Genomic DNA, 57,671 nt, shown 5'->3' with positions numbered 1-57,671 from the left:
GGAATTCACGCTGCGAATCGTAAACAGACCATTGCCCGCACGATCGAACCGGAACAACTGGGAATCCGCGCCACTCCAATCCTGCAACTGGAGCTTCGCGCCATCATCATACGAACCATCCGCCACGCCGAACGTCGTCGCATCATGGCCCGCCGGAGCGAGACGAACCGAATCATCCGGCACCGTCGCGGTCGCGGACGCCACGATGAACTGCTGGGACGACGTCCAATTGGGGGCATACAGCTGCACCTTCGTACCATCCGCCGTGCCGCCGCCTGTCAGATCAAGCACCCAATTCCCCAATGCGGACTGGATGTACACACCACCCGAATCGGCCACACGCAGCCACCAACGCTGCGCGGTCGAACCGTTGCGCGTCCACTGCTGCACCACCGCGCCACTCGTCGCATTGCCGCCCTGCACGTCCAGCGCGAGACCCGAATTCACGTTCATGATCTCATACGAACCATCCGACTGACGGTTGAACGCGAACCGCATCGCATCCCGCTCACCCGACTGCAGGCGCACCGATGCACCCGAATCCGCGGAACCGTTCTCGACTATCAGCGACGACTTCAGATTCCTCACCGCGTCGATGTAGAACGTGCCGGAGCCGACCGACAACAACGGCAGACGCGTCACATCATTGAGATCGTCGTACACCTTGTCGCGGATCTCGCCCATACGGTTCCACACCTGTTGGCCGGGGCAGGCGGTGCGGTTGAGGCTGCCTCCCACCCAATGCGACTGGTCGCCATGACCGGTGATGCGCGGCTGCGTGCCCTTGTACTGGAACGTGCCGTACGGGTCGGTGATGCCGAGCGCATTGAACTCCCATGCGATCGCGGCCGCCACCGAATTGATCTGCGCATCCGTGGGCGCCACGTTGAGATGGTAGCTGCCGATCATCGAAACACCGAACGTGTCGTAGTTGAATCCGACGGATTGGGCGCCGGCCACCTGGCTGGCGGGCACGACCTGATTCGGCACGCCCTCGTCGCGTCCCTCCCAGATGCCGCCGTAGCGGTCCACGAGCAGCTGGTAGCCGATGTCGCCCCAATCGTTGTGCACATTGTGGTACAGGTAGATGCCGTTCACCATCGCCGGCACCTCCGCCTGCGAATAGTTGTTGCGGTCCACCGTGTGATGCACGATCGCGCCCTTCCAATGGCCGGTGCGCTCCGGCGGCCACGTCATCGCCGGATTGCCGTTCACCCACCACTCCTCGCGCGTGTGGATCGTTCCGGACGCGGTGACCGCGGCTGCGGTCCTCACAGCGGACTTGTACGCGCTCCCCTGCGCGTCGCCGGCGGCGGAATACCCGGAATCGATGGTGACGAGCGTCGCCTCGGTAATCGTCTGACCGCTCTTCGGGGTAAGCCGTGCCTCCGCCTTCGTGGCCTCACCCACGTAATAGGACGGGCTCACGCCCATCGTGTCGGTATCCTCGTCCACACTCGGCAGCTCCACCCAATCGCTCCACGTGCCGCCGGTCAGATACCGCAACTCATACGTGGGCGCATTGTCGACGTCATCCATATCCTGCTGCTGCCAGTCCACACCCACTGTGGCCAGACCGGACAAATCGGCCTGCGCTACGACCGCCTCGCCGGGCTGCGCCTGCCGGCGGCTACGACGCGGCCCCTGCGGCTGATCCTGGTCACTCGTGGCGGCGGATTCCGGTGTGAACGACTGCTCCTCCGTCTTCGGCGCATGCGTCTTCGCGACGTGCGACGGACCGTCCGCGGACGTATCCACAGCCGTAGTGACGGTGCCCGTCGTACCGGACGTACCGGTTGTGGCCACCGCCGCGCGCACCGCACCGGCGACTGAGGCAGCACCGGGATCGGCCATCGCCGGCACCACCGGCATCACCATCGAGAAGGCGGCGACACCACCCACGACCATACGCAACAGATTCCGACGCATCACGGACGCCTTTCTCCCGACTTCACGCTCTCAGGCGATCGCGTCCACACCGACCACGAACCCTTATGGTCTTATCGTACCGCCACATCAGTCATGCGACAGGGCCCAATGCGACGTCCAGAATTTGCCCTTCCGTCCGGCATCGGCATTCCTCGTCACCATGATGTCCCGTTGACTGCGCACCAGTCCCTTGGCCTCACGACGCAGACATTCCCTGAGCTGCATCAAATACCTCGCATCTTCCCTGTTCCGGGTGTCGACCTTGCGAGACGGCTCCACCGTGGCGCACACCATGATTCTCGTACACGCCAGCGCCTTACGGCAGAAATCGACGGTCTCATCCTCGGATTGCGTGGCTCCGATCATGAGACATGCCAGAGTATCGAAGCTCTTACGAGCTATGGTGCGCGCCAGATCGGGAGCTTTCGGGGGCATCTCGCCGGGGTTCTTATGCGAATAGTCCTTCGCTTCGATCAGATACAATGTATCGCCGTCCGGAATGGCGATGATGTCGCAGCCTTTGGCCTGAATCGCCTGTGCACCGGACAGTCTGGTAAAGAACGGCTTCTTGTCGAAATCCGCCATGACCACGCAATCATCCGGAAATTCATACACGTTGGCATCCTGTTCAAACGTCTGCATCAGACCATCACCAGCCGCTCATATCGTCCAGTCATACGAAGGTCACTCGTCCAGCAACAGCTCGGTCTGCTCATATTCGGCCTTCAATGTCTGCAGATACTCCTCATCGAAATCAGACAACGAGGACCCCTGTGCGATATCGATCGAGGTGCCCGTACGACGCAACGCCGTATAACCGATTCCCGTCACTGCCTTGTTGTGGCGAGATTCGTAATCGAACTGGCGCAGGAGATACGCGCTATGCGTACCCATGAACACCTGCACACCGGCTTTGGCGAGCTCAATCACCGTCTGGACGATGGCTTTCTGACTCGCCGGATTCAGATTCGCCTCCGGTTCATCCCAGAACAGAAAACCACTGTTCAACAGCACACCGGACTGCACCAGCCGGTAGATGGTGGCCAGCTTGCGCAGGCCTTCCGCGACAAGCGGCATCTCGAACGTGCCCTCATCCCGATGCAGATAGAATCTGCCGGCGTTCTCATCCACTTTCCCACCGAGAATGCCCATGATCGGTTGCAATGCCCTATCTACATCGCTGCCGGGCGTACGTCGCAGCGGCGCCCTGCCCAGCAGGTTACACGTGTCACGCCACGTCTCGTCGAACGCGACCTGACGGGAATCATACAGGGATACGAATCCCGGGAAAATGGACATCAGTTCGCGGGAGGGGAGGAACACCGGCGTGGAGTCCACATGCGCCTCCGGAATGGCGTCGACCTTCACTTCAGTCTTGGAATTCGTGGCGAAACTGAACCGGAGTGGTTGCTTCTTGCCTGCATAGGAGATGCCGACAACCGCTTTGGCACGCCCCCGCTGACGATTCGTCAGACGCCCCAGCGAATCAGGAGAGAACACTCCCAAGAGCTTGGAGGCGACCTTCTTCTGCAGGTTGGATTTCGTCAGTTCGGAATCGTCGGTTACATCGTGCATGACCGCCGTGCAGGAATACAGCAATTTCAGCAGTTGGGATTTCCCCGTACCGTTATCGCCGACAATCAGGTTGATCGAAGGCTCGAACGTCAGCTCATAATCCTTGTCGAACGGACCGAATCGCTGCACGTCCAACTGTGAAATCACTTCAGTAGTCATACGCGCATTATAGGCCGACGAGTCTATTGGATGTGTTTGTTGAGTTTGGCGGCGATACGCTCCATGGTCCACTGGCCGAACACGACCGGACCACCCAACACGAACGCCGTCTCCCGGTTCCCGTCCGACTGCGCCTCCGCAGCCAACCCGACCGACCGCGCATCCGGCCCATCCACCAACGCCAACACGTTCCCCGTACGACCCGCAAGCGCGCCACCGGCCAACGCGTCGGGATAATTCTCACCAGACGCCAACACCACGCCATCCGCCTCCAGGATCCTATGCTCCAACGCGTAAGCCACCACCTCCGCGCTCGTCCCATACCGGGTCGCACCCGCAAGACGCGTCACCGACAACGACCCCAACTGCGACTCCACCCTCACAGGCACTACCGACTCGCCACCGACCAGCAGCACCTTCCGGAACCCGGCATCCCTGACCGCCCGCACCATGGCCTCATCCAAACCATCCCGGCCGGCCAACACCACCGGAGCCTTCAACCGATACGCCAACGGCGACGCCGACAACGCGTCATACGGGCCCTCCCCGCTCGCCACGATCACCGTATCCGACCACACCACAGCCGAACCAAGCTCACCCGGCGCATCACGCAACACGCCCAACGACGTCCCATACCGGGTCGAACCGCCGAACCGCACCACCCGATGCTCCGACACCAGACCCCTCACCCGATCCTCCAACGCGGACGACAACGCCGCCTCACTGCCAATCAACACCGCACGCTTCGCACCCAACGATCTGATCCGCGACGCAAGCACGTCACCCCCATCAGGACCAGACAACAACACCGGCGCATCCAACGCGCCGGCCAACGCCGAAGCAGACAACGCATCCGGGAACGCCTCACCAGACGCGACCACCACCCAATCCGAACGCTCGAACCCAGCCGCGACAACCGCATCAGCCGTCTCATACCGCGTCACACCAGCCAAACGAGACAGGCTCCCGCGTTTCGAACCAGCCTTCACCACCGACCACGACTGAGCGGCCGTACCATTCCAGCCATACGACTGCACCATGGTGCCCGCCGTCATATTGCCACCCGTCACATCGATCACACGACCCGACTTCGCATTCACCAACGCGACGGCGCCGTTCCCCGCATCACGCAACGACCAACGCTGCGCAAGCGAACCATTCGACGGCCACTGCTGGATACGCGCGCCGTTCATCATCGCACCCGACGCGACCTCCACCAGCTTGCCCGAATTCACGCTACGCACCTCGACCAGACCATTGCCCACACGGCCGAACCGGAACAACTGCGAATCCGCGCCGGACCAATTCTGTAACTGAAGCTTCGCGCCATCATCATACGAACCATCCGCCACGCCAAGCGACAACGCGCCCTGCGACGAGGCCCCCAGACGCACCGAACCATCCGGCACCGCGACACCGGCATCGGCGATCACGAACCTCTGCGCGTCCGAAGCGTTCGGCGCATACAACTGCACCCGCGTGCCGTCCCCCGTATTGCCGCCGGCCAAATCAAGCACCCAATTACCCAACACGGACTGGACGAACACGCCACCGTTCTCCGCCACACGCAGCCACCAACGCTGCGCGGACGTGTTGTTACGCGTCCACTGCTGCACCACCGCGCCCTTGACCGCGCTACCACCCTGCACATCCAACGCGAGACCCGAATTCACATTCACGATCTCATACGAACCATCATCCTGCGGAACGAACTGGAACTTCATCGCATCCCGCTCACCCGACTGCAGGCGCGCCGCAGCCCCGGCCGACGACGAACCATTCTCAATCATCAGCGAGGAATCCAACTTCGAGGAAGCGTCAACATAGTACACACCCTTCGGCAGCGACAGCTTCTCCAACCCGCGCACGTCATAGCCGGCCTGATACTCCAGATTGCCGAACGCGTTCAGGTCCACTCGGCCGCTGATGCCGTTGATGGAGCCGCCGCTGGTGTACTGCCAGCCGCGATCGTTCGTGGGGAACGCGGTGTACTGCATCGTCGAACCGTACTGGGCGACCCAGCGGGTCTTCGCGTGGATGCTCGCGCTGTTCAACGCCGTGTTCAGGTAGCTCGTGTACGAGTAGACGCTCAGATTGTTGTAGCCGGCGGCCTGCAGCTTCGCATACCAGGCGTTCACCATGCCCTCATACACGCTCGGGCTCGTCGGGCTCTTGTGCCCCGTATACGTCCACGTCTCCAGGTCGTAGAACACCGGATAGCTCAAATCGCCCGGATTCACGCCCGCCTGACGCAGCAGGTTCACCACGTCCGCGCCCTCGGACGCACCATCCGCCGCGCTCTCCGCATACGAGAACACGTACACGCCGAACGGAATCCCCAATCGCTTGCACTCGGAGATATTGCGGCGCGCCTGCGTGTCGAACCCGTTGCCCCAACCGAAGCTCAGACGGATGATCGCCCCCTCGACGCCCGCGTTCTTCGCGGCCTGCCAGTCGATCGTCCCCTGCCACGTCGACACATCGATCACGCCCTTCGCCTGCTGGGCGAACAGGTTGTTGCGCGCGTCGTAGAACGCCTGCGTCCCGTTGTACGACCCCCAATGCGCGCCGTACTCGTTGTTCTGGAGCGCGGCCAGCTTCACCGAGGAGTTGGCGCCATCGGCGGTATTGTTCCGACGCTGCGCGGACGCGCCGGCATCCGCATTGCCGGCGCCATCCGCACCGTTCGCATCATTCGTGCCATCGGCGGCACCGGCGCCGGCGTTCACGTCGCCACCGTTCGCGGCGACCTTCTCCTTCACATCCGCGGCGCTCACCGGGATGAACGACTCGCCATCCGTCTTCGCCAACGGATCCGGCTGCTTGCTCTCCGTGCCCACGATCTTCGGGTCGGTGACGGTCTCACCCGTCTCGATGTCCTTCAACTCGCCCTCGGGCGTCGCCGCATACTGCTCCGACACGACCGTCGCATCATCGGCAATCTCCGAAGACACCTTGTCCGGCAGGGCGGCGTTCGGATTCTCCGGCATCGCGTCGGCATCATCGGAGGCGTCGGCGATCGTCTGCATCTTGAACGCGGAGACGGACGCGCCGGACGCGCCGGACGCCGCGCCGGACGCGCCAGCGGCAACGGCCGCGGCGTCCGCGTTCACGTCGGCGAGCGCGCTGGCCGGCGCGACGCACACCGCACCCAACATCGCCGCAGCGGCGAGGGACGCGACCGCGGCACGCACCGCACGCGTCATACGCGACATACGCGACTCCGCCGGATCATGCTCCGCGGGACTATGCTCCCGCGTCTGTTCCAGCGCGTCCACTGCATGTGCCAGCGCACCGAACCGTTTCTTTCCCACCATGTGCAGACTCCTTGACGCACCCTTTGCCGTGCCGATCATCGCGTCGACCGTCGTGTGGCGGCATTGCCGCCCGCCGCACGCACGCTCGCCGTCCACTCGCCGAACCGTCACAGACCAATCGGGATTCTGCGGGATTCGCACGCGAACCGGCGCAATCGCAACGTTCTCAACCGTTGTTCAGTCTAACCGGCGAGGCGGATAAGGCGAGGCGGGAGATGAGACGGGAAAAGGTACTCCGGTTGGAGCCCGGCGGCTCTCGGCGCCCTCTAGGCCTCCGTACGCTCCAAGCGGCGAACGGAAGCAAATAACATTCCATCACCCAAACCGAAAGAATCATATCAACTTCTGTCTTTACGAACACTTCCAGCACTATTTCCGCTATAATGGCATAAATTTTAATGTTTTATGCGCCATCCGCGAGGAAAATCATGTCCACAGAACTTCAACATCTGATACAACGGACCCTCACCGCACGCTACGAAACACAGACGCTGGAGGTCAAAGCCGCAGCCGAAGGCACGCCGCGCGTCTACGACACCCTGTCGTCCTTCTCCAACCAGAACGAAGGCGGCATCATCCTGTTCGGCATCGACGAACAAGCGGGATTCAGCGTCTGTGGGGTATACGACGCACAGGATCTGCAGAAGAAAGTACACGGGCAGTGCGAAGCCATGACCCCTGAAGTACGCCCCATATTCGACACCACGGAGGTCGACGGCAAAACGGTCGTCGCCGCCTACATCAGCGGACGTCCCATGAGCGAACGCCCCGTATACCGCACCGCCAAAGGCATCACCGAAGGAACCTACACACGACTCGGCGACGCCGACGTACGCATGACCGCCACCGAACTCTACGAAATCGAAACCTTCAAAGAAGGCCGGCGCGACGACACCAGCACCAGTCCAGAAACGACACTCAACACGCTCGACAAGCGCAAAACCGACCGATTCATCCTCGACGCCACCAGAGAACGCCCCCTACTGGCGCGGCGAAACGACAACGAAATCCTGTCCCTCACCGGAGCGGTGCGAGGCGACCGCGCGACACTCGCGGGCATGCTCACGCTGGGAGACTATCCCCAACGCGCATATCCCAACCTCTGCATCACCGCCATCGCAGTCAACGGAACCACCATCAAACAAGGAAGCAACGGAGAACGTTTCCTGGACAACAAACGCTACGAAGGCACCATCGACGAAATGCTCGAAGGCGCATTGAACTTCGTGGCACACAACAGCCGCACCAAAGTAATCGTCAGCAACGGCAACCGTCGCGACGTACCCGAATACCCCGAAACCGCAGTACGTGAAATCATCATCAACGCCCTCATGCACCGCGACTACGGCCCCTACAGCAACGGCACACCCGTACGGCTCACCCTGTTCTCCGACCGGCTGGAATGCTGGAACCCCGGCGGCGTCTACGGCGGCCAGAACATCAACGACATCGGCTACGCCAACATGCCCACACGCAACCCGACGCTGGTATCGCTGCTGGAGATCCAACGCATAGTCGAAAACCGGCATTCCGGCATCCCCGTCATCCGGGAGGAAGCCGCCTCACATGGTCTGCGGCCACCGGAATTCATCGACCGGAACGGATCGTTCCTCGTACGATTCTTCAACGCGACGGCCGAACCGGCGGAAACCACGTTCCCGGCTTCCGCTCCGGATCCGACCACCGCGCAAACGCACCATGACAACGGTTTGCAGCCCATACGACGCGCCAACACGCGGCAGGCCCCCGGCATCACACGCGACATGATCCTGCGATACTGCACTGAACCACGATCGGCGCAGGACATCGCGGAACACCTCGGATACGATACGGCCTACCTGCGCAGGACATTCCTCCGACCCATGGTCGACGGCGGGACGTTGATCACGACCATGCCGGACAAACCACGCAGCAAGTTCCAGAAGTATCGGACGTCTGGCAGCGACACACAGAGCATGTAAGGACATTAGCCGTTCTTCTTACGCACCACCATGTGCGAGACGTGCGCAACCGTGTGGACACACACCCACGCCGCTCCACGCAGCCCTACACGCACTCACGCATTTCACCTACGCATTCACCCACGCGCCCGGGAGGCGGCGCGGAGGGGCGGCCATCACGATCAGGGCGATGACGGAGACGACGGCGGGTGACGATCAGGACTGCGGGATGGCGATATGCAGGAAGGAATGTTCGCCTGAAATGGTAGAACTTCATAAATGCCTATATAATTATCAGAAAACTGATAGATTTTGGCAAAGACCGCAGCGAACGGCATCTATACGGGGAAGGACGGCCGCATCATGATCGAACGACCGGCGTACACGGACTGGCTGGAACGTTGGCAGGACAAGGATGTCATCAAAGTCATCACCGGACTGCGCCGCTGCGGCAAATCCACCGTGCTCAGGCTCTTCCGAGAACGGCTCCTCGCCAAAGGAGTGGACCAGAACCGCATCATCGCCATCAACTTCGAAAGTCTGGAGGAAGACTACCCCAACGAGGCAAAACCCCTCTACGACTACATCGTCTCCCGCCTGGCACCGGACGTCACGAACTACGTGTTCCTGGATGAAATCCAGCATGTCCGGGAGTTCGAACGCGCCGCCGACGGGCTCTACGTGCGCGACGACGTGGACCTCTACCTCACCGGATCGAATGCCGACCTGCTCTCCAGCGAACTGGCCACACGACTCACCGGACGATACGTGGAACTCCGTATGCTGCCCCTATCGTTCAAGGAATACCGCAGCACCCGCCCCCAATCGGAATCCCCCGAACAATCCTTCAACCGGTACCTGCTGTACGGCGGACTGCCATACGCGGCCACGCTCGAACACGATCAGGACATCGCCGACTACCTGGGCGGCGTGTTCAACACCATTCTGGTCAAGGATATCGCGCAACGTCACCCCCGCATCGACACCATCGCATTCGACGAAGTCGCCTCATTCCTCGCGGACAACGTCGGCAACATCACCTCCATAAAAGGCATCGCAGACGCCATGAAACAAACCCATCGCGGCATCTCCCCCACAACGGTGGGCGAATACATCGCGGCCCTACGCGAAAACTACCTGCTGTTCCGAGCCGACAGATACGACATCAAAGGCAAAAGCTATCTGAAGACCCTTGAGAAATACTATCTGGGAGACCCCGGGTTCCGATTCTGGTTCCTCGGCAAGACCGGCGGCGACCTCGGCCACCGCATCGAGAACGTCATCTACCTCGAACTGCTCCGACGCTACCGGACCGTCCACATCGGCAAAGTAGGCACCACCGAAGTGGACTTCTACACGCCGGATCCGCAAGGCGACCACTACTACCAAGTCTCGTTGACCGTCATGGACGAATCCACGCTCTCCAGAGAACTCAGGCCACTGCAGTCCATCAACGACAACCATCCCAAAACACTGCTCACCATGGACCGCATCGGGAACGGGAATCACGCCGGCATCAGACAAGTCAACATCATCGACTGGCTGCTGGAGTAGGCGACTGCTCCAGCAGCCACGCGCCCGGCACGACGATCTCGCGGACACGCATGCTGAACGGCAGGGGGAATGTTAGATTTACCCAACATTTTATTGTTGTTGGAATTATCTAACAACAATAACATGTTGGGTATAGCTAACATTCTGGAGGGGTTGCATGAGCACGACAGCCGTACAAGTACGCTCAATCCGCCAACTGGCGGTTTCCCTAAGGGACGCGCGTCGCGCAGCCGGCGTCACCCAAACCGAGCTGGCCGAACGCACAGGGCTCTCACGCCCATGGATCAGCCAGCTCGAACAAGGGCGCATCACCAACCCCGGAATCCAACGCATATTCGCCATCTGCGATGCGCTCGGAGTGAACATCAGCCTCGCCTACATGACAACGCCCACGGAACAGCGACCCACGGGAAACAGAAACACGGACGGAACCGCCCCCGCCATGACAGCAACATCACAAGAGCACATCACCGCCGGACGGATCTCCCCCCATACGTCATCGACCAGCACCGCCGATTCCGGACATTCCAAGTATTCTGATATGGCACGTGATATGGCGCGCCTCATCGGCAATTCTCTCGGCAGTTCCCTCCAATCCAATGCCTCCTTGTGGGGCAATATGCAGACGGCATTGCAAACGGCCGGCAGCACACTGAATCTCGACGCATACCGTACAACGCTCGAATCCTTAGCACGCGCATCCCGCGCCGTCACCAGTCAAGCGGCGCTGCTCAACGGAATCGTCATGGATCAGGACGGCAATACCGATAACGGCGGCGCCGATACTGATGACACCAGCGACACCGTCCACAAAACCGACATCGCCACCGACGAAATCGACGAGTAGAAGGGAAACCACAATGAAACCGAAGGAACTGCTCGTTTTCGTCGAAGACCAGTACTGCGGAATACTGCGCGAAGACGATCACGGCAAACATTCATTCACCTACGACGGCACGCAACCCAATCCCCCGCAACTGTCCCTGTCCATGCCGTTGCGTTCCGAACCATGGACCGGAAAACCCGTCGAAGCGTACATCGACGGCGTCCTTCCGGACGAACGCGCCATTCGCAGTCGCATCGCCTCCCTGTACGACGACGTGAACGCCAACAATCCCTTCTCATTGCTGACCGCAATCGGATTGGACTGCGCAGGCGGCGTACAGTTCGTTCTGCCGGAACACGCCGACTCCTTCCGGCAAGACGCAACGTTGAAGCCAATCAGCGAAGGAGAAATCGCCCGCCGCCTACGCGGCATCGCCGGCACAGGCGGCAGATCCTGGCAGATGAACGACGAGCACTGGTCATTGAATGGAGCACAAGACAAAATCGCCCTGCGCTTCGAACACGGACAATGGTTCGAAGCATTGGGATCGGCTGCGACGACGCACATCATCAAACCCGGCATCAGCGGATACCATGAACAGGCGTTCAACGAATACGTCTGCATGAAGGCCATCCAAAAGCTGGGCATACCAACGGCCACCACGGATTTCCGCGTGTTCGATGGATTGCCCGTTCTTGTCAGCACACGATGGGATCGCCGTCTCATCATTCGCGCTGACGGCACAACCACCATCGCGCGTATCCATCAGGAGGACTTCTGCCAAGCCACCTCACACATGACCAGCGAAAAGTACCAAGCCGAAGGCGGCCCCGGAGCCGAAGAGATCGCCGCATGCATACGCGACAATGCGCTGGGGAACGACAGCGCCACCCTGTTCCTCATCGCGCTCATCCTCAACTTCCTGATGGCCGGAACCGACGCGCACGCCAAGAACTACGCGATCCTCGAGCCGATCGGAGCGCGTCCCACGCTTGCCCCGCTGTATGACATTGCGTCCATGCACGCATACGACACCCAGTACAGGCAGCGTAAGCTCGCCATGAAAATCGGCGGGGAAAACAACTACGAACGCATCGAGCTACGGCATTGGCGGAAACTCGCGGAACGGACACGCATCGTCGACACCGGAATCATGGAACTGCTGCTGACCGAATATGCCTTGAAACTGCCGGAAGCGTTCCACGTCGCCGGCGAGGAGACGCTGCAACTGTCGAAAACGGTATTGGGAGCGGATGACGAAACACGACGGAACCGCGAGAAACTCGTCGAACGCATCCAACAGGGCATCAACGCACAATGCCGGCACGTGGCAAGCTGGTTCTGGCCGGAATCATAAGAGCCGCAATTCGACCTGTCGGCACCCCACCACCGCCAATACGGCCACTGCGCACAGCCTTTGCCGCCGCTCGGACTTCGAAGCCGCCCTACACGCACTCACGCACCGGGCAGGGCGGCGTGGAGGGCGGTCATCACGATCAGGGAGATGACGGCGGTGACGGTCAGGGAGAAACCGGCGAGCTTCGCGTTGCCGGTCAGGGAATCGGTGAACTTCGTCGAGAAGATCGTGATCGGGGCGAACGCGCCGAGCACGACGATCTCGCGGATACGCATATCGAACGGCAGCAGGAACCAGGCGGCGAGCGCGATCAGCACGCCGAACAGCGCGCGCCAGGCGATCACCTTGGCGAGCTCGATCTTGTCCTTGCGATTGTCCGGAACCTCCATCATCAGGCCGATCATCGCCATCGCGCAGAACGCGTTCGCATTGGCGAACGGCGTGATCAGCGTGACGATCGGCTGCGGGATGGTGATGTGCAGGAACATGAACACGAGCATCAGCATGTAGATGTCGAAACTGATCGAACCGAGGAAATCACGCGCGATATTGCGCAGACGCAGGATCATCGGCAGGCTCTTGAAATTGTCGTCCATGTGCAGCAGCGTGCGCGTGATCGTGAGCGAACCGGCCGTCGCGACCGTCGCGTTGCCGATGTCCAGCATGATGACCGGCAGACCCGCGGACGCGCCCATGAACGTCTGCACCACCGGCAGACAGAACGCGCCCAGGTTCAGGCCGGAAGCGTTGAGCATCTGGAACGCCCGGTAGTTGCGCTCGTCGCCACGTGAACCCGCGTAGACGACAAACAATGGAATCGCGCAGGCGAAGAAGCCAAACAGCACGATCCACAGCATGCGCATGTCGTGCTTGTTCGTGGCGAACGAGAGGATGATCGCGCACGGCAGGGTCAGGTTGAACACGAGGCCCTGCGCCACCTTGTAGTCGCGGTCGCCGAACACGTGCAGGTGCTTGAGCGCGTACGGACCGATGATGGCAAGCAGCAGCGCGCCGGATTGGAACAACATGGATTTGGCCTACCTGGGATTGGGTTGTTGGGGTTGTTGGGGTTGTTGGGATTGTTGAGGTTGTTGGGATTGTGCGTCCGCGGGATGCGTCGGGTTTGGGCATCCGCGGGATACGCAAGACACGATAGGCGCATGCGGGCGTAGGCGACGGCGAGACGGTCACATGGCGTTCACTGGAGGCGGCGCCGACGGCGGCGCTGACGGTGGTGACACGGGGCCAGCGGGGACGGAGCTGGCCCACACGACTCACCGCTGCCGCTGGGTCAGCGCCAGCGCGGTCAGCCGGATCAGGAACTCACGCCACTGTCCGGCATCCTTCAACGTGTCGTTGTGCGCGGTCAATACCTCCCAACCGACCGCGGTGAGCGCGGATTGACGCGACACGTCGTCGCCCCACTGGTCGGCGTGATGCCGACCCGCGTATTCGATGCCGATGCGCAGATCGGGCAGCGCCATGTCCAGGTACACGGATGCACCGGTCTCATTGACCGCCACCTTGTGGTTGACCTGCAACGTACGGAGCTCGGGTAACGGTTCGGCCTCCAATCTGAGACGCAGACGGGTCTCCATCGAGGAGTCGGTGTTCTCGCGCATGCGTCGCACGGCGTTCCGGCATTTCGCACGACCCTTGAACCGCGGCGGCAGGACCTCGAGCAACGCGTTGAAATCGTCCGGGGTGAAATGCGGGTCGGATTGGTTGCGGCGCATCATCGAATCGGCGAGCACCGTCAGCTCCTCCTCGTCGAGAATCCGCGCCATCTGCGCCCAGACCAGCAGCGGATGCGTGGCATGCACGCCCTCGACGATCTGGGTGGGCGAATACTCGCGCCGATGCTCTTCGGGAATCGAACGCCACGACGGTTTGACCAGAAGATGGCATTGCGCACCGTTCCAGATACGCCGCTTCGCTGGGTCATCCACGACGATGTGCAGCTTCTCCAAATCAAGGGTTCCGCGCGGCAGCAGCGGCAGTTCGACGCCATGCAGTCTGAGTGCCGAGATCAGACCACACTCGAATGCGACGCCATGGTTGTTCGCCAGATCCATGGCCTTGCGCAGCTCATCAAGCCGGTTCAGGGCCAATTGCCTCATCGCAATGCCTGAGGTTGCCGTCGGTGTCGGCGATGTCGGTGCTGCTGGTGTTGTCGCGTTCATGGCCTTAGCGTAGGCGATTGGGATGCGGGCATGAAATCGGGCCGCCCCTTGGTGGATGAGCGTGCATAAGGCGGTGGATAACCGGAGACGATTGCCGGGAGGAATATACGAGAGAGAACGTCGCGTGAGGACTCGCCTCGCAAAGTGGCCCATCCCGCGATTCCGGTCACACCAGCGTATAGAAAGGCAGAGCAACCCCTATCCGCTCTTCCCCTCCCCGACATACCGTCATGCCGGCCAATCACGTGCGGGTATGTCCCGACAGCAACGGGCAATAGTGCCCGTTCCCGAACCTGTATGGTTTGAGCACATTTCTGTATGGTTCGGACAGATACCTGTATAGTCCAGACAAGAACCTGTAGAGTAACGGAGCGAACCTGTAGCTCATCAGCTCGAACCTGTACGGACTGCCCCTGAAGGGGGCCTCTCCACCGATTATCGGCGGGACCGCGACCCTTGGAATTCCGCGGAAGTTACACGACGTGAATGACCCCAGACAGCGCGCCTTCAGCACCACACCATGCAGGTCGGCCCTTTTCGTCTACACATTACCTGCCCAACCATGCACATTGCCCTTCAGACCATGCACATTACGCGCTCAACCATGCACCAAGCACCGCAAACCATACACGTTCCAAGTCCTCTCCAGGTTCCCGAGTTCCTAAATTCCAGAGTCCGCACGTTCCCGCGTTTCGACGTTCCCGAATCCCCACACGCTCATGCCCTGTGGATGGCAACTGATCTGCAGCATGGGCGGCGCACTCGCAAGGCGCGGCGAACACGACTATGGATGGGACGAAGAGGCAACGGGCCTACGACCGTTCCTTTGACGTCGCATTGACGGCATTCGTCCGCCATGGAGTCGCGGGCAACGGGGGTATGACGTGATAACGAGGGTATGTGCAACGGGGGTAAAACGGGGGCAAAGAACGGACAATGGCGAGGATACAGAGATACTAAAGTCACGGCGTCTCGGCAGACAAACAGTGGAACCTTTTCTCGGTTTTACCCCCGTGCAATACCCCCCTATTAAGGCAGATACCCCCTATTCATAGCCATCGGCGAACCACCAATTCGTCAAATCCCCTGCTTGCACAGAGCTTGGCAAACGCAGAAAACCGCGCGATTCGAGGACCCCGCAACACGGCCATCCATTTCCGCAAAGTGTGTCTCCGCAAGGTGCGGTCTAGTCTCAGCGGATGGCTGACGCATGTCTCGAGGCATGGTTGACGCAAGGTGTTATACCCCCGTCAAATACCCCCTTAGCACCCCCAACACGCGCCTCACGCATGCTCCGAGCCGACGCGCACTGTTCACATCGCGCAGCGCAACCAGCCGCGAAATCCGAGAGTTTCAACAAAATGGCCGCATAATTCAAGGAGACAAACCATAAGAAGGGGGTATGGGGGATATTCCCTCCCCCATACCCCCTAACAGCTGATCGCCCATCAAGCGCCATCACCAATCGCGTAGCAGACCCGACAGCAGACCCGACATTGGCCGCATCCACCGCACGCCGATTGGCGGCGGAACCGTCCCGGATCAGTCGTCGAGCACATCGGGCAGCGGGCAAGGCATCGGGCGCCACGCGTTGTCGTGCAGGAGCTTGCGGGAATCCCACCAACCCTTCGCAATCTGGACGACGCCGGTCCGCAGATGCTCGCGGTCGACCATGACGAGGCGGATGAGCTCCTTCGCGGCGGTGGCAATCGTGCCGAGGCCGAAGAGGAACGGACGGTAGTCGCCGTACACCATGAAGTATCGGGCCATGTAGCCGCGGTTACGCATGATGTGGTAACGGTTCATGTCGGACGTGGAGTTGAGCTGGCGCAGGCCGGCGATATCCCAGTTGCCGATCTCGCGCGTACGGCGCAGCACGACATCGGGGATGACGATCGGCGCGGTGACCTTGCTCGCGCGGTAGCCGTAGATCGTGTCGTCCCAATAGATGAAGAAGCGCGGATCGGGCAGGCCGATCTCCTTGACGACGCGACGGTTGAACAGGCCGCCCTCGAAGCACAGCGTGTTCATCGTGCGGAAGCCGGCGCGGCCGAACGCGGCCGGTGCGATCGGGTTCGGAATGCCCAGGCCGATGCGGAAATCGTACTGCCAGTAGAACGGGCCGCCGTCGTAGTCGAAGCGGCTGCCTTGGATGACCTCGTGGCGGCGGGTCCACGGGGCGAGCTTGGCGATGCCGTCGGGCAGGACGGCGACGTCGTCGTCCATCACCCAGAACCATTCGGCGCCGAGCTGGTACGCCTTCTTCACGCCGGCGGAGAAGCCGCCCGCGCCGCCGAGGTTCTCGGTCTGCGGCGCGTAGACGACGCGCTCCTGGTTGCCGGAACGGTCGGCGATGGTCTTGCCCCACTGCGCGGTGACGTTGGCGGAGAAGTCCTCGACCATGGACTTGGTCTCGTCGGACTGCTCGTTGTCGACGACGATGACGCGCCACGGCGCCTGTTCGAGCGCGAGAATCGACTCGAACAGGGTGGCGAGCAGGTTCTGGCGCTTGTAGGTGGTGATGACCATGGCAAGCTTGTCGATGCTCTTGGGGTCCTTCTTCGCGGTTTTCGCAGTCTTCGCGACGGTCTTCGTGGTCTTCGCGGCGTTTGCGGTCGTCTTCACTTCGGTCATGCGCTTTATTCTCTCACTACCCGCCGAACGGCGAGACGCTCCGACGGCGGGCCGCCGCCCCACGGAATCCGGACGACGGGCCGAACGATGAACCGTCGGCGGCCGGTTGACGGTTCACCACATTCCGTTAACCTTCACACTCTATGATGGATGTCGGGAAGGCTCCTGACGCTCCGATTGAAGGGCAGGAACATACGCAGGAAACAAGCATCAACGGCGATGACAGGCGACGTGCCGATACGCCGAGGCGCATTCCGCCTTATCGAATCATCATCCTCCTACGGGCGCATGCAACGGACGAGCGGTACCGGCAAACCCTTGCGATACCTCTTGCGATGTCCTCATGCCACCCTCGCGACACCCCCGCACCACCCTCGCGACACGCCGATACCGCACAAGATTGGACACATCTGCAAACCCCATGCTATTCTCTCTCAATTGTGTGCTGAGCTTGCTTGTTCAGGAGTTCAGGGAAACACATGGAGGATTCGCCTAGTGGTCTATGGCGCACGCTTGGAAAGCGTGTTGGTGTAACAGCCTCACGAGTTCGAATCTCGTATCCTCCGCCAACAGGGTTTTCAGAGAAATCTGGAAGCCCTTTTTTGTTGCTGAAATGCCGAGAAAACGGGTTGCCCATCCATGGGCCGATGATGGTGGGCATGAGCATCATCGTAAAACGCATCTACGATCCACCGGAACCCAGTGACGGCTACAGGGTGCTGGTGGACCGGTTGTGGCCGCGCGGCATGAGCAAGCAGCGCGCCTCGCTCGACTTGTGGATGAAGAACATCGCGCCATCGCCCGGCCTGCGAAAATGGTTCGGACACGACCCGTCACGCTTCGATGAGTTCGCCGAACGATACCGGGCGGAACTGGACGCCAACGCGGAGGCGGTCGGTGCGCTGCGCGACATCATCACGACTCACGGCACCGTCACGCTCCTGTATGCGGCCAAGGACTCGCTGATCAACCATGCGGTCGTCCTGCGCGACTATCTGAACGACGTCAACGCCGAAAACCCGCTCCGAAACAGCCGAAGCTGATGCCGATGGCGCGATCGGCATGCGGGACATCGTCAGCCAATGTCCGCCTACCAACGGCCGCTCAGCCAGACGACCGCTCAGCCAGACGACCACTGAGTCCAATGGCCGCTCAGTGAGCCAGCATCTCGGTGGCTACTTCCTCCTTGCTCATGGACGCCGGGTAATACGTGGGCCAGTTGTCCATTTCCTTCAAGGTCTCTTCTTGGGAATCATTGCCCATGAAGATGTGGAAGTGCGCGGCCTTGGTTGGCGCGATGCCGTGATCCGAGAACTGCACGATCTTCGGTGCACCTTCGGGCGCGTCGCCGGTGGCGGTGAACAGATAGCGCACGCCGCGATTGCCCTTGGCGTAGTCGAGGATTTTGAAGCCGCTGTACTCATAGGTGGCGGTGGCCGTCTTGCCGCCTCGGGTGAAGCTCATCTGATCGCCCTTGATGGCGATCCTCTCCACATCGGTCTTATAGCCGGCGTCGTAGTACTTCGTGTATTCGGCTGCGGTCATGTCGCCCTTCTTGGCCTTGGCCTCCATCACCTTGTCGAGTGTGCCGTCCTGGAGCAGCGGGTAGACGGACTGCCACTCGCCCTCGTAGTCGGACAGGCTGCGGTCCTTGACGTCCTGGGTCAGGAAGTAGCCGTTGGTGGTGTCGGTGGCCAGTGCCTGGTTGGCGATCAACGTGAGCCAGCCGAGCAGCGTCTTCTGGTTCTCCGGCAGCTGTTCGGTGGCGGAAATGATCGTCTTGTTGCTGGATTGCGCGGCCTCGTTGAGTTTCTTGGCGAAGCCGTTCATCTCCTGCGGATTGACGACGAGCAGGTCCACATCATCGCCAGAGACGATGTCCATGGCGTTCTTGAGATCCGCCGCGGAGGGTTCGGCTTCGCTGTTCATCGCGTTCGTGTAGGTCACGGGGGTCTTGTCGACCGCGCCGATGTATTCCAGCAGATAGCTGATGATGGATTCGGTGGCCACGTAGCTGCGCTGCACGTTGGAAGCGCGTGCTTTGTTCACCAGGGTCACGAAGTCGGCGTAGTCGCCGTTCCACTCGTTGAAGTGCCGCTGTACGGTGGAGGCGGTGGCGGAACCCGCCCCGGCCTTGTCCACATACGCCGCATTGATGGCCTCGGCGGCTTTCAGCACGGCTTCGGGGCTGAACCACAGGTGGGGATTGGTGGAACCGTGGTGGTGATGATGGCCTTCCTCGCCTTCGGCATGCCCGTGGGAATGCTCTTCGGTGGCGGTGATGCCCATCAGATCGCCCACGTTCACGATGGTTTGGCGCTTTGCGTCGAGCTGGGCCTTTTCCGCCCAACCGTCATAGCCGGTGCCGTTGAGCACCACGATGTCCGCCTTGAAGAGCTTGGCCAGGTCGGCGGGGGTGGCTTCATAATCGTGCGGATCGGCGGACGTGGAATTGATCAGCGACGTCACCTGCGCGCACGAACCGCCCAGTTCCCGCGCGAGCGAACCCCACTGGTTGACGGAGGCGACCACGGTGAAGGTGGTGTCGCAGGAATCCCTAGTGGTGTCCGCGCCCGTGCTTGCGGTGTTGCCGGCCGCCGATGAAGCCGTATTGTTCGGTCTGGGGAAGGTGAATGCGCCTGTGATCAGGCCCCCCAGTACGGCGCCGATAATGAGCGCGACGACGATGCCGATGATGGTGTTGCGCCTGGGGACGTTGGCTGAGGGCTGGCTGGTGTTCTGGTCAATCATGCTCTGACTTTCTGCTGTATGTTCTTCTCTCGGATGCTTGGGAATGTCGTGGGTGTGGGATTCGGGGATGACGGCTATGGCTTCATGTATCCCTTTCGTACGGCTGCGGCCAGATTCTGCGGAACCTGAACCACGTCGCCTTCCGGCGTGCGTACGGTGGCCAGCTGGGGTACCTTGGCCTTCCAGTTGGAGCGGCGCGAACGCGTATTTGCTCGGGACTTTCTGTATTTGGGCAGTGCCATCAGCCTTGCCTCGCCTTCCATCGGGGGTTCTTCTTGTTGATCACGTAGAGGTGTCCGCGCCTGTGCACGATGACGGAACCGTCCTTGCGCGCCAGAGATCGGATTGATGCTTTGACCTTCATTGCGTTCCTGTGTCCTTTCCTATTGCCGCGAAATCGCGGCGGCTGATTATTTCCTGCCGTAACGGGCGTTGAACTTCTGCACTTGGCCGGCCGTGTCGAGCACCACGTTCCTGCCGGTGTAGAACGGGTGGCTGTAGCTGGATACCTCCACGTTGACGAGCGGGTAGGTGTTGCTGTCCTCCCATTCGATGGTCGGCAGGCTCTTGGCTTTGGCCACCAGCGTGGACTTGGTGAGGAAGTACTTGTCGGCCGAGCGGTCATGGAAGACCACGGGGCCGTATGCGGGGTGGATGTTGTTCTTCATGGTGTTTGTCTTGCGTTTTCCTTATGTGCGGTCATGTGGTTTGCCTGTTGCCGTGTGCCTTGGGTCTTGTGGATCGGACCCGCATCGCGGTAGGACCGGCGTGTCACCAGCTGGATTTCACCACGCCGGGCAGTTCGCCCCGGTGTGCCTTCTCTCGCAGGTTGATGCGCGACAGGCCGAATCTGCGGTTGAACCCGCGCGGGCGGCCGTCGATGGAGTCGCGGTTGCGCAGGCGGGTGGGGCTGGCGTCCCGGGGCAGCGTGTGCAGTTTGCACATCGCTTCGGCGCGTTCCTCCGCGGTCAGATGCGGGTTGACGCTGTCTCGCTTGTATGCGGCGCGGCGTTCGGCGTATTTGGCGACCATGCGCTCGCGCTGCAATTGTCGGTTGATCTTGCTGGTTTTGGCCATGATGCTCCTTTGCCTGGTTTGTTTGCCGATTCAGCGAGTCTCACGGAACGTCACGCGGCGGCGCACGATGGGGTCGAATTTGATGAGTTCCAGACGGTCGGACGTGTTGCGACGGTTCTTGGTGGTGGTGTAGGTGAATCCGGTGCCTGCGGTGGACCTGAGGGTGATCACCGGGCGGATAGCGGCTGATTTGCTTGCCATGAGCAGTGCTTTCTACGCGTTTCCCACGCGATTTCCATGTGGTTTGTTGCAGTGCGACGTCTCGTATGCGGCGATGCGGCCGAATCAGTTGGTTGCTTGATTGCGCCCGATGCGGGCGATCGCCGCTTCGATGCCGATACGGTCGATGGTCTTCACGCCTTTGGCGCTGACGGTCAGCGTGACATGGCGCTGCAGGGACGGCACCCAGTAGCGCTTGGATTGCAGGTTCGGGCTGAACGTGCGGCGGGTTTTCCTGTGTGAGTGGGAGACGCGGCTGCCGGCCGAGGCGCGCTTCCCCAGGACTTGACATTGCTTGGACATGTCTGCGAGTGTATCATAATGATAACCATTATCAAATAAGAAAGGCTGACATGATCCATCCGCACCTGCAAACACAAGGAAACGCCGAGAGAAACGCCGAAGACCGCACCCCCGTGGTGCTGCTTACCGGAGCCGACCGATTGAGCCTTGATGCCGTGGCGTTCTCCTTGGCCGATTCCCTTCCCCGCGTGTGCACGATCACCTATGACGTGCGCCCGAACGACGCCGCGGAATCAGGGCTCGACATCATCCGCAACATCGCGCGCCCGCAGGTGAGCGGCGTGGTGTTCGGAGAGTCCGATTCGTTCGGACTGGAGGAGTGCTGCATGAGCTGCACGGTCAAGCATGACATCGGCCGGACGCTCGAATCACTGCACGGCAAAGCGGACGCGTTCCTGATCTCCCTGCCGGTGGGCCTTGAGGCTACGCCGGTGGCGCAGTATCTGGCTGATTCGTTCAGTCTCAACGAGTGGGGTGGGTCGATGTTCGTCGGGGCCATCGCCAACGCGGTCGGACTGGACGAATTCGAGGAACGGTTCTTCGATGACGACCGGCTCTGCCTCTACGGTCTGGGAGCGGAAGACGGCATCTATGACGAACGCTCCACCGGTGCCGTGGTCTCCCGCCTGATTCGCGAGGCCACATGCGTGCTGGAGTTGCCGGTGGTCGGAGCCGGCTGCCTGGCGCGCCATCTGGACGCGGACGGCGAATGCCGATGCCGCGACATCATTCGCGCCATCGCCAAGCATGACGCACTAGTGCATGAGGACGCCCGCGACATCGGCCTTGGAGACCTGATGCACCACGTTCGACACGGCGAAAGGGTGCAAATGCGATAAGGGCCGCTGAAACGGCGGCATCAACGCCGCCCGCGCGCCATTCCGGTTTCCCCGCCCTGCGGGGGGCATCGCACGCGACGAAGTCAGCGCTCGATGCCGTACTCGTCGTACATGTAGGCGTCGTACTGGTTGTCGTCGGCGTGCGACGCGTTGTAGTGATGCGCTTCGTAATGATTGCTGTTCTGCATGATCGCTCCTTCGTTCCTCTGTTCCTTAGGGCCGGGCCTCATCGTTATCAATCTCCGGTGTACTCCGCGCGCGTTTCCACAGGATGTGTATTCGACCACGTGCAGGTGAACACGTGCCGTCATCATCGTGAATGTGATGGTGACGGCACGACGGGACCCGCGCGACGTGCCGACTTGCGCGATGCGCGATGACGTGCCATTATGTTCAGGTTGCCTTTAAGGGGTCGGGCCGAATGGCCTGGCCGCGGAGGGAACGGATCGGCGGATTTCCCAAGCGGTCAAAGGGAGCTGACTGTAAATCAGCCGCTTCGTGCTTCAGTGGTTCGAATCCACTATCCGCCACGCCCCGATAGCTCAGTGGTAGAGCACTTCCTTGGTAAGGAAGAGGTCGTGAGTCCAATTCTCACTCGGGGCTCTCCGAAAGGAACCAACTGCCCCTGTAGCTCAGTTGGTTAGAGCAGCTGACTCTTAATCAGCGTGTCCAGGGTTCGAATCCCTGCGGGGGCACAGAGAAAGGCCGGAGCGTTACGCGCCCCGGCCTTTTCGCATTCACAACCACCCTCAGTCAGACTCCGTCTGACAGCTCCCGCCAGCGGGAGCGGGAAGCCGGGCGATGGGTATAGGGACTACAGGGCTACAGATCTTGGGCTCTTCACAATCAAACGCGCCGAACCCACCGAGAACCACAACGCATCGCTACCGGAAGACCTGATAATGGATGGTGACGAAACATCCATACGGCCCACGGGGCTGACGAACGGGAGCGCATCATGGCAGATGAGACCACCAAGACCACCAACGAGACCACACAGCCGGCACAGCCACAGCCCGCACGGCACCAGTGCAGGTGCGGCGGCGGGCATGGCAAGTGCCGCCGCGACGCCGAAGGCCACGCCATCACCGTCGAACCGCATCTGGGCTACGTCGCCGATCTGGCCGCGCTGATCGACATCCAGGAGGAGGCGACCGTGTCGCGCACGGTGCTGCGCGAGGACGGCCTGCGCGCCGTGCTGTTCGCCTTCGACAAGGACCAGGCGCTGAGCGAGCACACCGCGGCCATGCCCGTGACGATCCAGGTGCTCGAAGGCCGGCTGCGCATCGGCGGCGGCGAGCGCGAGGTCGAGCTCACGGCGGGCGGCATCGTGTATCTGAGCGCGCGCCTGCCGCACACGGTCTACGCGCTCGAACCGAGCAAGATGCTGTTGCAGATGTTCGACAACCGCGGCTGAGCGGCCGGACGTGCGAAAGCACAGAAACACGAGGGTCGGAAGAGCGGCAACATGAGGGCCCGTCGATGCGCGGCAAACGCATCGACGGGCCCTCACCGAATCGGCATCAGGACGCCTTCATCAGAAGATCGGCCTCACGCCGCTTCCAACGCCGCTTCCAACGCCGCTTCCGATCACTTGGTCGGGACCTTGCCTTCCTGCGCGTGGTCGAAGTTCGGCACGTTCTTCGCATCGAACTTGTACACGCCGATGTTGGCGGAGCTCGGGTCGTTGCTCGAGTTGAACGGGCCGATGCCGGTCACGCCCTTGTAGTGGATGCTCTTGCCGGACTTCAGCGCGGCGAGGCAGTCCTTGTAGGTCGTGCATTCGGTGCCGCCGTTCGCACCGGAGACGGCCGCCATGTTCTTCTGGATGGTCTCGCCGTCCGCGCTGCCACCCTTCTGTGCGGCGAGCGCGGCGAGGATGATGCCGTCATACGTTTCGGCGCCGTAGGTGAAGGTGCTGATGTCCTTGCCGTACGCCTTGACGAGCTTCTTCTGGAATTCGTCGGACGCCTGTACGCCCGGGATCGTGCCCTTCGAGCCTTCGAGGAGTCCCGCGTCGAGATCCTTCGAATAGTCGGACGTGTTGCCGTCGACGAAGTACAGCTTGTGCGTGTCGACGCCGGCGGAGGCGAGCGCCTTGACGAGCGGCTTGGTCTGGTCGAAGGCAATCACGGCGACCGCGTCCGGCTTGCTCGCCTTGATCGCGGTGGCGATGGACGAGAAGTTCGTCTCGGTCGGGTCGAACGCGTCCTTCTCGCCGTAGACGATGTTGACGCCCGCGTCCTTCACGGTCTTGACGACCGTGTCGCGCAGGCCGGTGCCGTACTCGTCGTTGAACACCGCGACGGCGAGGTTCTTCACGCCGTCCTGCGCGATGACCTGGCCGAGCACGGTGCCCTGCACGGTGTCCGGCGGGACGGTGCGGAAGAAGTACGGGCTCAGGCCGGAGAAGTCGGAGCTGGTGGCGCCCATCGAGAGCATCGGGATCTTCTGTTCGGTGATGGTCTTGTACACGTTCTTGACGACGGCGCTGGAGGCGGGGCCGATCACGAACGACGGGTTCTTCGACATCACGGATTGGACGGCGGACGTGTTCTGGTCCGCATGGTCCGCGTCGGAGGTGTCGGCGTCGGTGGTGGTCACGTCTTTGCCGAGGACGCCGCCTGCCGCGTTGATGTCGCTGACGGCGAGTTTCTCGGCGGCGAGTTCCGGCGGCGCGAGGTAGGCGAGCGAGCCGGTTTCCGGCCACAGGCCGCCGAGCACGAACGCGTCCTTCTTGCCGGACGACGAGCCGGATGCGGACGACGAGCCTGCCGAGCCGCAGCCGGCGAGCGCCATGACGGCGGCTGCGACAGCCGCCGTGGCGGTGAATAGAATCCTCTTCTTGCTGTTCATGATTGCTTCCTCTCTATTCAAGCGAATATGAACGTGTTGTGAGACGGGATATGGGTTACTGGCCTTCTGTAAGAAGGTCGGTGATGCGTGTGGATTCAAGGCGCACCGAGGGAAGGCGTGCGAAGGCACGTCGACCGAGGGGCAACGCCGAAGACACACCATCACTGGCCTTCTTCCTCTACCTCCTGTTCGAGGTTGCCGAGGTACAGCGAGATGACCTTGGGGTCTTCCAGCAGGTCGCGGCCCTTGCCGGAGTAGGCGTTGCGGCCTTGGTCGAGGACGTAGCCGCGGTCGCAGATCTGCAGGCAGCGGCGTGCGTTCTGTTCGACGATGATGACGGATACGCCGGCCTTGTTGACCTGGCGTACGCGGATGAAGGTCTCGTCCTGGAGCATCGGCGACAGGCCGGCGGACGGCTCGTCGAGGAGCAGCACGGACGGGTTCATCATCAGGGCGCGGGCCATGGCGACCATCTGGCGTTCGCCGCCGGACAGGGATCCGGCGAGCTGGTCCTTGCGCTCCCCCAGTCTGGGGAAGATCGAGCACACGTAGTCGAAGCGTTCGTTGAACTTCTTCGGCGCCTGGTAGGCGCCCATGTGCATGTTCTCGGCGATGGTGAGGCTCGGAAACACGTTTTCGGTCTGCGGCACGAAGCCGACGCCGAGGGAGACGAGCTTGTCGGCGCGCAGGTTGGTGATATCCTCGCCTTTCAGGATCAGATGCCCGGAGTGGATGTGGACGAGCCCGAACAACGATTTGAGGAGCGTGGATTTGCCGGCGCCGTTCGGGCCGATGATGCCGACGATCTCGCCTTCGTGGAGGGTGAGGGATGCGCCGTTCAGGATGTTCACGCCGGGGATGTAGCCGGCGACGAGGTCGACGGCGTCGAGGAGGGGTTCGCCTTCCGGCTCGCCCACGTGGATTTCGGAGCGCGGACGCGCGTCGGTCGCGGACGCGGCGGGCGCCAATACTGTAGCGGTCATGTCAGTGTTCCTCGCTTTCCTTGAGGTCCATCACCGAGTCGTCGCCGAGGTCGATGTTGGCGTGGGCGCCGAGGTAGGCGTCGATGACGGCGGGATCGTTCATCACGCTCTTCGGCTGGCCTTCGGCGACGATCTTGCCTTCGGCCATGACGGTCACCCAGTCGGCGATGTGGCGGACCATGTTGATGTCGTGTTCGACGAACAGCACGGTGGTGCCTTCCTCGCGCAGCGACAGGATGTGGTCGAGCAGCGACTGCTTCAACGCCGGGTTGACGCCGGCCATCGGCTCGTCGAGCATGACGAGCTGCGGATCGGACATCAGCGCACGCGCCATTTCGAGGAGCTTGCGCTGGCCGCCGGAAAGCGAGCCGGCGAAATCGTCCTTCTTCTTGATGAGCAGGAACCGTTCGAGCAGCGCCTCCGCCTTCTCGATGTTCGCCTTCTCCTGTTTCCTCCACAGGCCGGGCACGAGCGCGCGGAACAGGCCCTCGCCGGGCTGGACGGGCGCGCCGAGCAGCATGTTGTCGAGCACGGTGAGGCGGCTCATCACCTTGGTCAGCTGGAACGTGCGGACCATGCCCATGCGCGCCACCTGTTCGGGGTGCACGTGCGCGAGGTCCTTGCCGTCGAACCGCCACGCGCCCGTGTTCGGTGCGTCGAAGCCGGTCATCAGGTTGAAGAACGTGGTCTTGCCGGCGCCGTTCGGGCCGATCAGCGCGGTGATGCCGTGCCGTTCGATCTCGAAGTGCTTGACGTCGACGGCGGTCATGCCGCCGAACCGGCGCGTCACGTTGTCGGCCACGAGGATCGGATCGGGCTTGTGCACGCCGGGCTCGTTCTTGACGAATTTGAGGTCCTCCTTCACCTTGTCGCCGAACGCGGTGGAGATGAGGTGCTCGCCCTCCGGGGCCTTGGTGGCCCATTTGGCGAGGTCGTGGAACGGCTTGCCGGGCTGGATGCCCTTCGCCGGCGACGGCGCGGACGCGGGCGCGGGCGTGTTCTCGAGTTGCTCAGACATTGAAGGCCAGCTCCTTTCGGTCTCCCAGCAGACCCTGCGGTCTGAAGATCACCAGGCACATCAGCGCGACGCCGACGATCACCCATCCGAGCGATTCGACCTGGTTGGAGGAAATGACGGTTTCGGGGATCGCGCCGCGCATCAGCTCCTTGACGAACGTGAGCAGCACCCACAGCAGGCAGGAGCCGATGATCGGCCCGAAGATCGTGGCCGCGCCGCCGAGCAGCAGGATCGTCCACGCGTAGAACGTGACCGCGCGTCCCAGCGAATCGGGCTGCACGGAACGCGGCAGGACGAAGATGATGCCGCCGAGCGCGCCGAAGATGCCGCCGATGATGAGCGCCTGCATCTTGTAGACGGTGACGTTCTTGCCGAGCGAGCGGATCGCGTTCTCGTCCTCGCGGATGCCCTTGAGCACGCGGCCCCACGGGGAGCGGAACCAGCGCCAGCACAGCACGGCGGCGATAACGACGAGCGCCCAGGCGACGATGCGCAGCCACCACGAGTTCGCGATGTTGTTCGAATACGTCCAGAACAGGAACGTGGTCGAATCGTCGGGCAGGGGCGACAGGTTCTCGAACTTCGTGGTGAAGTCCTGCGGCGAGATGCCGGCCGAGCCGCCGGTGAGCTTCGTCATCGCGGTGGAACGGCCGATGATGCGGATGATCTCGGCCGCGGCGAGCGTGACCATGGCGAGATAGTCGGGGCCGAGCTTCAACGTCGGGATGCCGAGCAGCAGCGCGTAGATCACGGCGAGCAGGATCGCAGCGCACACGGACGTGAACAGGTTCGCGCCCATCGACTGCGTGATCGCGAAACCGTATGCGCCGAGCAGCATGAATCCCGCCTGGCCCATGTTCATCAGTCCGGTCATGCCGAAGTGGATGTTCAATCCGATGGCGGCGAGCGCGTACGCCGCCGTGGTGGGCGCGATGAGCTCGCCCAGCGTGTTGGTGATGATGGTCATGATGTCCATGTCTCAGCCCACCCTTTGCTGTTTGCCGAAGATGCCCTGCGGGCGCACCAGCAGGACGATGATGAGGATCGCCAGCGCGCTGGCGTATCGCATGTCGTTGGGGATGACGAGCGAGCTCATGTCCGCGACGACGCCGATGATCAGCGAGCCGACGAGCGCGCCGTTCGCGGTGCCGAGGCCGCCGAGCGTGACGGCGGCGAACATGAGGAGCAGCAGCGTCGCGCCGGTGTTCCACGAGATGCCGTTCAGGTAGACGCCGAGCAGCACGCCGGACAACGCGGCCATCGCGCAGGAGATGATCCACACGATGCGCACCACCTGTTCGACGTTGATGCCGGACGCGGCGGCGAGCGCGGCGTTGTCGGAGACGGCGCGGGTCGCGCGGCCGAGTCGCGTCCGGTAGAGGAACAGGCTCACGCCGACGATCGTGACGATCGCGATGCCCGCGGAGATGAGCGTCGGCGCATCGGTGGTGATCGGGCCGACCTGGAAGCTGCTCGGCACGGACTTGACGATGCCTTTGATGTCGCCGCCGAAGAAGAACTGGAACAGGTATTGCAATGCCATCGACAGGCCGATCGTGACGATCATCTGCTGCATGGTGCCGACGTGCTTGCGGCGCAACGGCGCCCACACGATCTCGTTCTGGATCCAGCCGGTGAGGCCGCCGATCGCGATCGCAACAATCGCTGAAGGCACGAGCGGCCAGTGCAGGATCTGCGTGCCGACGAACGCCATGAGGCCGCCGAGCGTGACCTGCTCGCCGTGCGAGAAGGAGCTCAGTCCGGTGGTGCCGTAGACGAGGTTCATGCCGACGGACATGAGACCGAGCATGAGGCCGAAGATCACGCCGGAGTAGAGCTGCTGCCAGAACCGCGCGCCGATGTTCGATCCGGCACCGCCGGCGTCGGACGAGGCCGTCGCGGTCGAGGAGGTCGAACCGGACGTGGAACCGCCGGACTTGCCGGATGCGGAACCGGAGCCGCCCGCGGCCGGCGCGGGCTTGTCGAAGCGGACCACCTGACGGGCCGCGTCGAAGCTGTTCTTCTCGACCTTGACGGTGGCGGTCGCGGCCTTGAGTCCGTGCTCCTTGGCGACGGACTCGTCCATCGTGACGGTGTACGAGCCGTCCTTGCCGACGCTGAACGCCCAGTTGCCGTTCGCGTCGGTCGTGGTCGTGGCGCTTTCCGCGCCGGTGAGCTTCAGTTCGACGCCGGCGATCGGCTTCTTGGACGCGTCCTGCAGGATGCCGTTGACGCATCCGTTCGTGGCGGACGGGTTGCAGGTGGGGACGGCTTCGGCCGCCTGGGCTTGGTTGGGTGGTGTGAAACAGAACGCCATCAGTAGGGTCAACACCGTCGCGCACATCGACGACAGCAACAATCCCATCCGACGACGCCGTTCGATGTTCTTCACGGCTGTCATGTGGATGTCCTCTCTGGATGTGCTTCACAACCTAGAGAGGCAAACCGCGCACGCCGTTATGCTCCGGTTTCCCGCGAGTTACCGCACGGCCCGCATATTACCCGAGTATGACGCGGCCCCGCGTTTGATTTCACGGGCATTACATCATGTCGTCCACGTTACAGAATTCGCATGGTCATGCGCCGAGGGAGGCGACCCACCAGCCGGCGGCCACGCAGAGGATCGGCACAAGGATCGTCGTCGCGCAGTAGAACGCGGCCATGCGGTGGCGGCCGGCGCGCGCGAGCGACACCATCTCGTTGATCGCGGTGGAGAACGTCGAGAATCCGCCGAGGAACCCGGTTACGAACAGCAGGTACGCGTGATGGTCGACGGTGGCGGACGCGTAGGCGCCCGCGGCGATGCCCGCGCAGAACGTGGCGATCACGTTGATGATGAACGTGGAGAGCGGGAACGCGCGGTTCCACCAGCGCTGCACCGACGTGTTCACGATGAAGCGCGTCACCGCGCCGAGGCCGCCGCACAGGCAGACGAGCAGGAACGTCATCGCGTCGCCTCCCCGTGCGCATCGCCGGTGACGGGATCGCCGACCATCGGGATCTCATCGGTGATCGGCGCCGGTTCGAACGACGGAATCGCGGAATCGTCGCCGGAACCACCCGGAACAACGGAATCATCGGAAACGCCGACCATGATCGGCTTGTCGGCGAGCGCGACGCCGTCGACGTCACGCTTCGGCGCGGCGTGCGCGGGGCCGGAACGGCCCGCGGCGGACGCGCCGGAAGCGGCGGCGAGCGCGTCCGCGACGACGCGCGCGGAACGGCGCGCGGACGCCGCCAGCGCGAGACGCACGCCCGCCGCGGCGACGATGAGACCGCCCGCGAAACTCGCGAACATGTAGAAGAGGAAACCGCCGATCTGATCGGCGTGGATGGAGGTGAGCTCCTCGATGACCATCGCGGAGAGCGTGGAGAAACCGCCGCACATGCCCATGCCGATGCCGCGCGACGTGAGCTGGCGCACACGCTTGCGGATCCACGCGGCCTGCGACATGTAGGTGGAGACGAACGCGAAGATGAGGCACGCGATCATGTTCGCGAGGAACGTGGCCGTGTGGAACGCGCTGAAGAAACCGTGCGCGGCGGCGGGTGCGGGCAGCAGCAGCGACAAGGCGAAGCGCATGGCGGTGCCCACGCAGCCGCCGACGAACACGACGAGATAGACCATGCCGTCGGCGAGCGGATTGAACTGCGCCTGCACGCGCTTGGCTGGGGCGAGCGGAATCGCGGGAGGGGCGGCCGCGGCGGCGGCGCCCTTCGGATGCGGCACGTCCGCCGCGTACGAGCGGGCGTGCGCGGCGGTCATCTCCTGCGTCGCCGGATCAGGCTCGGCGACATACTCAGGTTGTTCGGTCGTGACGGCCATATCGGCTCGGCGGATATCGGCTCGGCGGACGGGCCGGCGTCAGTCGATCAGCGAGTGGACGGAGATGATGTGGTCACGCTGCGGGCCGGTGCCGATCGCGGAGATGCGGCAGTTGCTCAGCTCCTCGAGACGCTTCACGTACGCCTGGCAGGTGGCGGGCAGCTCGTCGAAGCTGTGGCAGCCGGAGATGTCCTCGTCCCAGCCGGGCATGGTCTCGTAGATCGGCTTCGCGGCGGCGAAGGCGGCCTGGTCGGTCGGCATGTCGTCGTGGCGTTCGCCGTCCACGTCGTAGGCGACGCAGATCGGGATCTCCTTGAGGCCGGTGAGCACGTCGAGCTTCGTGAGCACGATGTCGGTCAGGCCGTTCACCTGGCTCGCGTAACGGTTGACGACCGCGTCGAACCAGCCGCAGCGGCGCGGACGGCCGGTGGTCACGCCGAACTCGTGGCCCTGCTGGCGCAGCCACTCGCCGGACTCGTCGAACAGCTCGGTCGGGAACGGGCCCTCGCCCACGCGGGTCACGTACGCCTTGGCGACGCCGATCACGCGGTTGATCTTCGTGGGGCCGACGCCGGTGCCCGTGCAGGCGCCGCCGGCGGTCGGGTTGGAGGAGGTGACGAACGGGTAGGTGCCGTGGTCCACGTCGAGCATCGTGGCCTGGGCGCCTTCGAACAGGACGGTCTTGCCCTCGTCGAGCGCCTTGTTGAGGATGAGACCCGTGTTGGCGACGTACGGCTTGAGACGCTCGCCGAGCTTGAGGAGCTCGTCGGTGGTCTGGTCCACGTCGATGGCGCGACGGTTGTACAGCTTGACGAGAATCTGGTTCTTCTGGTGCAGGCTCGCCTCGACCTTGTCGTGCAGGTGGTCGGCGTTGAACAGGTCGTGCACGCGGATGCCGACGCGGTTGATCTTGTCCGCGTAGGCGGGGCCGATGCCGCGGCCGGTGGTGCCGATCTTGTGCTTGCCGAGGAAGCGCTCGGTCACCTTGTCGAGCGTGCGATGGTACGGCGCGATGATGTGCGCCGCCTCGGAGACGAGCAGGTGCGAGCAGTCGATGCCGCGGGCCTCAAGGCCGTCGATCTCCTCGAACAGGACCTCCGGGTCGACGACGACGCCGTTGCCGATCACCGGGGTGAGATGCGGGTTGATGATGCCGGAGGGCAGCAGGTGCAGCGCGTACGACTCGTCGCCGACGACGACGCTGTGGCCCGCGTTGTTGCCGCCGTTGAAACGGGCGACGTAATCGACCTTCGTGCCGATGAGATCCGTGGCCTTGCCTTTGCCTTCGTCGCCCCACTGGGCGCCGATCAGAACGATTCCGGGCATGATGCACCTCCGCAATTGCATGATTTCCGCATGATTCCGCCGGGGAACAAGCCTACCTTACGGCCCCTACGGTGGCGCGCGGCGTCTCGTTTACGGGGTGGATCTACGGGGTGGATCTACAGGGTGGATTCGCGGGTTGGATTCGCGGGTTGGAGGGGCGGGTTGGAGGGGCGGGGGTCGGCTGGGGCGGCGGGGACGCCCCACACACCGGCGAAACACTTCAGCCATGCCATAACGGTGATGCTTCGCCACCGCGAAACAAGCCAGCCACGTACCGACCGCCCTGATTCGCCACACGTCGTCAGCGAATCATATTGGCCGCACGGCACCACTTGCGATTCACCACCGCGAAACACAATGGCCACACGCCGACCATCCTGATTCGCCACACGTCGTCAGCGAATCATATTGGCCGCACGGCACCACTCGCGATTCACCACCGCGAAACACAATAACCACACGCCGACCCTCCTGATTCGCCACCGATCCGCCACGTGCTGATCCGAGGTCGCGATCCCCAGCCGGACAAGCCCGAGACGCAACAGCCCGGCGGCCCGTTTAGGACCGTTGGTAAGTCGTAAATCGGCGTAAATCGGCGTACCAAACACCCGTTATCCGCTCTTTACAGCGTCAAACACCCGCTTAGAGGGCCCTCAAACGGGTGTTTGACGCTGTACATCCGGAATAACGGGTGTTTCGCAAGCACAGTCCTCAGGCGAGAGGGGGGCACGTAGGGGTCAGGTAACAGAAAGACCTCCTATAACAGGAGGACCCTCTAACAGAAAGACCCTCCTCGGTGGAAGTCGGTGAGACAAACGGCCCGGCGGACCGTTGGCACACCGGCATTGCGGACGGCCGGCGCAACGAATCCCGGAAACATGCCCCATCGTCCGGGATTCCTTGCGCTGAGATGGCGTCAGCACAAAGAATCCCGGAAAACAACGGCCTCGTCCGGGAATAGTTGCGCTGACCTTGTCTCAGCGCAACTATTCCCGGATGAGGGGAACTGACTAGACCGTCGGACACACATTGTGTCCTATAGGCCTCGGTTTTCCTTGCGCCCCCTTCAGGCCTATAACCCGGCGGCGAAGCCGACGACTACCAGCCGACATATGGGTAAGGATGGGAAAAAGAAAAACCCTCCGGGGTGGAATCCGGAGGGTTTGTGGAGCTGATGGTAATCGAAACCACGACCTCTTCGATGCGAACGAAGCGCTCTACCAACTGAGCTACAGCCCCTTGGTTTGTTGTCTTGCTTCGCAGGACAACTCGACCAATAATATCCCGAGTTCAGGATTTCGCAACCCGACACGCCCGGGAATCGAGGATCATTCGGCCGCGGCGGCGTGGTGGGGCACGTGACGCGCGGCCGACGCGGCAGCGGCACCGGTACCGGCACCCGCGGCAGCGTCATCGCCGGCGTCGCCCTTCTTCTTGCCGAACTTCGCCTTGACGAGGCCGACGATCGTCGGGATCAGCGAGACGGCGAGGATGAGCACGATCACGAGCTCGAAGTGCTTCTGCACGGCGGGGATGTTGCCGAAGAAGTAGCCGAGCAGCGTGAACAGGGACGACCAGATGAAGCCGCCGAGCACCGAGAACGGCGTGAAGCGGCGCCAGCGCATGCCGGAGATGCCGGAGATGAACGGCATGAACGTGCGGATGAACGGGAAGAAACGACCGAGGAACACGGCGAGCGGACCCCACTTCTCGATCATCGCCTCGGTCTTCGCGATGCGTTCCGGCGTCATGGCCTTGACCTTGCCGGAGGCGATGATGCGGCGGCCGAAGAAGTGGCCGATGAAGTAGTTGCACTGGTCGCCGATGATCGGCGCGCACCACACGACGGGCAGCAGGTAGTGCAGCGGCAGCGCGACCTGGCCGGTGGCGGCGTCGGGCGCGGCGAACACACCGGCCGCGAACAGCAGGGAGTCACCGGGCAGGAACGGGAAGAAGACGACGCCGGTCTCGATGAAGACGATGAGGAAGATGAAGCCGAGCGTGGGCGCGACGCCCATCGCGATCCAGCTGGCGATGGCCGCGCGCGGATCCTTCAGCAGTTCGATGATGAAATGTACAAAACCCATGGATTTTCCGTATTTTCCTATGTTCTCGTGTCTTGTGCGGACTGTCTCTCGGAGAGGTCTCGTGCAGACAGATAAGGGGCCGCCGGCAATCGGACGGACGGCCGCGAATCAACCGTCCATCACCATACCAGCAGCCCCTATAAGAAACGACTAAGAGACCGCGCTCCCGGCCACGTCACACCGCGGTCTCTCCCCCACCCGCTTCGCGGGTCATCAGAGAGGGCCGAGAAAGAAGTGCGTGCGTCACGCCTTGGCGGCGGAAGCGGCGAGGCGCTTGCGCACGATCGCGTCGATCGCGGCCGCGTCGACGCCCGCGTAGCCGTCGAGCGACGTGAACTGCGGTCCGTTCGACGTGTCGGTGCGGATCGTGCACGTCTGCGCGATGACGGTCGCACCGGACGCGGCGCCGGCGGCGAGGCCGACGGGCGTATCCTCGAACACCGCGCAGGAGGCCATGTCCTCGGGCGCGAGGCCGAGCTTCGAGGCGGCGAGCAGGTACGGTTCGGGCGACGGCTTGTGCTTGGCGTCGTCGTCGCCGCACACGTAGCCGGAGAACAGGCCGGGCGCTGCGGCGAGCACGTTCTCGACGATCGGGCGCGGCGAGGTGCTCACCAGCATGGTCGGGATTCCGGCCTCCTTGAGCGAGCGCAGCGTGTCGAGCACGCCGTCGATCCACGGCATGTGCATCTTCTCATGTTCGAACACGTAGGCCTTGAGCTGCTTGTCGATCTCCTCGACGCTCAGCGTGCAGCCGTGTTCGATCATCCTGCGGGCCACGTCGGGCACGGGCGTGCCGGAGCATTCCCAGCCGAGCTCTTCCGTCCAATGGCCTCCGTTGGCCGCGGCGATCTCGAGTTCGCCGTCGTGCCACAGCGGTTCCGAGTCGATGAGCGTGCCGTCGAGATCCCAGAACACGGCTTTGAGCTGCATGATTCCTCCATCGTCGTAATCATCGCGTCGGCGGCGGCGCGTTCGGCGCGCGTCCGCCGTTTCATCCGGTATCAATCTCACCAAATCCGCGCGACAGACACGACACGAATCATCACAGAATCGTCCACGAAAACAACAGAACCGCACAGCACGGTTCACACGTGCTGCGCGGTTCGGGGAATGCGGCAGGACGACGCCGCGGAGCATACAGGCCTGCGGCCATCGCACCGTGACGCGTTGCCGCCACGTCATGTCGCGAACGTTTCGCGCACGCGAGGCGATTCCGTCACGTCACGGCGTGATCGTTTCGCGCACACGAGGCGATTCCGCCACGTCACGGCGCGAACGTTTCGCACACGCGACGCGATTCCGCCACGTCACGGCGCGAACGTTTCGCACACGCGACGCGATTCCGCCACGTCACGGCGCGAACGTTTCGCACACGCGACGCGAAACGGTCAGCGCCACAGCACGATCGACTTGGAATCGGGATCGGCGTCGACGCGACGATGCGGGCGGCCGGGCAGTTCGCGCGTCTGCGTGCGGATCGCGCGACGCCACATGCGGGCGCTGTTGGACCGCTGCATCTCGACGATGTCGCCGTCGCGACCGGCCGCGAACACGCTCTCCTCACCGGCCGACTGCAAACGACGGACCTGACGACGCAGCTGGCGGTTCTCCTCCTGCAACGTGAGGATGCGGGTGACGCCGGCAAGGTTGATGCCCTCCGACTGGCTCAGCCGTTGCGCCTGCACGAGCCGGTCGATGTCGCGCAGGCAGTAGCGGCGGGCACCACCCTCCGTGCGCTGCGGCGTGACGAGGCCGACGCGGTCGTATTGGCGCAGGGTCTGCGGGTGGATGTCGGCGATCTCGGCCGCCTGACCGACGGTGAACACCGCCAGATCGAGGTCGAAGCCGGCGTCGTCGGCACCGTCGAGATCGGCGCGGCCGAGCACGATCGCCGTCGCGCACATCGCGTACAACTGGCGCACCTCACGGGCGATCCTCGCCATCATTCACCTCCATATAACAGATGATTCTTGATGCTCCTCCCGCTGGCGGGAGATGGCACGCAGTGCCGGAGGGTGGTCGGGCGTCGCCATCTCAACCACCCCCAGTCGGCTCCGCCGACAGCCCCCGCCAGCGGGGGCCGAACTCTGTATGCGTTCGGTGGCGTCGCCTAAGCGCGCGACAGCCCCCGCCAGCGGGGGCCGAACGGGAATGGCCTACCGTGGGATGTAGTCGCCGGCGGCCTTGTCGAACTCCTTGGCGGCGTGCTTGACGGCGAGGCCCGGCTTGGCGGGCACCTGGATCATCACGCGGCCGACGAGGTCGCCCGGGGTGTTGCCGGACTGCACGCCCTTGCCGGAGATCCGCACTTCGGCGCCGCTGGACGAGCCGGCGGGCACCTTGAACGTGACGGTCTCGCCGTCGATGTCCTTCGCCTCGACCTTCGCGCCGGCGACGGCTTCGGCGACGCTCACGGGCAGGTCCATGACGAGATCATGGCCACGCATCGTGAACTTGGAGTCGGGCTTCACGTTGACCTGCAGGTACAGGTCGCCGTGCTTGCCGCCGTTGACGCCCGCATGGCCCTTGCCGGCCAGACGGATCTTCTGCCCGTCCTTCACGCCGGCGGGGATGTGCGTCTTGAACTTGGAGCCGTCCACGGACAGGGACACGGTCGCGCCCTTCGCGGCCTGACGCAGCGTCAGACTGATCTTCGAATTGCGGTCCTTGCCCTGCCTGGGCTGCGGAGCCTCCTCGTAGCCGCCGTACGCGCCGGAGTCACCGTACGCGCCGTAGGGCGAGCCGCCCTGAGCGCCGGCACCGGCCGCGCCGCCGAACATCGAGAAGATGTCGTTGAGGTTCGGGTTGCCGCCGCCGGACGTGGAGAAGCGGATGCGGGAGCCATTGCCGCCCATGCCCGCGCCGCCGCCGAACATCGAACCGAAGATGTCGGAGAATCCGGAGGCGTCGAAGCCGCCTTGGCCGGAACCGCCGGCGAAGCGGGCGCCGCCCATGCCGAACTGGCGGATCGCATCGTACTTCTGGCGCGAGTCCTTGTTGCTCAGCACGTCGTAGGCTTCGGAGATGTCCTTGAACTTCTCCTCGGCCTCCTTCGTCTTGTTGAGGTCGGGGTGGTACTTGCGGGCCAGCTTGCGGTAGGCCTTGGTGATGTCGGAATCGGAGGCGTCCTTGGAGACACCAAGGACTTTGTAGAAGTCTTTGCTCAGCCATTCGTTCTCAGCCATTCATGTCTCCTTTCGTGTTGAAGTCTTGTATGTACGTATTGAAGTCTGTATAAGGGCTCGATATTACCGCTCCCGCTGGCGGGAGCTGTCGAGCGAAGCGAGACTGAGGGTGGTTTTTCAACCGGGACCACCCTCAGTCAGCCTTCGGCTGCCAGCTCCCGCCAGCGGGAGCGAAGAATCCATGCAACCTGATTACCGAATCGGGCCATGCGGCTGCCAGCTCCCGCCAGCGGGAGCAGCGGGAAACGCCGTCCGCTCTGTGGAGAGACGACGAGAACGCCGTCGCTCCGCAGGGCGTCCGCGATCAGTTGTGCGGGGAGGCGACGACGACGCGGGCGGCGCGGATCACGCGGTCGCCGATGCGGTAGCCGGCCTCCACGACCGTGTCGACGGTCTCCTTCTCGGCATTCGCGTCCGGCTTGTGCAGGATCGCGTCATGCTTGGTCGGGTCGAACTCCTCGCCGGCCTCGCCGAACTTCTCGACGCCGAACTTCTCGAACGCCTTGTCGATCTTCGCGGCGACGGCCTTGAACGAATCGTCCATCTCGCTGTTGGCGCGGATGCGGTCGATGTCGTCGAGGGCGGGCAGCAGCGCGGTCAGCACGTCGATGATGCCGTGCTCGCGGAAGCGCTCCTGCTCCTTCTTCGCACGATTGCGGAAGTTGATGAACTCCGCGCGCTCGCGCTGCAGGGCCTCGAGGTAGTCGGCGGCCTCCTTCTTGGCCTGGCCCAGCGGGGTCAGGGTGTCGGAGTCGGCCTTGCCGTCCTTGCCATCGGCGGTCTTGTCGGCCTTGTCGGCGGCCTCTCCCTCAGTCGCGGCGTCCGCCGGGGTCTCTCCCTCGTCAGAGGGAGCCGAAGGGGAAGCGGCGGCGGCCGCGTCGGCGGGGGTGTCGGCCGGGGCCGACGACGCGGTGTTCTTCGCGTCGTCGGCGTCGGGCAGATCGTTCAGGTAGTCGTCCTTGTTGAACTCAGCCATCGGACGGGACCTTACTTGTTGTCCTTGTCGTCGTCGTCCACGACCTCGGCGTCCACCACGTCGTCGTCACCGCCGTTGGAGGCGGAACCGGCACCCGCGGCACCGGCAGCGCCCGCGCCGGCCGCACCAGCCGCGTCCGCCGCGCCCTGCTGGGCGTAGAGGGCCTGGCCGATCTTCTGGGCGGAGGTCATCAGCTCGGTCTGAGCGGTCTTGACCTTCTCGATGTCGTCGCCCTTGAGGGCTTCCTTGAGGGCGTTGACCTTCTCGGTGACCTCGTTGGCGACCTCATCGGAGAGCTTCTCCTTGTTGTCGGCGACGAGCTTCTCGGTCTGGTAGGCGAAGGCCTCGGCCTGGTTGCGGGTCTCGGCGTCCTCCTTGCGCTTCTTGTCCTCGGCCTCGTGGGCTTCGGCCTCCTTGACCATGCGGTCGATCTCGTCCTTCGGCAGGCCGGAACCGCCGGTGATGGTCATCGACTGCTCCTTGCCGGTGCCCTTGTCCTTGGCGGACACGTGCACGATGCCGTTGGCGTCGATGTCGAAGGTGACCTCGATCTGCGGGACGCCACGCGGGGCCGGCGCGATGCCGGTCAGCTCGAAGGTGCCGAGCGGCTTGTTGTCGCGCGCGAACTCACGCTCGCCCTGGTAGACCTGGATCAGCACGGACGGCTGGTTGTCCTCGGCGGTGGAGAACACCTCGGAACGCTTGGTCGGGATGGCGGTGTTGCGGTCGATGAGCTTGGTCATGATGCCGCCCTTGGTCTCGATGCCGAGGGAGAGCGGGGTCACGTCGATGAGCAGGACGTCCTTGCGGTCGCCCTTGATGACGCCGGACTGCACGGCGGCGCCGACGGCGACGACCTCATCCGGGTTGACGGACTGGTTCGCTTCCTTGCCGCCGGTGAGCTCCTTGACGAGCTCCTTGACGGCCGGCATACGGGTGGAACCGCCGACGAGCACCACGTGGTCGATCTGGCCGACGGAGATGTTCGCGTCGCGCAGCACGTTGTTGAACGGCGTGCGGCAGCGGCCGAGCAGGTCGGAGGTCATTTCCTCGAAGTGCGCACGGGTCAGAGTCTCGTCCAGGTGGACCGGGGTGCCGTCGGGCGTCATGGCCAGGTACTGCATGGAGATGGAGGTGGAGGTCGAGGAGGAGAGCTCCTTCTTGGCCTGCTCCGCGGCTTCCTTCAGACGCTGCAGGGCGATCTTGTCCTTGCTCAGGTCGATGCCGTACTTGTTCTTGACTTCGGTGACGAGCCAGTCGATGATCTTCTGATCCCAATCGTCGCCGCCGAGGTGGTTGTCGCCGTTGGTGGCCTGCACCTGGATGGTGGAGAAGCCGTCCTCGTCCTTGCCGATCTCCAGCAGGGAGACGTCGAAGGTGCCGCCGCCGAGGTCGAAGACCAGGATGCGCTCGTCCTCCTTGCCCTTCTCGAGGCCGTAGGCCAGCGCGGCCGCGGTCGGCTCGTTGATGATGCGCAGGACGTTCAGGCCGGCGATCTTGCCGGCGTCCTTGGTGGCCTGGCGCTGGGCGTCGTTGAAGTACGCCGGGCAGGTGATGACGGCGTCGGTGACGGGCTCGCCGAGGTAGGCTTCGGCGTCCCTCTTCAGCTTCATCAGGATCTGCGCGGAGATCTCCTGCGGGGTCCACTTCTTGCCGTCGATCTCGACGGTCCAGTCGGTGCCCATGTGACGCTTGACGGAGGAGATGGTGCGGTCGACGTTGGTCACGGCCTGACGCTTGGCGACCTCGCCGACGAGAATCTCGCCGGACTTGGAGAACGCGACCACGGACGGCGTGGTGCGCGCGCCTTCGGCGTTGACGATGACCGTGGGCTCGCCGCCTTCGAGGGTGGCGATGCAGGAATTCGTGGTGCCCAGATCGATACCAACTGCACGTGCCATAATGTGTGCTCCTTTGTTCTTGTGTTCGTTCTTACGTTCTTCGCTCAGGTCCCGGATGCGATCGGTTCGGCCCGATCGCCCGGCCCTTTGCCGTTCCAAAACTTGAGCCTACACCACTCAACTTCCACTCCGCAAGTTTTATTCCCACATTCGCCACAAAATCTTGAGCGAGTCCCGCTCAAGTTCGATGACGCGGACGGCGGCGGTCCGGCACGGCCCCGCGATGGCACCGCTACAGCCCCGCGCCGGCACCGGCGCCGCCCCGCGACGGCACCGGCGCCGCCCCACGGCGACAACGTTCGCAGTATGATGGAACGCCACACGGCAACGCATGCACGAGCACGCACGAGGAGGACGACACATGGGCAAGGCCGATATCCACGACGTGGCCAAGGCGGCCGGAGTGTCCATCTCGACGGTGTCGCGCGCGTTCACGCGCCCCGAGCTCGTCTCCGAGAAGACCCGCGCCAAGGTGCTCGCCGTGGCCGACCGGTTCGACTTCAACATCTCCCGCTCCGCCACCGCGCTCAAATCCGGGCGCACGAACCGCGTGGCGCTGCTGATGAACGAGGAGATCACCAGCTGGTTCAACGCCGAGGTCTTCGCCGGGCTCGAATCGGCGATGCACCCGGCCGGCTACGACATCTCCCTGTTCCAGCACATCGACACGGCGGAGAACCGGCGCGAGTTCTTCACCAACCTGCCGATCCGACGCAACGTGGACGCGGTGGTCGTCGCCTCGTTCGCCATCGACCCGCACGAGGTGGAGCAGCTCCGGCGCATCCACGTGCCGATCGTCGGCATCAACATCCCCTCCGACGAGGGCTTCGACGCGTCGGTCAGCATCGACGACGAGGAGGGCATGCGCAAGGCGACGCAGCATCTCATCGGACTCGGGCACCGCCGCATCGTCTACCCGTGCTCGGAGGCGGTGAAGAACCTGGACGCCTCGATCGACGCCCGCACGCGCGGGTTCGTCCGCGCCTGCGAGGAGGCGGAAGGCAGGCACGACATCAACTGGCAGGTGCTCACCGTGCCGCGCGGTCCGGAATTCGTGGATTCCGCGCTGGCCGCGCTGCTCGCGCTCGACGACTTCCCGGATGCGATCTGCTGCCAGATGGACATGATGGCGATCCCGCTCATGGTCAAGCTGGAACGCTACGGGCACCGTACGCCGCGCGACTATTCGATCATCGGCTTCGACGACAGCCCGTACGCGGACACGCTCAACCTCACCACGATGCGGCAGGACCCGTACGCGATGGGCCGCAAGGCGGCGCTCAAGGCGCTCGATCTCATGCGGGGGAAGACGCTCGAGACCCCGCATGAGACGGTCGAGGCGCAGCTCGTCCTACGCGGCACCGACGCCCCGTACCACGGTTAGACCCCGACCCCTACAGCAGACATCCCACCCACAGCATCAGCGGGTACAGCGCGGCGAACACCCACGCCGCCCACGCCCGCCCGCCGTGGCCGCGGTAGCCGAGTTCGCCGTTGCGGTAGTGGAGGATGGCGACGCCCACGGCCGGCGTGATGCACATGACCGCGCCCAACAGTCCCGCGGTGAACATCATCGCGTTCTCGCGCGGCGCCAGGAAACGGAACACCAGCACGAACGCGAGCGTGAGCACGCCCACGGGCATGACCCGCTGCCGCACGCCGACGTGCAGCAGCAGATCCCACAGCACGCCGGCCACGACCACCGCCGCGGCCGCGGCCCACCACATCGCGCCCACGTACCGCACACGGAGACGGTCGAGCACGACCAGCACGATGAGCGCGACCAGCAACCCCCACACGGGATTCTGCACGCGCAGGTCGAACCACCGCCCGGCCGTCAGCCGGTCGTAGGCGGGTTCGGCGAGCGCCGCGACCGCACACAGCCGCAGCGCGTACCATCGCATGTCATGCGTGTGCCTCCATCCGTCGAACAGCAGCCACGCGTAGATCGGCACCGCGACCCAGGACGCGGCCTCGCACACGACCGCCGCGGTCAGAGCGGTCATGTTGTCCGCCGTGATCGCGCCGAACAGCAGCGGCACGAGCGTCGTCGACGCGACGGACAGCGCCATGAGCACCGCGCCGACCACCTTGAGCCGGAATACGGTGAGGCCCTTGCGGCGTCTGCCGCCCGCAGCCTGTTTGCGCTGTCGTTCCATTTCGGTGTCGTTCATCGTTCCTCCGTTGCGTTCGGGCTTCTCGCCCGGCCGGCACATTCCACGGGCGCTCAGACGCCCAGGTACTTCATGAGACCGGCGTAGTCGGGCCCGTCCAGGGAGAGGACGGCGTACGCGCTCGACTGCGGATCATCCTGCGGGGAGATCGCGGTGCGCAGGTAGATGCCGTCGATGCCTGCGCCCTTCGCGCCGAGGATGTCCGCCCGCTCGTCGTTGCCGACCATCACCGTGCGGCCCGGATCGGCCAGGACCCCATCCAACGCGATGCGGTAGATGCGCGGCGACGGCTTGCGCACGCCCACCTCGCTGGAGATGACGATGTTGTCGAACAGCGGCTCCAGATCCAGCCCACGCAGTTCCGGCCGTGTGTAGCCCGATTGCGCGTTGCTGACGAGCACCACCGTGAGGCCCGCCTCGCGCAGCCGCGCAAGCATGGCCGCGGCGCCCGGGTAGAGACGCAGCAGGCTGGTGCTGGCGCGACGGAACGTCCGGGCCAGCTGAAGAGCCCAGGGCAGCACCATCGGTCCGAGGTCGGTCAGGTCGGCCACGTCGGCCATCGCGATCGCCTGCGGGTCCCTGGCGGCCGGGTCGACGACGACGGTATCCTCCGCCGCCAACGCCGCGTAGACGGGCAACAGGTCGGGTTCGGCGTTCCCGCCGCGCGCGCCGGCCGCCCGCGCCAGCACCGGCGCGGCCAACGCGTCGAACCGGGCCTTGAGCTCGGCCGCGTCACGGAACGTCACGCCGGAATGGTCCTCCAACACCTCGCGCAACGCCTCCCACGCGGCCGGCGACTCCTCGTCGGTGCGGATGTCCACCAACGTGCCGTACAGGTCGAAGAACACCGTGTCATAACGGCGTTCCGGGACGTACTCAACCATGGCGCCATCTCCTCCATACGGTGATGCTGTACGGGGGCAACGGCATCGCACGATGCTCCACGGACGGCAGCGGCAGAGCGACCGCGTCGTCGGATGCCCCCTCGGCATCGGACGGAACAGCCCAATCGTATGCCGCGGCCGGACCGGACGCGAACCCGTCGGCGGCGCAATAGAGGCACCGCCAGTCGTCGGGCGCGATCTTCGTGACCTCGTCGTACGGGGCGGGCGTCTCCAGGGCCACCGTGGGCTGCAGACGCGTCTCCCCCACCGGGTTGACGGCCACGCAGTCGTCGCCGACGCGGAACACGACCACCTCGTCGTCGCGCGGCACGATCGTGCGCGCGCCGCCGAAGTACGCGGGGTTGCCGCGGCGCAGCGCGATGAGCGTGCGATAGTGCTCGACGAGGCGCGCGAGCCGTCGCGCGCGCCTCCAGTCGAGCCGGTTGAGCGCGGCGGGACTGCGGTAGGAGTCGGAGTCGCCGCGCTTGGTGCGCGCGAACTCCTCGCCGGACAGCAGGAACGGCACGCCGGCGGCGGTGAACACGATGCCGGCGGCGAGCCGGTTCGCGGCCATGAGGTCCGCGCACCGGCCGCCGGCGTCCACGTCGTCCGCCGCGTAGTCGGCTTCCGTGGGGAGCCGGCGCATCGCGGCGCACAGTTTGTCCCACAACGTGAGGTCGTCGTGCGCGGAGACGTATTGGATGACCTGTGCGACGCTCGCGGTCTCGTGCGGCGTGCCGCGCCACGCGTCCGCCGCATGGCGGATGTCGTCCGCGTAGTCGGCGGCCGCGCCGGACAGGTATCCGGGTTCCTTGTGATAGAAGATGTGGCCGCGCACCGCGTCGCGCGTCGTATCGCAGAACGCGCCGATGCGCGGGCTCAGGTACGGCAGGCCGCGTTTGTCGGCGAGGACGACGCCGGCGGCCGGGTCGAGCGCGGTCTCGCGCGCCGACCACGGCTCGCCGTGCATGAGGATCGTCGCGCCGCCCGGCAGCTCGTCGAGCGCGGTGCGGATCGCGTTCATCGTGTCGACGTCGATGAGTCCCATCAGGTCGAAACGGAATCCGTCGATATGGTATTCGCGCGCCCAGTAGGCGACGGAATCGACGATGTACCGGCGCATCATCGGATGTTCGGTGGCGACGTCGTTGCCGCAGCCGGAGCCGTCGGCGAGCGCGCCGTCGACGCGGCGGCGCAGCGCGTAGCCGGGGATCATGCGCTCGAACCAGTTGTCGGCGGAGAACATGTGGTTGTAGACCACGTCCATGATGACCTTGATGCCGGCGGCGTGCAGCGCCTGGATCATGCGCTTGCATTCGCGGATGCGCACTTCGCCGTGGAACGGGTCGGTCGAGTACGAGCCTTCGGGCACGTTGTAGTTGAGCGGATCATAGCCCCAGTTGAAGCCGTGGCGCGGATCGTCGTGCGCGAGGGATTCGTCGATGGAGCCGTAGTCGTAGAACGGCATGAGCTGGACGGCGGTCACGCCGAGATGCTTCAGGTAGGCGACGCATGTGGGGAATTCGCCGTCGCCGTCGACGCTCGTGTCGTCGTAGGTGAACGCGAGATACGTGCCGCGATGCTCGAACGGGACGCCGCTGTGCATGTCGTCGCTGAAGTCGCCGACATGCGTCTCCCAGATGACGAGGTCGTGGCTGGCGACGTGCGGGCGACGGTCGGCCTCCCAGCCGTCCGGATCGGTGCGCGCGAGGTCGACGACCATGCTGCGCCGGCCGTTCACGCCGGCCGCGCGCGCCCACGGGTCGGCGGTGCGGTGCGTCGTGCCGTCGGGGAATCGGACGAGATAGTCGTAGTAGACGCCGTGGCCGACGCCGTCGCAGCGCACCGCCCACGTGCCAGCCTCGTCGGGCGCAAGCTCGCGCGAGGCGAACGGGCCGGTCGGGGCCGCGGGCTCCTCGACGGCGGACTCGGCGTCCGAGCCGTAGCGGAACAGCCGCAGCGTCACGCCGGACGCGGTCGGCGCCCACACGCGGAACGTGGTGCCCGTGGCGTCCGGACGCGCGCCCAGATCGTCGCCGGCGTACACCGGCAGATCGGGGCACGGCCGGGCCGGTTCGGCGGGCGTACCTGCATACTGTGCCATATGGTTCCTTTCGCGGCGGTTACGGACCGTTTTACGGCTCGCCTCCGGCCCTGCAATTACGGACCGGCCTACGGCCGGACTCAACCCTGCCCTCACTCGGCTTCCGCCTCGCTCAGGCTGAGCCTACGGACAGCTCACCGGGCTGTCCGCTTGACGGCTCAGCCCTGCAATTACGGACCGGCCTACGGCCGGACTCAACCCTGCCCTCACTCGGCTTCCGCCTCGCTCAGGCTGAGCCTACGGACAGCCCACCGGGCTGTCCGCTTGACGGCTCAGCCCTTTACCGATCCCGCCATGGACTCCTGGTAGAAGCGCTGCATGACGATGAAGAGGATGGCGATGGGGATGGAGATCAGGACGGCGGCCGCGGCGAAGCGGGCGTACCAGTTCTGAATGTACTCCTTCTGCAGCATGAGCCACAGTCCGAGCGCCACCGTGTAGTTCGACTGCGTGCGGCAGATCACCTTCGCCATGACGAAGTCGAGCCACGGGGTGAGGAATCCGATGATGGCCTGGTAGACGATCATCGGCTTGCAGATCGGGATGATGATCTTCGTGAACACCTGCAACCGGGTGCAGCCGTCGAGCAGCGCCGCCTCGTCGAGCGAGGTGGGGATCGTGTCCATGTAGCCCTTCATCACGTAGAAGCCCGCGCCGGTGCCGGCCGAATACACGAGGATCAGCGCGAGGATCGTCATGCCGTCGCCGGTCAGGCCCATCGCCTTGAGGATGAAGTAGATCGCGGAGACGGCCATGATGCCGGGGAACATGCCGAGGATGAGCACCACGTTCATGAACGTGCGGCGCGTGCGGAAGCGCAGACGGCTCATGCAGTACGCGACGGACAGCACGAACGCGATCGAGATCACGCACGTGAAGCACGCGACGATGAACGTGTTCGCGAACATCTTCGGGAAGTCGAGCACCGATTTGTCGGTGAACAGCGCGATGTAGTTGTCCAGCGAGAACTCGGTCGGGAAGAACGTCTTCGTGTACGGCGCGGTGTTCTTGTTGAAGCTTTCCGCGAACACCCACACGATCGGGATCAGCCAGATCACCGCCATGACGGCGAGGAACAGGTGCGCGAGCACGTCGCCGAGGATGCGGCGCTTGCGCGAATCGTGCATGAGGCCGTGCGATTCGGCCTTCACCGCGTCGGCGGCGCCGGCCGCACTGTCCATGACGATGGACTTGTCGCTGTGCTTGCTCATCGGAACGCCTCCTCGTTCTTGTAGGAACCCGAATTGCGGTAGGTGACGAGCGACACCACCGCGAGGACGATGAACGTCATGATGCCGATGACCGCGCCGAGGTTGTAGTCGCCCTTGTCGACGGTCAGCTTGTACAGCCACGTGATGAGCAGGTCGGTCTTGCCCGCGGACGAGCCGATCGGCGTCGGGTCGCCGCCGGACAGCAGGTAGATCACGTTGAAGTTGTTCACGTTGCCGGTGAACGTGGTGATCAGGTACGGGGTGAGCACGAAGATGATGTACGGCATCGTGATTTGCGTGAAGATCTGCCACCAGTTCGCGCCGTCGAGACGCGCCGCCTCGTACAGGTCGGCGGGGATGTTCTGCAGGATGCCGGTGATCTGCATGATCGTGTACGGGATGCCGACCCACAGGTTGATGATGATGACGGTGACGCGCGCCCACGTGGCGTTCGTGAAGAACGGCAGCGCGGAGTCGATCCACCCCCATTCCATGAGCAGGCGGTTGACGGCGCCCGTCGGCTGGAGCATCGTGCGCATCACGAGCAGCGAGACGAACTGCGGCACGGCGATGGACATCGAGAAGCAGGCGCGCCAGAACCCCTTGAACCGGGTGGTCCTGCGGTTGATGACCATCGCGAAGAACAGGCCGAGGAAGAAGTTGAGGAACGTGGCGAAGAACGCCCACACGAGCGTCCAGACCAGCACGGACACGAACAGGCCCGCGTTGACGGTGCCGCCGCTGTTGGAGAACACCTTGCCGAAGTTCTCGAAGCCCACCCAGTCGAACAGGACGAGATGGTCGTGGTCGTAGCTGGTGAACGCCATCGAGATCATGAAGATCAGCGGCAGGACGGTGAACACGAGGATGCCGAGCGTCGGCAGGAACATGAGCAGCTGATGCGCGCGGCCGTCGGTCAGATCGTGCAGGTCCTCACGGAAGGTCGGCGCATGGCCGTGCTCGCGGGCCTCGCATTCGGCCCGGTAGGCGCTGCGCACGGACACCGCCCACAGGACGGCGAACGCGGCGATGAGCACGACGGTGCACACGCCGTACAGGAGGATGACCACCGAGTTGTCGCCCTTGGTGTACACCCAGAAGCCGTCGACGAGCGTCTTGCCCTGCTTCTGGTCGCCCAGGCCGGGCAGCTTCGACAGGTAGCCGGCGCCGCTGACGGCCATGAACACGATGAACGCGATCTCCAGGGCGAGGAGGACCGCGCCTTTGACGAATTGTCTGCGCGCGATGTTGCCCAGGCCGAAGACCAGGGCGGACAGTCTCGTGAACACGTCGCCGCGGGTCAGCGCGTTGCGCACCGAGTATGGCGACGGCGCCACGTAGTCCGCGCCCAGCCTGCGACGGCGTTTCATCTCGCGCGGGGAAAGGGTTGCCGATGTCATTGCACCCTACCGCCTCTCAACATGGTTGATACGTGTGGAATTGTTACGTGTGGATCGATGATCGATGGTTGATGTTCGACGATCGCCGCCGGCCGCTGCCGGCCGACGAAGGAACGGGGCCGGCCCCCGAAGGAGGGAGGGACCGGCCCCGCGGGGATCACTCGGCGTAGGAGCCGACGGACTTGACCCAGGCGTCGGTCTTGGCCGCGGCGTTGTCGGCCGTGACCTCCTTGTTGACGATGGCCTTGCCGAAGGTCTCGGCCGGGGTCCACCAGTCGTTCATGCCGGCCAGGCCGGACTGCAGGATGGCGGTGTTGGCCATCGTGTCGGACTGGGCCTTGGCGACCGCGTCATCGGTGGTCAGCGAGGCGAGGGACTTGTCGGTCGGGATGATGCCGCGGGTCGTGTAGTGCAGCTTCTGGGCCTCGGTGGAGCCGAGGTAGGCGGCGAATTGCGCGGCGGCCTTCGGGTTCTTGGCGTTCGGGTTGTAGGCGGCGGCCTTGGTGGCGGCGAAGGACTTCATCTGCTTGGTCTCGCCGTTGACGGTGAAGGTCGGCAGCTGGGCGACGCCCATGTCGTCGCCGAGGGCCTTCTTGATGTCGGCCGCGGACCAGGAGCCGGAGAAGAACGCGTCGGCGGTGCCGGCCTGGATCTCGGACAGGCCGGAGTTGTCGGCGCTGTTGTGGAAGTTCGGGTTGGCGGCCATGTTCACCAGATACGTGGTGATGTCGGCGGAGTCCTTCGGGAAGACCATGCCGGCCTTCTCGTCGTTGCCCTTCGCACCGAAGAGCGTCAGGCCGTCGTAGAAGCCGCCGAGGTACCAGGAGTCGGCCAGCGGGAAGGAGACGACGCCCTTGGCGAGCATCGCGTCGAGGCTCTTGACGTCGTCGTCGGAGAACTTCGCCTTGTTGTAGTACATGAACCACGTGTTGTCGGTGTACGGCACGCCGTAGTACTTGCCGTCGGAGCCGGTGACGGAATCGACTTCGAGGCTGCCGTTCTGCTCCTTGATCTGCTTGGCGGCGTCGGTGCCGAGCTCGCCGATCGCGCCCAGCTTGATGAGCGCGCCGAGCTGGTCGGAGGCGAACATGTAGACGTCGGCGGCGGCGGACGGGTCGGTCTGCACCTGCTTGGAGGCGTCGCCCTCGGAGACGACGTCGTTCTTCCACGTGATCTGGTATTCGGGGTGGGCCTTCTCGAAGCCCTTCTCGACCTGGCTCAGCCACGAATCGTTGCCGTCCTGGTCCTCCTGCGGGGCCCAGACGCTCAACGTGACGGCGCCGCCGTCACCGCTCTGCGCGGAATCCGCATCGGAGCCGCATGCGGCGAGCGGCACCAGCATGGCGGTTGCGGCGACGAGTCCGACGATCCTCTTCTTCCAACTGATCATCTTCGATCATTCCTTTCCTGCTCGATCGGCACTCCATTACCACGATGACCACGTTTGCAATGCCTTGTTGACATTTACGTTGAATACGTTAACACCACGGCATTGGGGCGCTGAGATGTCTTGTATTTGCAACGCTGCGGAACATCGTTGGTTCACAGTGTAGCACCATTTCTGCATACGTTCGCATTTCGCGTTTCCCCTGCTAGAATTGCAATCGTTGGTCAATGACGAGGAACCGCACGAACATTGGAGTTTTCATGGCCGAAGCAACACGACACGCCCGCCCCGCATGGCTCGACGACGCGGTCTTCTACGAGATCTACCCGCAGTCCTTCAACGACACGAACGGCGACGGCATCGGCGACATTCCGGGCATCATCGCCGAACTCGATTACATCCGCGATCTCGGCTGCAACGCGCTGTGGATCAACCCCTGCTACGATTCGCCGTTCAAGGACGCCGGCTACGACGTGCGCGACTACACGAAGGTCGCCCCGCGCTACGGCACGAACGAAGACCTCGAACGTCTCTTCGCCGAGGCGCACGCCCGCGGCATGCACGTCCTGCTCGACCTCGTGCCCGGCCACACCAGCGAGGAGCACGCCTGGTTCCGGGCCAGCGCACGCGCGAACCCCGCCGACCGCACCGTTCCGGCGGCCTCTACAACCCCGATCGACGTGTCCGAACGCTACATCTGGACGGACTGCTGGATCGCGGGCGGCGACGGGCTGCCGTTCGTCGGCGGCGAGGCCGAACGCGACGGCACGTACATCCTGAACTTCTTCAAATGCCAGCCGGCGCTCAACTACGGGTTCGCGCATCCGAAGCAGCCGTGGCAGAAGCCGGCGCTCGGCCCGGACGCCCTCGCCACCTGCGACGCGATGCTCGACGTGATGCGCTTCTGGCTCTCCCGCGGCGCGGACGGCTTCCGCGTCGACATGTCCGACAGTCTCGTCAAGCACGACGACGACGGCAAACCGTTCACGATCCGCACGTGGCAACACATGTTCGCGCGGATCCGCCCCGAATTCCCCGAGGCCGCGTTCGTCGCCGAATGGGGCCGCCCCTACGAGTCGATGCAGGCGGGCTTCGACATGGACTTCTATCTCGATTGGCGGTGGGGCGGCTGGCCGAACGGCTACAACATGCTGCTGCGCAACACCGACACCCCGTTGGTCCGCGACGGCGACGCCAGCTATTTCAACGCGGATTCCGGCGCCGCTATCAAGCCGTTCCTCGACCAGTATCTGCCTCAGCTCGCCGATTGCGAGCGTGCGGGCGGCCTGTTCGACCTCATCACCTGCAATCACGACACGATCCGCGTCGGTCAACGGCTGACCGAACGCGAACTGAAGGTCGCGTACGGCATGCTGCTGACGATGCCCGGCTGCCCGTTCGTCTACTACGGCGACGAGATCGCGATGCGCTACCGTCCGCTGCCCACGCACGAGGGCGGCTACGTCCGCACCGGCAGCCGCACGCCGATGCAGTGGGACGCGGGGCTCCCGAATCTCGGCTTCTCCGACGCGCCGGCCAATCCCGAGACCGGCGTCGCCGACCTGTATCTGCCCGTCGACCCCGCGCCGGACGCGCCCACCGTCGCGGCGGCGCAGGCCGATCCGCAATCGTTGTGGCATTGGCTGCGCGCGCTGCTCGCGTTCCGTCACGCGTGTCCCGCGTTGCGCGCACACGCCGGTTTCGAGGTGGTCGCGGGGCGCGACGGCGGCCGCGCGTTCGCCTTCCGCCGCGTCGCGCGCGACGCCGGCGAGGCGGACGCCGCCGACGCACGTCGCGACGTTTCCGGCGGACGTTCCGACGGCGACGCGATCGCCGACGACGCGATCGTCGCGATGAATCCCGGCCACGGCACCGTCACGATCGACGTGCCGGCACGCGTCATCCGCGGCGACGGCGAGCGCACGATCGTCCTCGCGCTCGGCGATCCGTCGGTCGCGTCCGGCGGCACGCTCACGCTTCCGCCACAGTCGTTCGCGATCCTGCGGTGAACCCGCGGCCCCCGTACGCCCGCACACGACACCCCGGCATCCGCGCCACGGCAACGATGCTATCGTTGTCATCAACGTGGCAGGACGTTCGCCGCGCGAGGGAATACGCACACAACCGCACCATCACCCAAAGGAGGGCGAACATACATGACCGCGAACAACATGCACGAGGACTGGTGGAAGCAGGCAGTCGTCTACCAGGTCTACCCGCGCAGCTTCAAGGACGTGAACGGCGACGGCCTCGGCGACATCGCCGGCGTCACCGAGAAGATGGACTATCTTGAGCGGCTCGGCGTGGACGCGATCTGGCTGAGCCCGTTCTACCCGTCCGACCTCGCCGACGGCGGCTACGACGTCATCGACTACCGCAACGTCGACCCGCGGCTCGGCACGATAGACGACTTCGACGCGATGGTCGCCGCCGCCCACAAGGCCGGCATCAAGGTGATGGTCGACATCGTCCCGAACCACACGGCCGACAAGCACGTCTTCTTCCAGGAGGCCCTCGCCGCCGAACCCGGCTCCCCCGCGCGCGACCGCTACATCTTCCGCGAGGGCCGCGGCGAGCACGGCGAACTGCCGCCGAACGACTGGCAGTCCATGTTCGGCGGCCCCGCATGGACGCGCGTGCCCGACGGCCAGTGGTACCTCCACCTGTTCGCCAAGCAGCAGCCGGACGTCAACTGGAACAATCCGGACATCCACGCCGAATTCCTGAAGACCCTGCGCTTCTGGGCCGACCACGGCACCGACGGCTTCCGCATCGACGTGGCCCACGGCCTCGCCAAGGACCTCGACTCCACGCCACTGGCGGACATGGCCGCGAACGACGTGCAGAACCAGCTGTGCCACGACTTCACCAGCCCGCTGTGGGACCGCCACGAGGTGCACGAGATCTACCGCGAGTGGCGCCGCGAGGTGTTCGACCGCTACGACCCGCCGCGCTTCGCCGTCGCCGAGGCGTGGGTCGTGCCCGAGCACCAGCACCTGTACGCCTCCACCGACGAGCTCGGCCAGTGCTTCAACTTCGATTTCGCGAAGGCCGCATGGCTGCCCGACGAGTTCCGCGCCGCCATCGAGGGCGGTCTCGGCGCGGCCGCGGCCACGCACGGCTCGACCACCACGTGGGTGATGAACAACCACGACGTGCCGCGCAGCCCCACCCGCTACGGCCTGCCGCAGGTGCCGCACGCGCCGTACCATCAGCTCGCGCACGACTGGCTGGTGCGCGACGGCTCCACGTACGTCGAGGACCGCGCGCTCGGCACGAAGCGCGCCCGCGCCGCCGCGCTCATGGAGTTCGCCCTGCCGGGCGGCATCTACGTCTACCAGGGCGAGGAGCTCGGCCTGTTCGAGGTCGCGGACATCCCGTGGGACCGTCTTGAGGATCCGACCGCGTTCAACACGCGCCGCGCCGCCACCGACAAGGGCCGCGACGGCTGCCGCGTGCCGCTGCCGTGGGTCGCGGACGAGTCCGGCGACGGCACGCCCGCCGCGCACGCCGAGTGGAGCGACCGGTTCGCCGCGGGCACGTCGTTCGGCTTCTCGCCGCGCGAGAAGGCCGACGGCACGCCCGCCGCGGCGCCGCACCTGCCGCAGCCCCTGTGGTTCCGCGACTTCGCCGCGGACGTCGAGGAGCATGACGACACGTCGATGCTCAGCCTGTACCGCACGATCCTCGCGCTGCGCGCCAAGCTGCTCACCGCCACCGGCGACACGTCCACCTTCGACTGGGTGGACATGGGCGCCGACGTGATCGCCTACCGCCGCCCGGCCGCGGCGGACGGCGACGCACGCACGCTCACCTCGATCACGAACTTCGGCGCCGAGCCGGTCGCGCTGCCGGCCGGCGAGATCGTGCTCGCCTCCGCGGACCTGACCGACGACGGCAGGCTCCCGCAGGACGTGAGCGTCTGGATCCTGTCCTGACGTTCCGGTGGCGTATGGATCGGGTGACGGCGGGGGTCGTTCCCCGCTTTCGCCCGATCCGTGCGTGTAAGCTGGACACGTTTCGATTGTTTCCGTTCACAAGGATTCGTTGACAAAGAACCGTTGACAAGGGGGTTCGCATGAACAGCAGCATCCAGGATGTCGCCAAGGCGGCGGGCGTCTCCATCTCGACGGTGTCGCGATCGTTCACCAGACCGGATCTGGTGTCGGCGAAGACCCGCGAGCGCGTGCTCAAGTTCGCCGACGAACTCAACTTCTCCCTGTCACGTTCCGCCGCCGCGCTGAAATCCGGCAGGTCGCTGCGCATCGCCGTGCTGATGAGCGGCCACATCCGCATGTGGTTCACCGCCTCCGTGATCGAAGGCCTCAACGACATACTCCACGCGGAAGGCTACGACATCTCGATCTTCCAGATCTCCAGCATCGAGGAGCGGCGCGAGTTCTTCGAGATGCTGCCTGTGCGCCGCAACGCCGACGCGGTCATCGTCGTCTCGTTCGACATCGACGCCGCCGAGACCGCGCAGCTCACGTCGATCGACGTGCCGATCATCGGCATCAACTCCGCCGACTCCGAACAGCACGGTTTCGCCGCGTCCGTCACCATCGACGACGCGCAGGGCGCGACGCTCGCCGCACGCCACCTGCTCACGCTCGGACACCGCGACATCGCGTACATCACGACGAACCGCGACGTCTCGTTGAGCTTCTCCGTGCGCGGCCGTTTCGACATGTTCATGGACTACTGCCGCGCCAACGGCGTCGAACCGCGCGCCATCGAATGTCAGGTCGACGAGGACGGCCACTACGAGATCGGCAACGTGGTCACGCAGCTGATGAGCCTGCCGGCGATGCCGACCGCCATCGCCTGCCAGGAGGACGGCATCGCGCTGCCGCTCATCTTCCAGCTGGAACGCAACGGGTTCGCCGTGCCCGGCGACGTGTCCGTCATCGGCTACGACGACAGCTTCTACGCCGACGACATCGGATTGACGACGATCCGGCAGGACCCGGTCGAAACCGCGCACATCGCCGCCCGCATGGCTCTCGACCTCATCCACGACCGGACGCCGAACGACCGGTTCCGCACGCTGTCCGCCCAACTCGTCGTCCGTTCCAGTACCGGACGGCGCTAGCGCGCCGGCCATCCTATTCGCTTGCCTGCCGGCAAGCCTTCGGCCTAAGGACAGCCCACCGGACTGTCCTTCATACGGCCTCAGCCGGACGGCGCTAACGCGCTAGCAGTTCCAGCGTTCGATGACGTTGTCGCCCTTGTACTTGCTGAGCACGCAGTAATGCGCCGTGTCGAGCCGCAGCAGGCGCGCGAACCGCGGTTCGACGCCCAGCCACTGCGACGTGAGGATGCGCAGGATATGCGCGTGCGCGACGAACAGCACGTTATGCCCCGCCTCCAGCAACGGCAGCACCTCTTCGATGGCGCCACGCGCACGCGCGGCCGCCTCCTCCACGGTCTCGCCCGGGCCATCGTGCACCGGCACCTGCCGTCCGTCCGGCAGCGTCTCCGTCCAGTCGCCCTGCATCGATTCCGGCAGCGAACGCGGACCGTCACGCCACACGTCCCACTGGAATCCGGCCATTTCGCTGATCTGCTGACGCGTGCGGCCTTCCGCGCATCCGTAATCCCATTCGGCGATGCCGTCCAACGTGCCGGGATGTTCGAAACCGGCCAGCACGGCCGTCTCATGCGCGCGCACGAGCGGGCTGGAGAACACGCAGCCCTCGTCGAATCCGCCGGGGAACGCGGCCTTGAGACGCTTGCCCGCGTCCACGGCCTGCTGCCTGCCGACCTCGGTCAGTGGAATGTCGGTACGTCCGGTGTGCTGCCCCGATTGGCTCCATGCGGTCTGCCCGTGGCGCAGGAGCACCAGGTATCCGGTGCCGCCGCGGGACGAGTCGACGGCCACAGTGCCGTCCGATAGATGATTGTTCATGCCTCCCACTGTAGCCCGTGAACGCTCCCGACTCCACCGGATCGCCGTCGACTGTTCGATTGGTGGGCGATTTCGAAGTGCACCGTTGCATCACGTTGTCGTGTTAGGCAACGTATCCGGTACGTGTATCCGGTCCATGTATCCGGTCCAGGTATCCGGCAACGTGCGCTCGTTTCGCCGAGGCGCCGCCGGCAGCCGCCGGTAGACTGGTAGGTATGAGTGATGAGAAGCGTATCGGAGCGCATGCGGGACCGTCGTCGGCCGACCGGATGGTCGACGCGTTCCATCGCATCGACGAGAAGGTCGACGCGATGCGCGAACACCGTTTGAACGATCCCGACTCCCTGGGCGACAAGATCGTGAAATGGGCGTTGCCGTCCGTCGCGGGATTCGTCGGCGGCAAACTGTTCCAGACCATCTGGAACCGCGGCGTCTCCCGGCGCAACGTGCGTCGCGGCCGCGCCGCCGACGCGCCGCAGGGATTCCTCATGCAGCTGCTGTTCACCGCACTGTCCGCCGCGTTCGGCGCATTCGTCTCCCACGTTTCGAACCGCGGTTCCGAAGCAATCGTCGACCGTCTGCATCGCCGCTGACGGCATATCCGAGTCCGTCATACTTGTACTTGCCCGGCGGCGGTACGACAATGGTGCCATGGTCACTAACAGCACTATCGAAACCCTGTTGCACCGCCGTTCGATCCGCGCCTTCAAGGACGAGGCGATCGACGACGACACCCGCATCACGCTCGAAACGGTCGCGCAGCACGCCGCCTCCAGCCAGTATCTCAACGACTGGTCGGCGATTCGCATCTCCGATCCGGCGATCAAGGCGAAATTCGCCGAGTTCGGTCATCAGCCGTATATCGCGCAGGCGCCGCTACTCTACCTGTTCGTCATCGACGAGCATCGCAACGCGCTGATCGCCGAGCGCAAAGGCGTCGACACGCACGGTGACGCGTGGACGCTGACTTCCAGCTACCGTTTCACGCAGGCGCAGAACGACGCCGTGCTCGCCCTGCATGCGATGGAGACCGCCGCATACTCGCTGGGACTCGGCTGCGTGATTCTGGGCTCCGTGCTCAACGACATCCCCGGTCTGATCGAGGCGTGCAAACTGCCGGAGTACACGTATCCGGTACTGGCGATCGCGATCGGCAAGCCGGATCAGGAGCCGGCGTTGAAGCCGCGTATGCCGCGCACGATGCAGTTCTTCGAGAACACGTATCCGGCCGATGATGCGGCGGTCGGTTCCGCTGCGGGTTCGTCCGGTTCCGATGATGCTGAGGACGCGGCTGGTGCCGACGGTACGGCTGGTGCCAACGGTACGGACTCCGTTGTGCTGTCCGGTCTTGACGCGTTCGATGCGACCGTGCATGAATACTATGATCTGCGCAACACGGACCGTCCGGTGGACGCGTTCAGCGACCAGATCGCCAAGGTCGGCGTGCAGGACGTAAGCGGCAAGGCGCTCCTCCCCAAGGCCGCCGCCCAAGGCTTCCGTTTGGATCGCTGACGCCCTTGGGTTGTGTAGGGCATCTCTTGCCCGTTGGAGGGTGGTTCGGGTCGCGGGGCCGGGCGGCCACCCCCACCCGCTTCGCGGGAGCCCCCGCCGGCGGGGGCGTGATCCCATGCGCGTGGCGTGGTCGTGGCTCCCGGTGCGGTCGCGTGGCCGTGGTCCGGTGTTCCTCCCGCTGGCGGGAGGTGGCGCGCGCAGCGCGTCGGAGGGTGGTCCGGTGGCCTCGCGCGTGTGCCGGTCCACCCCCACCCGCTTCGCGGGAGCCCC

48 protein-coding genes and 5 tRNA genes (1 of these 53 running past the window's edge) are annotated in these 57,671 nt (G+C 64.2%); 17 read left to right on the top strand and 36 right to left on the bottom strand.

What is annotated here, in order from left to right:
- From Uis4E_RS06375 to Uis4E_RS06360, 4 genes are all read right to left on the bottom strand, one after another.
- The coding region annotated (locus Uis4E_RS06375; protein WP_207764554.1) for an RICIN domain-containing protein crosses the window boundary (this coding region is incomplete at its 3' end): on the bottom strand, positions 1–1,929 show 1,929 of its 2,996 nt. Its footprint begins 1,067 nt before the window's first position.
- Positions 1,930–2,016: 87 nt separating this feature from the next.
- Positions 2,017–2,571, bottom strand: a complete 555-nt coding sequence (locus Uis4E_RS06370; protein WP_101622365.1) for a hypothetical protein — start codon at positions 2,569–2,571, stop codon at positions 2,017–2,019.
- Between the two features lie 42 nt (positions 2,572–2,613).
- A complete protein-coding gene (locus tag Uis4E_RS06365) occupies positions 2,614–3,663 on the bottom strand; it encodes an AAA family ATPase (protein ID WP_101622364.1) in 1,050 nt (349 codons plus the stop codon).
- Positions 3,664–3,686: 23 nt separating this feature from the next.
- Positions 3,687–6,878, bottom strand: coding sequence for an RICIN domain-containing protein (locus Uis4E_RS06360; RefSeq protein ID WP_243394389.1), 3,192 nt, complete (start codon positions 6,876–6,878; stop codon positions 3,687–3,689).
- A gap of 530 nt (positions 6,879–7,408) precedes the next feature.
- Here Uis4E_RS06360 and Uis4E_RS06355 point away from each other — a divergent pair.
- From Uis4E_RS06355 to Uis4E_RS06340, 4 genes are all read left to right on the top strand, one after another.
- Positions 7,409–8,941 carry an ATP-binding protein gene (locus tag Uis4E_RS06355; RefSeq protein ID WP_165784884.1) on the top strand — a complete coding sequence of 511 codons (1,533 nt, stop codon included), beginning with the start codon at positions 7,409–7,411 and terminating at the stop codon, positions 8,939–8,941.
- A gap of 291 nt (positions 8,942–9,232) precedes the next feature.
- On the top strand, positions 9,233–10,474 hold the full coding sequence (locus Uis4E_RS06350) for an ATP-binding protein (RefSeq protein ID WP_207764553.1): 1,242 nt from the start codon (positions 9,233–9,235) through the stop codon (positions 10,472–10,474).
- A 157-nt stretch (positions 10,475–10,631) separates the two neighbouring features.
- On the top strand, positions 10,632–11,321 hold the full coding sequence (locus Uis4E_RS06345) for a helix-turn-helix domain-containing protein (RefSeq protein WP_101622360.1): 690 nt from the start codon (positions 10,632–10,634) through the stop codon (positions 11,319–11,321).
- A 13-nt stretch (positions 11,322–11,334) separates the two neighbouring features.
- Complete coding sequence (locus Uis4E_RS06340; protein ID WP_101622359.1) at positions 11,335–12,657, top strand: type II toxin-antitoxin system HipA family toxin; 1,323 nt, start codon at positions 11,335–11,337, stop codon at positions 12,655–12,657.
- Between the two features lie 98 nt (positions 12,658–12,755).
- Here the strand turns inward: Uis4E_RS06340 and Uis4E_RS06335 are convergent, their stop codons facing one another.
- The 3 genes from Uis4E_RS06335 to Uis4E_RS06325 all read right to left on the bottom strand — a co-directional run bounded on the left by Uis4E_RS06335 (position 12,756) and on the right by Uis4E_RS06325 (position 17,369).
- Complete coding sequence (locus Uis4E_RS06335) at positions 12,756–13,685, bottom strand: AEC family transporter (RefSeq protein WP_101622358.1); 930 nt, start codon at positions 13,683–13,685, stop codon at positions 12,756–12,758.
- A gap of 246 nt (positions 13,686–13,931) precedes the next feature.
- Positions 13,932–14,777: a DUF559 domain-containing protein gene (locus Uis4E_RS06330; protein ID WP_165784883.1), complete on the bottom strand. Its 846-nt coding sequence runs from the start codon at positions 14,775–14,777 to the stop codon at positions 13,932–13,934.
- A gap of 1,605 nt (positions 14,778–16,382) precedes the next feature.
- A complete protein-coding gene (locus Uis4E_RS06325; protein ID WP_243394386.1) occupies positions 16,383–17,369 on the bottom strand; it encodes a glycosyltransferase family 2 protein in 987 nt (328 codons plus the stop codon).
- A gap of 586 nt (positions 17,370–17,955) precedes the next feature.
- Here Uis4E_RS06325 and Uis4E_RS06320 point away from each other — a divergent pair.
- Both Uis4E_RS06320 and Uis4E_RS06315 read left to right on the top strand, forming a co-directional pair.
- A tRNA-Ser gene (locus Uis4E_RS06320) sits at positions 17,956–18,043 on the top strand.
- Between the two features lie 90 nt (positions 18,044–18,133).
- On the top strand, positions 18,134–18,517 hold the full coding sequence (locus Uis4E_RS06315) for a DUF488 domain-containing protein (protein WP_101622372.1): 384 nt from the start codon (positions 18,134–18,136) through the stop codon (positions 18,515–18,517).
- A gap of 109 nt (positions 18,518–18,626) precedes the next feature.
- Here Uis4E_RS06315 and Uis4E_RS06310 read toward each other — a convergent pair whose 3' ends face one another.
- The 7 genes from Uis4E_RS06310 to rpmB form a co-directional block, all read right to left on the bottom strand.
- On the bottom strand, positions 18,627–20,225 hold the full coding sequence (locus Uis4E_RS06310; protein ID WP_101622355.1) for a metal ABC transporter substrate-binding protein: 1,599 nt from the start codon (positions 20,223–20,225) through the stop codon (positions 18,627–18,629).
- 74 nt (positions 20,226–20,299) lie between these two features.
- Complete coding sequence (gene rpmF / locus Uis4E_RS06305) at positions 20,300–20,467, bottom strand: 50S ribosomal protein L32 (RefSeq protein ID WP_101622354.1); 168 nt, start codon at positions 20,465–20,467, stop codon at positions 20,300–20,302.
- Positions 20,467–20,589: a ribosomal protein bL36 gene (locus tag Uis4E_RS06300; RefSeq protein ID WP_101622353.1), complete on the bottom strand. Its 123-nt coding sequence runs from the start codon at positions 20,587–20,589 to the stop codon at positions 20,467–20,469. Before Uis4E_RS06300 ends, rpmF begins: the two co-directional genes overlap by 1 nt.
- Positions 20,590–20,635: 46 nt before the next feature.
- On the bottom strand, positions 20,636–20,893 hold the full coding sequence (locus Uis4E_RS06295; RefSeq protein ID WP_101622352.1) for a type B 50S ribosomal protein L31: 258 nt from the start codon (positions 20,891–20,893) through the stop codon (positions 20,636–20,638).
- A 103-nt stretch (positions 20,894–20,996) separates the two neighbouring features.
- A complete protein-coding gene (rpsN, locus tag Uis4E_RS06290; RefSeq protein WP_101622351.1) occupies positions 20,997–21,302 on the bottom strand; it encodes a 30S ribosomal protein S14 in 306 nt (101 codons plus the stop codon).
- A 30-nt stretch (positions 21,303–21,332) separates the two neighbouring features.
- Positions 21,333–21,503, bottom strand: a complete 171-nt coding sequence (rpmG, locus tag Uis4E_RS06285) for a 50S ribosomal protein L33 (protein WP_101622350.1) — start codon at positions 21,501–21,503, stop codon at positions 21,333–21,335.
- 84 nt (positions 21,504–21,587) lie between these two features.
- Entirely contained in the window at positions 21,588–21,824 is a 237-nt protein-coding gene (gene rpmB / locus Uis4E_RS06280) for a 50S ribosomal protein L28 (RefSeq protein ID WP_101622349.1), read from the bottom strand.
- A 50-nt stretch (positions 21,825–21,874) separates the two neighbouring features.
- On the opposite strand from rpmB, the gene Uis4E_RS06275 reads away from it, so the two are divergent.
- The 5 genes from Uis4E_RS06275 (at position 21,875) to Uis4E_RS06255 (ending at position 24,080) form a co-directional block, all read left to right on the top strand.
- A complete protein-coding gene (locus tag Uis4E_RS06275) occupies positions 21,875–22,663 on the top strand; it encodes a hypothetical protein (RefSeq protein ID WP_101622348.1) in 789 nt (262 codons plus the stop codon).
- Between the two features lie 448 nt (positions 22,664–23,111).
- Positions 23,112–23,193: transfer RNA gene (locus Uis4E_RS06270), tRNA-Tyr, on the top strand.
- Position 23,194: 1 nt separating this feature from the next.
- Positions 23,195–23,266, top strand: a tRNA-Thr gene (locus tag Uis4E_RS06265).
- Positions 23,267–23,284: 18 nt separating this feature from the next.
- Positions 23,285–23,358: transfer RNA gene (locus Uis4E_RS06260), tRNA-Lys, on the top strand.
- Between the two features lie 263 nt (positions 23,359–23,621).
- Positions 23,622–24,080, top strand: a complete 459-nt coding sequence (locus tag Uis4E_RS06255; protein WP_243394382.1) for a cupin domain-containing protein — start codon at positions 23,622–23,624, stop codon at positions 24,078–24,080.
- A gap of 173 nt (positions 24,081–24,253) precedes the next feature.
- On the opposite strand, the gene Uis4E_RS06250 is transcribed toward Uis4E_RS06255, so the two are convergent.
- The 15 genes from Uis4E_RS06250 to dnaK all read right to left on the bottom strand — a co-directional run bounded on the left by Uis4E_RS06250 (position 24,254) and on the right by dnaK (position 40,821).
- Positions 24,254–25,519: an ABC transporter substrate-binding protein gene (locus Uis4E_RS06250; RefSeq protein ID WP_101622347.1), complete on the bottom strand. Its 1,266-nt coding sequence runs from the start codon at positions 25,517–25,519 to the stop codon at positions 24,254–24,256.
- Between the two features lie 161 nt (positions 25,520–25,680).
- The gene (locus Uis4E_RS06245; RefSeq protein ID WP_101622346.1) at positions 25,681–26,502 is read right to left on the bottom strand and encodes an ABC transporter ATP-binding protein; all 822 of its coding nucleotides are present in this window, start codon (positions 26,500–26,502) and stop codon (positions 25,681–25,683) included.
- Position 26,503: 1 nt separating this feature from the next.
- Positions 26,504–27,520, bottom strand: coding sequence for an ABC transporter ATP-binding protein (locus Uis4E_RS06240; RefSeq protein ID WP_243394378.1), 1,017 nt, complete (start codon positions 27,518–27,520; stop codon positions 26,504–26,506).
- Entirely contained in the window at positions 27,513–28,496 is a 984-nt protein-coding gene (locus tag Uis4E_RS06235) for a branched-chain amino acid ABC transporter permease (protein ID WP_101622345.1), read from the bottom strand. Before Uis4E_RS06235 ends, Uis4E_RS06240 begins: the two co-directional genes overlap by 8 nt.
- A 3-nt stretch (positions 28,497–28,499) precedes the next feature.
- Positions 28,500–29,921 (bottom strand): ABC transporter permease subunit, encoded by a 1,422-nt coding sequence (locus tag Uis4E_RS06230; RefSeq protein ID WP_101622344.1) that lies wholly within the window; start codon positions 29,919–29,921, stop codon positions 28,500–28,502.
- A 175-nt stretch (positions 29,922–30,096) separates the two neighbouring features.
- Positions 30,097–30,468: a fluoride efflux transporter FluC gene (locus Uis4E_RS06225; RefSeq protein WP_101622343.1), complete on the bottom strand. Its 372-nt coding sequence runs from the start codon at positions 30,466–30,468 to the stop codon at positions 30,097–30,099.
- Positions 30,465–31,346 (bottom strand): FluC/FEX family fluoride channel, encoded by an 882-nt coding sequence (locus Uis4E_RS06220; protein ID WP_101622342.1) that lies wholly within the window; start codon positions 31,344–31,346, stop codon positions 30,465–30,467. The genes Uis4E_RS06225 and Uis4E_RS06220 overlap by 4 nt, the downstream gene beginning before the upstream one ends.
- 39 nt (positions 31,347–31,385) lie before the next feature.
- Positions 31,386–32,672, bottom strand: a complete 1,287-nt coding sequence (locus Uis4E_RS06215; protein WP_101622369.1) for an adenylosuccinate synthase — start codon at positions 32,670–32,672, stop codon at positions 31,386–31,388.
- Between the two features lie 1,166 nt (positions 32,673–33,838).
- Positions 33,839–33,911 (bottom strand) — tRNA-Ala (locus Uis4E_RS06210).
- 89 nt (positions 33,912–34,000) lie between these two features.
- Complete coding sequence (locus tag Uis4E_RS06205) at positions 34,001–34,759, bottom strand: DedA family protein (RefSeq protein ID WP_101622341.1); 759 nt, start codon at positions 34,757–34,759, stop codon at positions 34,001–34,003.
- 243 nt (positions 34,760–35,002) lie between these two features.
- Positions 35,003–35,689 carry an HAD family hydrolase gene (locus Uis4E_RS06200; protein ID WP_101622340.1) on the bottom strand — a complete coding sequence of 229 codons (687 nt, stop codon included), beginning with the start codon at positions 35,687–35,689 and terminating at the stop codon, positions 35,003–35,005.
- Positions 35,690–36,147: 458 nt separating this feature from the next.
- Positions 36,148–36,702, bottom strand: coding sequence for a heat shock protein transcriptional repressor HspR (locus Uis4E_RS06195; RefSeq protein WP_101622368.1), 555 nt, complete (start codon positions 36,700–36,702; stop codon positions 36,148–36,150).
- 213 nt (positions 36,703–36,915) lie between these two features.
- Positions 36,916–37,944 (bottom strand): DnaJ C-terminal domain-containing protein, encoded by a 1,029-nt coding sequence (locus tag Uis4E_RS06190; protein WP_101622339.1) that lies wholly within the window; start codon positions 37,942–37,944, stop codon positions 36,916–36,918.
- Between the two features lie 304 nt (positions 37,945–38,248).
- Positions 38,249–38,920, bottom strand: coding sequence for a nucleotide exchange factor GrpE (grpE, locus tag Uis4E_RS06185; RefSeq protein ID WP_101622338.1), 672 nt, complete (start codon positions 38,918–38,920; stop codon positions 38,249–38,251).
- A gap of 11 nt (positions 38,921–38,931) precedes the next feature.
- Positions 38,932–40,821, bottom strand: a complete 1,890-nt coding sequence (gene dnaK / locus Uis4E_RS06180) for a molecular chaperone DnaK (protein ID WP_101622337.1) — start codon at positions 40,819–40,821, stop codon at positions 38,932–38,934.
- 361 nt (positions 40,822–41,182) lie between these two features.
- On the opposite strand from dnaK, the gene Uis4E_RS06175 reads away from it, so the two are divergent.
- A complete protein-coding gene (locus Uis4E_RS06175) occupies positions 41,183–42,205 on the top strand; it encodes a LacI family DNA-binding transcriptional regulator (RefSeq protein ID WP_101622336.1) in 1,023 nt (340 codons plus the stop codon).
- Between the two features lie 10 nt (positions 42,206–42,215).
- Here Uis4E_RS06175 and Uis4E_RS06170 read toward each other — a convergent pair whose 3' ends face one another.
- The 6 genes from Uis4E_RS06170 to Uis4E_RS06145 all read right to left on the bottom strand — a co-directional run bounded on the left by Uis4E_RS06170 (position 42,216) and on the right by Uis4E_RS06145 (position 49,984).
- Positions 42,216–42,995 carry a TraX family protein gene (locus Uis4E_RS06170; protein WP_101622367.1) on the bottom strand — a complete coding sequence of 260 codons (780 nt, stop codon included), beginning with the start codon at positions 42,993–42,995 and terminating at the stop codon, positions 42,216–42,218.
- A gap of 53 nt (positions 42,996–43,048) precedes the next feature.
- The gene (locus tag Uis4E_RS06165; RefSeq protein ID WP_101622335.1) at positions 43,049–43,879 is read right to left on the bottom strand and encodes an HAD family hydrolase; all 831 of its coding nucleotides are present in this window, start codon (positions 43,877–43,879) and stop codon (positions 43,049–43,051) included.
- The gene (gene pulA, locus Uis4E_RS06160) at positions 43,872–45,983 is read right to left on the bottom strand and encodes a type I pullulanase (protein ID WP_101622334.1); all 2,112 of its coding nucleotides are present in this window, start codon (positions 45,981–45,983) and stop codon (positions 43,872–43,874) included. Before pulA ends, Uis4E_RS06165 begins: the two co-directional genes overlap by 8 nt.
- A gap of 272 nt (positions 45,984–46,255) precedes the next feature.
- On the bottom strand, positions 46,256–47,110 hold the full coding sequence (locus tag Uis4E_RS06155) for a sugar ABC transporter permease (RefSeq protein WP_423734921.1): 855 nt from the start codon (positions 47,108–47,110) through the stop codon (positions 46,256–46,258).
- An 80-nt stretch (positions 47,111–47,190) separates the two neighbouring features.
- Positions 47,191–48,564, bottom strand: coding sequence for a carbohydrate ABC transporter permease (locus tag Uis4E_RS06150; protein ID WP_101622332.1), 1,374 nt, complete (start codon positions 48,562–48,564; stop codon positions 47,191–47,193).
- A 187-nt stretch (positions 48,565–48,751) separates the two neighbouring features.
- The gene (locus Uis4E_RS06145; protein WP_101622331.1) at positions 48,752–49,984 is read right to left on the bottom strand and encodes an extracellular solute-binding protein; all 1,233 of its coding nucleotides are present in this window, start codon (positions 49,982–49,984) and stop codon (positions 48,752–48,754) included.
- Positions 49,985–50,241: 257 nt separating this feature from the next.
- Here Uis4E_RS06145 and Uis4E_RS06140 point away from each other — a divergent pair, with 257 nt between their 5' ends.
- From Uis4E_RS06140 to Uis4E_RS06130, 3 genes are all read left to right on the top strand, one after another.
- The gene (locus Uis4E_RS06140) at positions 50,242–51,990 is read left to right on the top strand and encodes an alpha-amylase family glycosyl hydrolase (RefSeq protein ID WP_101622330.1); all 1,749 of its coding nucleotides are present in this window, start codon (positions 50,242–50,244) and stop codon (positions 51,988–51,990) included.
- Between the two features lie 147 nt (positions 51,991–52,137).
- Positions 52,138–53,919 (top strand): glycoside hydrolase family 13 protein, encoded by a 1,782-nt coding sequence (locus Uis4E_RS06135; RefSeq protein WP_101622329.1) that lies wholly within the window; start codon positions 52,138–52,140, stop codon positions 53,917–53,919.
- 140 nt (positions 53,920–54,059) lie between these two features.
- Entirely contained in the window at positions 54,060–55,073 is a 1,014-nt protein-coding gene (locus Uis4E_RS06130) for a LacI family DNA-binding transcriptional regulator (RefSeq protein WP_101622328.1), read from the top strand.
- Between the two features lie 102 nt (positions 55,074–55,175).
- Here the strand turns inward: Uis4E_RS06130 and Uis4E_RS06125 are convergent, their stop codons facing one another.
- Entirely contained in the window at positions 55,176–55,889 is a 714-nt protein-coding gene (locus Uis4E_RS06125) for a histidine phosphatase family protein (RefSeq protein WP_165784882.1), read from the bottom strand.
- A gap of 215 nt (positions 55,890–56,104) precedes the next feature.
- Here Uis4E_RS06125 and Uis4E_RS06120 point away from each other — a divergent pair, with 215 nt between their 5' ends.
- Together Uis4E_RS06120 and Uis4E_RS06115 are read left to right on the top strand one after the other, a co-directional pair.
- Positions 56,105–56,482 (top strand): DUF4235 domain-containing protein, encoded by a 378-nt coding sequence (locus Uis4E_RS06120; protein ID WP_101622327.1) that lies wholly within the window; start codon positions 56,105–56,107, stop codon positions 56,480–56,482.
- Positions 56,483–56,540: 58 nt separating this feature from the next.
- Positions 56,541–57,401, top strand: coding sequence for a nitroreductase family protein (locus tag Uis4E_RS06115; protein ID WP_101622326.1), 861 nt, complete (start codon positions 56,541–56,543; stop codon positions 57,399–57,401).
- Positions 57,402–57,671 lie beyond the last annotated feature (270 nt).

The sequence above is a fragment of the Bifidobacterium parmae genome (genome assembly GCF_002860365.1).
Taxonomy (GTDB): domain Bacteria; phylum Actinomycetota; class Actinomycetes; order Actinomycetales; family Bifidobacteriaceae; genus Bifidobacterium; species Bifidobacterium parmae.
Note: the sequence above shows the minus strand (reverse complement) of the source record. Positions and strands in the feature narration are given on the sequence as shown.

Bases quoted from the DNA above. Each gene is read 5' to 3' on its own strand.
- Uis4E_RS06125 (WP_165784882.1), bottom strand. From the start codon at position 55,889: ATGAACAATCATCTATCGGACGGCACTGTGGCCGTCGACTCGTCCCGC.
- Uis4E_RS06325 (WP_243394386.1), bottom strand. From the start codon at position 17,369: ATGGTCATCACCACCTACAAGCGCCAGAACCTGCTCGCCACCCTGTTC.
- Uis4E_RS06345 (WP_101622360.1), top strand. From the start codon at position 10,632: ATGAGCACGACAGCCGTACAAGTACGCTCAATCCGCCAACTGGCGGTT.
- Uis4E_RS06115 (WP_101622326.1), top strand. From the start codon at position 56,541: ATGGTCACTAACAGCACTATCGAAACCCTGTTGCACCGCCGTTCGATC.
- Uis4E_RS06220 (WP_101622342.1), bottom strand. From the start codon at position 31,346: ATGGCCGTCACGACCGAACAACCTGAGTATGTCGCCGAGCCTGATCCG.
- Uis4E_RS06340 (WP_101622359.1), top strand. From the start codon at position 11,335: ATGAAACCGAAGGAACTGCTCGTTTTCGTCGAAGACCAGTACTGCGGA.
- Uis4E_RS06250 (WP_101622347.1), bottom strand. From the start codon at position 25,519: ATGAACAGCAAGAAGAGGATTCTATTCACCGCCACGGCGGCTGTCGCA.
- Uis4E_RS06365 (WP_101622364.1), bottom strand. From the start codon at position 3,663: ATGACTACTGAAGTGATTTCACAGTTGGACGTGCAGCGATTCGGTCCG.
- Uis4E_RS06155 (WP_423734921.1), bottom strand. From the start codon at position 47,110: ATGCACGATTCGCGCAAGCGCCGCATCCTCGGCGACGTGCTCGCGCAC.
- Uis4E_RS06195 (WP_101622368.1), bottom strand. From the start codon at position 36,702: ATGGCGAGGATCGCCCGTGAGGTGCGCCAGTTGTACGCGATGTGCGCG.
- Uis4E_RS06205 (WP_101622341.1), bottom strand. From the start codon at position 34,759: ATGGGTTTTGTACATTTCATCATCGAACTGCTGAAGGATCCGCGCGCG.
- Uis4E_RS06235 (WP_101622345.1), bottom strand. From the start codon at position 28,496: ATGGACATCATGACCATCATCACCAACACGCTGGGCGAGCTCATCGCG.
- dnaK (WP_101622337.1), bottom strand. From the start codon at position 40,821: ATGGCACGTGCAGTTGGTATCGATCTGGGCACCACGAATTCCTGCATC.
- Uis4E_RS06370 (WP_101622365.1), bottom strand. From the start codon at position 2,571: ATGCAGACGTTTGAACAGGATGCCAACGTGTATGAATTTCCGGATGAT.
- rpmG (WP_101622350.1), bottom strand. From the start codon at position 21,503: ATGGCAAGCAAATCAGCCGCTATCCGCCCGGTGATCACCCTCAGGTCC.
- Uis4E_RS06200 (WP_101622340.1), bottom strand. From the start codon at position 35,689: ATGCAGCTCAAAGCCGTGTTCTGGGATCTCGACGGCACGCTCATCGAC.
- Uis4E_RS06230 (WP_101622344.1), bottom strand. From the start codon at position 29,921: ATGACAGCCGTGAAGAACATCGAACGGCGTCGTCGGATGGGATTGTTG.
- Uis4E_RS06165 (WP_101622335.1), bottom strand. From the start codon at position 43,879: ATGGTTGAGTACGTCCCGGAACGCCGTTATGACACGGTGTTCTTCGAC.
- pulA (WP_101622334.1), bottom strand. From the start codon at position 45,983: ATGGCACAGTATGCAGGTACGCCCGCCGAACCGGCCCGGCCGTGCCCC.
- Uis4E_RS06310 (WP_101622355.1), bottom strand. From the start codon at position 20,225: ATGATTGACCAGAACACCAGCCAGCCCTCAGCCAACGTCCCCAGGCGC.
- Uis4E_RS06140 (WP_101622330.1), top strand. From the start codon at position 50,242: ATGGCCGAAGCAACACGACACGCCCGCCCCGCATGGCTCGACGACGCG.
- Uis4E_RS06295 (WP_101622352.1), bottom strand. From the start codon at position 20,893: ATGAAGAACAACATCCACCCCGCATACGGCCCCGTGGTCTTCCATGAC.
- Uis4E_RS06175 (WP_101622336.1), top strand. From the start codon at position 41,183: ATGGGCAAGGCCGATATCCACGACGTGGCCAAGGCGGCCGGAGTGTCC.
- Uis4E_RS06135 (WP_101622329.1), top strand. From the start codon at position 52,138: ATGACCGCGAACAACATGCACGAGGACTGGTGGAAGCAGGCAGTCGTC.
- Uis4E_RS06225 (WP_101622343.1), bottom strand. From the start codon at position 30,468: ATGACGTTCCTGCTCGTCTGCCTGTGCGGCGGCCTCGGCGCGGTGACG.
- Uis4E_RS06170 (WP_101622367.1), bottom strand. From the start codon at position 42,995: ATGAACGACACCGAAATGGAACGACAGCGCAAACAGGCTGCGGGCGGC.
- Uis4E_RS06315 (WP_101622372.1), top strand. From the start codon at position 18,134: ATGAGCATCATCGTAAAACGCATCTACGATCCACCGGAACCCAGTGAC.
- Uis4E_RS06255 (WP_243394382.1), top strand. From the start codon at position 23,622: ATGGCAGATGAGACCACCAAGACCACCAACGAGACCACACAGCCGGCA.
- Uis4E_RS06145 (WP_101622331.1), bottom strand. From the start codon at position 49,984: ATGATCAGTTGGAAGAAGAGGATCGTCGGACTCGTCGCCGCAACCGCC.
- Uis4E_RS06330 (WP_165784883.1), bottom strand. From the start codon at position 14,777: ATGAGGCAATTGGCCCTGAACCGGCTTGATGAGCTGCGCAAGGCCATG.
- Uis4E_RS06245 (WP_101622346.1), bottom strand. From the start codon at position 26,502: ATGACCGCTACAGTATTGGCGCCCGCCGCGTCCGCGACCGACGCGCGT.
- rpmF (WP_101622354.1), bottom strand. From the start codon at position 20,467: ATGGCACTGCCCAAATACAGAAAGTCCCGAGCAAATACGCGTTCGCGC.
- Uis4E_RS06300 (WP_101622353.1), bottom strand. From the start codon at position 20,589: ATGAAGGTCAAAGCATCAATCCGATCTCTGGCGCGCAAGGACGGTTCC.
- Uis4E_RS06215 (WP_101622369.1), bottom strand. From the start codon at position 32,672: ATGCCCGGAATCGTTCTGATCGGCGCCCAGTGGGGCGACGAAGGCAAA.
- Uis4E_RS06240 (WP_243394378.1), bottom strand. From the start codon at position 27,520: ATGTCTGAGCAACTCGAGAACACGCCCGCGCCCGCGTCCGCGCCGTCG.
- Uis4E_RS06335 (WP_101622358.1), bottom strand. From the start codon at position 13,685: ATGTTGTTCCAATCCGGCGCGCTGCTGCTTGCCATCATCGGTCCGTAC.
- Uis4E_RS06120 (WP_101622327.1), top strand. From the start codon at position 56,105: ATGAGTGATGAGAAGCGTATCGGAGCGCATGCGGGACCGTCGTCGGCC.
- rpsN (WP_101622351.1), bottom strand. From the start codon at position 21,302: ATGGCCAAAACCAGCAAGATCAACCGACAATTGCAGCGCGAGCGCATG.
- Uis4E_RS06130 (WP_101622328.1), top strand. From the start codon at position 54,060: ATGAACAGCAGCATCCAGGATGTCGCCAAGGCGGCGGGCGTCTCCATC.
- Uis4E_RS06355 (WP_165784884.1), top strand. From the start codon at position 7,409: ATGTCCACAGAACTTCAACATCTGATACAACGGACCCTCACCGCACGC.
- Uis4E_RS06190 (WP_101622339.1), bottom strand. From the start codon at position 37,944: ATGGCTGAGAACGAATGGCTGAGCAAAGACTTCTACAAAGTCCTTGGT.
- Uis4E_RS06360 (WP_243394389.1), bottom strand. From the start codon at position 6,878: ATGTCGCGTATGACGCGTGCGGTGCGTGCCGCGGTCGCGTCCCTCGCC.
- Uis4E_RS06150 (WP_101622332.1), bottom strand. From the start codon at position 48,564: ATGAAACGCCGTCGCAGGCTGGGCGCGGACTACGTGGCGCCGTCGCCA.
- grpE (WP_101622338.1), bottom strand. From the start codon at position 38,920: ATGGCTGAGTTCAACAAGGACGACTACCTGAACGATCTGCCCGACGCC.
- rpmB (WP_101622349.1), bottom strand. From the start codon at position 21,824: ATGTCCAAGCAATGTCAAGTCCTGGGGAAGCGCGCCTCGGCCGGCAGC.
- Uis4E_RS06275 (WP_101622348.1), top strand. From the start codon at position 21,875: ATGATCCATCCGCACCTGCAAACACAAGGAAACGCCGAGAGAAACGCC.